At 63.3% G+C, this 57,173-nt stretch carries 48 protein-coding genes, 1 pseudogene and 1 riboswitch (1 of these 50 only partly in view); of the genes and pseudogenes, 28 read left to right on the forward strand and 21 right to left on the reverse strand.

Annotated elements, in window-relative coordinates; translation table 11 throughout:
- The 5 genes in view from ACOSV0_RS07035 to ACOSV0_RS07055 are tightly spaced (at most 20 nt apart) and all read right to left on the reverse strand, a layout consistent with a single transcriptional unit that may run on beyond the window.
- Positions 1-344 carry the 5' end (the start) of a M24 family metallopeptidase gene (locus tag ACOSV0_RS07035; protein WP_434109585.1) on the reverse strand. It extends 832 nt beyond the left edge of the window, so 344 of the gene's 1,176 nt are visible here — the first part of the coding sequence; the start codon lies at positions 342-344; its stop codon lies beyond the left edge, outside the window.
- Positions 345-364: 20 nt separating this feature from the next.
- Positions 365-1,453: a mandelate racemase/muconate lactonizing enzyme family protein gene (locus ACOSV0_RS07040; protein WP_434109586.1), complete on the reverse strand. Its 1,089-nt coding sequence runs from the start codon at positions 1,451-1,453 to the stop codon at positions 365-367.
- A gap of 5 nt (positions 1,454-1,458) precedes the next feature.
- Entirely contained in the window at positions 1,459-2,622 is a 1,164-nt protein-coding gene (locus ACOSV0_RS07045; protein WP_434109587.1) for a M20 family metallopeptidase, read from the reverse strand.
- 14 nt (positions 2,623-2,636) lie between these two features.
- Complete coding sequence (locus ACOSV0_RS07050; RefSeq protein ID WP_434109588.1) at positions 2,637-3,386, reverse strand: amino acid ABC transporter ATP-binding protein; 750 nt, start codon at positions 3,384-3,386, stop codon at positions 2,637-2,639.
- Positions 3,387-3,394: 8 nt separating this feature from the next.
- The gene (locus ACOSV0_RS07055; protein WP_434109589.1) at positions 3,395-4,117 is read right to left on the reverse strand and encodes an amino acid ABC transporter permease; all 723 of its coding nucleotides are present in this window, start codon (positions 4,115-4,117) and stop codon (positions 3,395-3,397) included.
- Positions 4,118-4,311: 194 nt separating this feature from the next.
- Here ACOSV0_RS07055 and ACOSV0_RS07060 point away from each other — a divergent pair, with 194 nt between their 5' ends.
- On the forward strand, positions 4,312-5,226 hold the full coding sequence (locus ACOSV0_RS07060; protein ID WP_434109590.1) for a GntR family transcriptional regulator: 915 nt from the start codon (positions 4,312-4,314) through the stop codon (positions 5,224-5,226).
- A gap of 142 nt (positions 5,227-5,368) precedes the next feature.
- Here the strand turns inward: ACOSV0_RS07060 and ACOSV0_RS07065 are convergent, their stop codons facing one another.
- The gene (locus ACOSV0_RS07065) at positions 5,369-6,193 is read right to left on the reverse strand and encodes an IclR family transcriptional regulator (RefSeq protein WP_434109591.1); all 825 of its coding nucleotides are present in this window, start codon (positions 6,191-6,193) and stop codon (positions 5,369-5,371) included.
- A gap of 153 nt (positions 6,194-6,346) precedes the next feature.
- Between ACOSV0_RS07065 and ACOSV0_RS07070 the strand changes: the two genes are divergently transcribed.
- The 4 genes from ACOSV0_RS07070 to ACOSV0_RS07085 are packed head-to-tail and all read left to right on the forward strand — an operon-like array spanning position 6,347 to position 9,841.
- A complete protein-coding gene (locus ACOSV0_RS07070; RefSeq protein WP_434109592.1) occupies positions 6,347-7,111 on the forward strand; it encodes a substrate-binding periplasmic protein in 765 nt (254 codons plus the stop codon).
- 29 nt (positions 7,112-7,140) lie between these two features.
- Positions 7,141-7,797, forward strand: coding sequence for an amino acid ABC transporter permease (locus tag ACOSV0_RS07075; protein ID WP_434109593.1), 657 nt, complete (start codon positions 7,141-7,143; stop codon positions 7,795-7,797).
- On the forward strand, positions 7,794-8,540 hold the full coding sequence (locus ACOSV0_RS07080; RefSeq protein WP_434109594.1) for an amino acid ABC transporter ATP-binding protein: 747 nt from the start codon (positions 7,794-7,796) through the stop codon (positions 8,538-8,540). The genes ACOSV0_RS07075 and ACOSV0_RS07080 overlap by 4 nt, the downstream gene beginning before the upstream one ends.
- Before the next feature lie 8 nt (positions 8,541-8,548).
- Entirely contained in the window at positions 8,549-9,841 is a 1,293-nt protein-coding gene (locus ACOSV0_RS07085) for an NAD(P)/FAD-dependent oxidoreductase (RefSeq protein ID WP_434109595.1), read from the forward strand.
- A 43-nt stretch (positions 9,842-9,884) separates the two neighbouring features.
- Here the strand turns inward: ACOSV0_RS07085 and ACOSV0_RS07090 are convergent, their stop codons facing one another.
- Positions 9,885-11,840, reverse strand: a complete 1,956-nt coding sequence (locus ACOSV0_RS07090; protein ID WP_434109596.1) for a phosphatase PAP2 family protein — start codon at positions 11,838-11,840, stop codon at positions 9,885-9,887.
- A gap of 333 nt (positions 11,841-12,173) precedes the next feature.
- Here ACOSV0_RS07090 and ACOSV0_RS07095 point away from each other — a divergent pair, with 333 nt between their 5' ends.
- Positions 12,174-13,136 (forward strand): alpha/beta fold hydrolase, encoded by a 963-nt coding sequence (locus ACOSV0_RS07095; RefSeq protein ID WP_434109597.1) that lies wholly within the window; start codon positions 12,174-12,176, stop codon positions 13,134-13,136.
- 197 nt (positions 13,137-13,333) lie between these two features.
- Here ACOSV0_RS07095 and crcB read toward each other — a convergent pair whose 3' ends face one another.
- Positions 13,334-13,714: a fluoride efflux transporter CrcB gene (gene crcB / locus ACOSV0_RS07100; RefSeq protein ID WP_434109598.1), complete on the reverse strand. Its 381-nt coding sequence runs from the start codon at positions 13,712-13,714 to the stop codon at positions 13,334-13,336.
- A gap of 76 nt (positions 13,715-13,790) precedes the next feature.
- A riboswitch (Fluoride riboswitch) is annotated at positions 13,791-13,852 on the reverse strand.
- 149 nt (positions 13,853-14,001) lie between these two features.
- Between crcB and ACOSV0_RS07105 the strand changes: the two genes are divergently transcribed.
- Positions 14,002-14,349 carry a DUF190 domain-containing protein gene (locus ACOSV0_RS07105; RefSeq protein ID WP_434109599.1) on the forward strand — a complete coding sequence of 116 codons (348 nt, stop codon included), beginning with the start codon at positions 14,002-14,004 and terminating at the stop codon, positions 14,347-14,349.
- 21 nt (positions 14,350-14,370) lie between these two features.
- Here the strand turns inward: ACOSV0_RS07105 and ACOSV0_RS07110 are convergent, their stop codons facing one another.
- Positions 14,371-15,573 (reverse strand): ammonium transporter, encoded by a 1,203-nt coding sequence (locus ACOSV0_RS07110; protein ID WP_434109600.1) that lies wholly within the window; start codon positions 15,571-15,573, stop codon positions 14,371-14,373.
- A gap of 409 nt (positions 15,574-15,982) precedes the next feature.
- Here ACOSV0_RS07110 and ACOSV0_RS07115 point away from each other — a divergent pair, with 409 nt between their 5' ends.
- Entirely contained in the window at positions 15,983-17,737 is a 1,755-nt protein-coding gene (locus ACOSV0_RS07115; RefSeq protein WP_434109601.1) for a sensor histidine kinase, read from the forward strand.
- Here ACOSV0_RS07115 and ACOSV0_RS07120 read toward each other — a convergent pair.
- Positions 17,724-18,050 carry a hypothetical protein gene (locus tag ACOSV0_RS07120; RefSeq protein ID WP_434109602.1) on the reverse strand — a complete coding sequence of 109 codons (327 nt, stop codon included), beginning with the start codon at positions 18,048-18,050 and terminating at the stop codon, positions 17,724-17,726. The two genes, ACOSV0_RS07115 and ACOSV0_RS07120, sit on opposite strands and share 14 nt — an antisense overlap.
- 129 nt (positions 18,051-18,179) lie before the next feature.
- Complete coding sequence (locus tag ACOSV0_RS07125) at positions 18,180-18,761, reverse strand: DJ-1/PfpI family protein (RefSeq protein ID WP_434109603.1); 582 nt, start codon at positions 18,759-18,761, stop codon at positions 18,180-18,182.
- A 136-nt stretch (positions 18,762-18,897) separates the two neighbouring features.
- On the opposite strand from ACOSV0_RS07125, the gene ACOSV0_RS07130 reads away from it, so the two are divergent.
- The 4 genes from ACOSV0_RS07130 (at position 18,898) to ACOSV0_RS07145 (ending at position 23,517) form a co-directional block, all read left to right on the forward strand.
- Positions 18,898-19,368, forward strand: a complete 471-nt coding sequence (locus ACOSV0_RS07130; RefSeq protein ID WP_434109604.1) for a hypothetical protein — start codon at positions 18,898-18,900, stop codon at positions 19,366-19,368.
- Between the two features lie 99 nt (positions 19,369-19,467).
- Entirely contained in the window at positions 19,468-19,923 is a 456-nt protein-coding gene (locus ACOSV0_RS07135; protein WP_434109605.1) for an Rrf2 family transcriptional regulator, read from the forward strand.
- Between the two features lie 145 nt (positions 19,924-20,068).
- Positions 20,069-20,716, forward strand: coding sequence for an NAD(P)-dependent oxidoreductase (locus tag ACOSV0_RS07140; protein WP_434109606.1), 648 nt, complete (start codon positions 20,069-20,071; stop codon positions 20,714-20,716).
- Between the two features lie 182 nt (positions 20,717-20,898).
- Complete coding sequence (locus tag ACOSV0_RS07145) at positions 20,899-23,517, forward strand: mechanosensitive ion channel domain-containing protein (RefSeq protein WP_434109607.1); 2,619 nt, start codon at positions 20,899-20,901, stop codon at positions 23,515-23,517.
- A gap of 64 nt (positions 23,518-23,581) precedes the next feature.
- Here ACOSV0_RS07145 and ACOSV0_RS07150 read toward each other — a convergent pair whose 3' ends face one another.
- The gene (locus ACOSV0_RS07150; protein WP_434109608.1) at positions 23,582-24,229 is read right to left on the reverse strand and encodes a cysteine dioxygenase; all 648 of its coding nucleotides are present in this window, start codon (positions 24,227-24,229) and stop codon (positions 23,582-23,584) included.
- Positions 24,230-24,367: 138 nt separating this feature from the next.
- Between ACOSV0_RS07150 and ACOSV0_RS07155 the strand changes: the two genes are divergently transcribed.
- Together ACOSV0_RS07155 and ACOSV0_RS07160 are read left to right on the forward strand one after the other, a co-directional pair.
- The gene (locus ACOSV0_RS07155; RefSeq protein ID WP_325046440.1) at positions 24,368-24,850 is read left to right on the forward strand and encodes an Lrp/AsnC family transcriptional regulator; all 483 of its coding nucleotides are present in this window, start codon (positions 24,368-24,370) and stop codon (positions 24,848-24,850) included.
- Between the two features lie 86 nt (positions 24,851-24,936).
- Positions 24,937-25,137, forward strand: a complete 201-nt coding sequence (locus ACOSV0_RS07160; protein WP_434109609.1) for a hypothetical protein — start codon at positions 24,937-24,939, stop codon at positions 25,135-25,137.
- Positions 25,138-25,282: 145 nt separating this feature from the next.
- On the opposite strand, the gene ACOSV0_RS07165 is transcribed toward ACOSV0_RS07160, so the two are convergent.
- Complete coding sequence (locus ACOSV0_RS07165) at positions 25,283-27,754, reverse strand: FUSC family protein (protein WP_434110192.1); 2,472 nt, start codon at positions 27,752-27,754, stop codon at positions 25,283-25,285.
- 224 nt (positions 27,755-27,978) lie between these two features.
- On the opposite strand from ACOSV0_RS07165, the gene recC reads away from it, so the two are divergent.
- The 3 genes from recC to ACOSV0_RS07180 are packed head-to-tail and all read left to right on the forward strand — an operon-like array spanning position 27,979 to position 37,549.
- The gene (recC, locus tag ACOSV0_RS07170) at positions 27,979-31,368 is read left to right on the forward strand and encodes an exodeoxyribonuclease V subunit gamma (RefSeq protein WP_434109610.1); all 3,390 of its coding nucleotides are present in this window, start codon (positions 27,979-27,981) and stop codon (positions 31,366-31,368) included.
- Complete coding sequence (recB, locus tag ACOSV0_RS07175) at positions 31,365-35,057, forward strand: exodeoxyribonuclease V subunit beta (RefSeq protein ID WP_434109611.1); 3,693 nt, start codon at positions 31,365-31,367, stop codon at positions 35,055-35,057. The genes recC and recB overlap by 4 nt, the downstream gene beginning before the upstream one ends.
- Entirely contained in the window at positions 35,054-37,549 is a 2,496-nt protein-coding gene (locus tag ACOSV0_RS07180; RefSeq protein ID WP_434109612.1) for an AAA family ATPase, read from the forward strand. Before recB ends, ACOSV0_RS07180 begins: the two co-directional genes overlap by 4 nt.
- Before the next feature lie 191 nt (positions 37,550-37,740).
- On the opposite strand, the gene ACOSV0_RS07185 is transcribed toward ACOSV0_RS07180, so the two are convergent.
- The gene (locus tag ACOSV0_RS07185) at positions 37,741-38,382 is read right to left on the reverse strand and encodes a VC0807 family protein (RefSeq protein ID WP_434109613.1); all 642 of its coding nucleotides are present in this window, start codon (positions 38,380-38,382) and stop codon (positions 37,741-37,743) included.
- A 151-nt stretch (positions 38,383-38,533) separates the two neighbouring features.
- Between ACOSV0_RS07185 and arfB the strand changes: the two genes are divergently transcribed.
- Complete coding sequence (gene arfB / locus ACOSV0_RS07190; RefSeq protein WP_074284531.1) at positions 38,534-38,938, forward strand: alternative ribosome rescue aminoacyl-tRNA hydrolase ArfB; 405 nt, start codon at positions 38,534-38,536, stop codon at positions 38,936-38,938.
- 117 nt (positions 38,939-39,055) lie between these two features.
- On the opposite strand, the gene ACOSV0_RS07195 is transcribed toward arfB, so the two are convergent.
- Positions 39,056-40,351 (reverse strand): sensor domain-containing phosphodiesterase, encoded by a 1,296-nt coding sequence (locus ACOSV0_RS07195; RefSeq protein WP_434109614.1) that lies wholly within the window; start codon positions 40,349-40,351, stop codon positions 39,056-39,058.
- Between the two features lie 575 nt (positions 40,352-40,926).
- On the opposite strand from ACOSV0_RS07195, the gene ACOSV0_RS07200 reads away from it, so the two are divergent.
- The gene (locus ACOSV0_RS07200) at positions 40,927-41,217 is read left to right on the forward strand and encodes a putative quinol monooxygenase (protein WP_325046488.1); all 291 of its coding nucleotides are present in this window, start codon (positions 40,927-40,929) and stop codon (positions 41,215-41,217) included.
- Between the two features lie 105 nt (positions 41,218-41,322).
- On the opposite strand, the gene ACOSV0_RS07205 is transcribed toward ACOSV0_RS07200, so the two are convergent.
- The 3 genes from ACOSV0_RS07205 to ACOSV0_RS07215 form a co-directional block, all read right to left on the reverse strand.
- Complete coding sequence (locus ACOSV0_RS07205; protein WP_007182306.1) at positions 41,323-41,580, reverse strand: hypothetical protein; 258 nt, start codon at positions 41,578-41,580, stop codon at positions 41,323-41,325.
- A 211-nt stretch (positions 41,581-41,791) separates the two neighbouring features.
- Positions 41,792-42,040 (reverse strand): hypothetical protein, encoded by a 249-nt coding sequence (locus tag ACOSV0_RS07210; protein ID WP_434109615.1) that lies wholly within the window; start codon positions 42,038-42,040, stop codon positions 41,792-41,794.
- A gap of 247 nt (positions 42,041-42,287) precedes the next feature.
- Positions 42,288-43,007, reverse strand: a complete 720-nt coding sequence (locus ACOSV0_RS07215) for a YdcF family protein (RefSeq protein WP_434109616.1) — start codon at positions 43,005-43,007, stop codon at positions 42,288-42,290.
- 266 nt (positions 43,008-43,273) lie between these two features.
- Between ACOSV0_RS07215 and ACOSV0_RS07220 the strand changes: the two genes are divergently transcribed.
- Positions 43,274-43,597, forward strand: a complete 324-nt coding sequence (locus tag ACOSV0_RS07220) for a hypothetical protein (RefSeq protein WP_434109617.1) — start codon at positions 43,274-43,276, stop codon at positions 43,595-43,597.
- A gap of 457 nt (positions 43,598-44,054) precedes the next feature.
- On the opposite strand, the gene ACOSV0_RS07225 is transcribed toward ACOSV0_RS07220, so the two are convergent.
- Entirely contained in the window at positions 44,055-44,309 is a 255-nt protein-coding gene (locus ACOSV0_RS07225) for a hypothetical protein (RefSeq protein ID WP_434109618.1), read from the reverse strand.
- Positions 44,310-44,606: 297 nt separating this feature from the next.
- Positions 44,607-45,002 (reverse strand): annotated as a pseudogene (locus tag ACOSV0_RS07230) (transposase); the annotation flags it as partial.
- A 409-nt stretch (positions 45,003-45,411) separates the two neighbouring features.
- On the opposite strand from ACOSV0_RS07230, the gene ACOSV0_RS07235 reads away from it, so the two are divergent.
- The 4 genes from ACOSV0_RS07235 (at position 45,412) to rluB (ending at position 51,082) form a co-directional block, all read left to right on the forward strand.
- On the forward strand, positions 45,412-46,314 hold the full coding sequence (locus tag ACOSV0_RS07235) for a LysR substrate-binding domain-containing protein (RefSeq protein ID WP_434109619.1): 903 nt from the start codon (positions 45,412-45,414) through the stop codon (positions 46,312-46,314).
- A gap of 227 nt (positions 46,315-46,541) precedes the next feature.
- A complete protein-coding gene (locus tag ACOSV0_RS07240) occupies positions 46,542-47,768 on the forward strand; it encodes a pyridoxal phosphate-dependent aminotransferase (RefSeq protein ID WP_434109620.1) in 1,227 nt (408 codons plus the stop codon).
- 361 nt (positions 47,769-48,129) lie between these two features.
- Entirely contained in the window at positions 48,130-49,134 is a 1,005-nt protein-coding gene (scpB, locus tag ACOSV0_RS07245) for an SMC-Scp complex subunit ScpB (RefSeq protein WP_434109621.1), read from the forward strand.
- Positions 49,135-49,198: 64 nt separating this feature from the next.
- A complete protein-coding gene (gene rluB / locus ACOSV0_RS07250) occupies positions 49,199-51,082 on the forward strand; it encodes a 23S rRNA pseudouridine(2605) synthase RluB (RefSeq protein WP_434109622.1) in 1,884 nt (627 codons plus the stop codon).
- A gap of 101 nt (positions 51,083-51,183) precedes the next feature.
- Here rluB and ACOSV0_RS07255 read toward each other — a convergent pair whose 3' ends face one another.
- Complete coding sequence (locus tag ACOSV0_RS07255) at positions 51,184-51,417, reverse strand: hypothetical protein (protein WP_434109623.1); 234 nt, start codon at positions 51,415-51,417, stop codon at positions 51,184-51,186.
- Between the two features lie 185 nt (positions 51,418-51,602).
- Between ACOSV0_RS07255 and rimP the strand changes: the two genes are divergently transcribed.
- The 4 genes from rimP (at position 51,603) to rbfA (ending at position 57,162) form a co-directional block, all read left to right on the forward strand.
- Positions 51,603-52,061 (forward strand): ribosome maturation factor RimP, encoded by a 459-nt coding sequence (rimP, locus tag ACOSV0_RS07260; RefSeq protein WP_434110194.1) that lies wholly within the window; start codon positions 51,603-51,605, stop codon positions 52,059-52,061.
- Positions 52,058-53,533 carry a transcription termination factor NusA gene (gene nusA, locus ACOSV0_RS07265; protein WP_115782614.1) on the forward strand — a complete coding sequence of 492 codons (1,476 nt, stop codon included), beginning with the start codon at positions 52,058-52,060 and terminating at the stop codon, positions 53,531-53,533. Before rimP ends, nusA begins: the two co-directional genes overlap by 4 nt.
- Before the next feature lie 94 nt (positions 53,534-53,627).
- Positions 53,628-56,588 (forward strand): translation initiation factor IF-2, encoded by a 2,961-nt coding sequence (gene infB, locus ACOSV0_RS07270; RefSeq protein ID WP_434109624.1) that lies wholly within the window; start codon positions 53,628-53,630, stop codon positions 56,586-56,588.
- Positions 56,589-56,796: 208 nt separating this feature from the next.
- A complete protein-coding gene (rbfA, locus tag ACOSV0_RS07275) occupies positions 56,797-57,162 on the forward strand; it encodes a 30S ribosome-binding factor RbfA (protein ID WP_115782616.1) in 366 nt (121 codons plus the stop codon).
- Positions 57,163-57,173: the final 11 nt, after the last annotated feature.

Raw genomic sequence — 57,173 nt, forward strand, 5'->3', positions numbered from 1 at the left:
AGGCTTTTTTGCTGGATGACCTTGACCAGCACGTCGATCGGATTTTCGCCGTCGCTGTAAACCTGGGCATCCGAAATATACGTATTGGCGATGAAATTGAAATATTCGAGCTGACGGATCACGAATACGGGTTCACCCGCAACCGGCAGGATCAGGGCCTGAAACGTGTAATAACCGGGGGTCTGCTGGCCGGTCAGATAGAAGATGTTTTCCGGACCGGTGACGATCATCGCGTCGATGTTCGCCTGTGCGAGCAAGGCGCGTGCACGAGCGACACGGCCTGCATATTCCTCGGCCGGAAAGGCCGATTCGCAACCTTGAGCGGGACCTTGGCTTGTTTGCATGTCGATGGTTTCCTAAACGTCTAGAGAGGTTGGGTCAGGGCGGCGTCGAACGAGACGCCGAGTCCGGTGTGGCCCGCGGCGCAGATCGTTCCTGTGCGATACGACAGTCCGCTGACGGGATCGTCGAGAAGGCCGTCGGCGCCGTAGAGTTCGGCCCAGCGCGGCGCGGTCGCGCAGCACACCTGAAGGGCGGCTGCGGTCGCAGCGGCGCCTTCGTTCATCTGGCCGATCATCAGCGGAATGCCTGCGGCGCTCAGCCGGTGGGCTGCGCCGATCGTCGAGGCAATTCCACCCAGTTTCACGAGTTTCAGATGCGCGGCCACCGGCAGGCCGGCGAAGCCGCACAGGGTGTCGATGTCGGCGTCCGATTGCAGGCTTTCGTCGAGCATCAGCGTGAGCGGGCTCATCTGCGCGAGACGGCGCAGATTCGTCCAGTCGCCGGCAGCGATCGGCTGCTCGATGTACTCGACCTCGCGCGCGGCCAGCGCGGCGAAGCGCACCGGACATTCGCCGGGCAGCCACTGGCCGTTCGCATCGACGGACAACATGATGCGATTGCCGAAGCGGGTTTTCAGCAGGTCGATGCGGCGCAGATCGTCGTCGAATGATCCGATTGCCACGCGCAGCTTCAGATCGTTGAAGCCACGTTCGAGATAACGGTCGGCGCGGGCCAGCATGGTGTCGTCCGACGACCAGAACAGCGTTTGATTCGAGCGCCACGCGGCGGGTTGCTCGCCATTCGCACCGAACGTCTGCGCGATGCTGACGCCGCTTTGCTGTGCGTCCAGATCGCGCAGCGCGCTGTCGATCATCATGCGCACCGGCGCGCAGAAGCGCGTGAGCCATTCGCCGGATGTGTCAACGAGTGCGCGAGCAGGGCGCTGCCAGTCGATCTGCGCGAGCGCGGCGCGTGCGTCGGCGACGACCGCCTCCGCGGCGAGGCCGTTCAGATAGGCGATGTTGATCCGCACTTCGCCGATGCCCACATGGTCCTGTTCGACGAGCCGCAGATAAAGCGCGTCCAGGTGTCCGACGCTGCCCGACGCCGCGGTGTGCAGCGTGAGGCCGTCGCCGTAGTGGAGCGAGGCGCGGTGAAGAGTGGCTAGCACAATCGTCAGCCGCCCTTCTTCATCATCTCGAGCGCGACGTCCCGATAGATCAGGCTCGACGCGAGCAGTTCGTCGATCGGCACGAACTCGTCCGGCTTGTGCGCGACTTCGAGCGTGCCCGGGCCGATCACGACGCCGGATGCGCCGACGCTGCGGAAGTGCACCAGATCGCAGCCGCCCTGGAAGCCGAACGGACCCGGCTCGGCGGTGCCATGTGCGCGGCAGGCCGCGAGGCTTGCCTGAACGATTTTCGAGTCGAGTGCGGTTTCGGTTGCGCCGCCGGTGGTGGGGCGATATTCGAGCACTTCCGCTCGCACACCGAATTGTTCGTACGCGGTTTTGAGAAGTTGCTCGATTTCCTGCTTGACGTCCTCTTCGAGTTCGCCCGGCACCATACGGCGGTCGAGCAGCAGGTCGCAGGCCCCGGGAACCACGTTGTCCGCATGGCCGCCGAGCGCGCGGGTGACGGTCAGGCTGGCCGAGCCGACCAGCGGATGACAGCGGCAGCGCACTTCGTTTTCGTGATGTCCTTCGACCAGCTTGAGCAGTTGGGCGGCGCGATAAATCGCGTTGTCGCCGAGATGCGGCGTGCCGGAGTGCGCCGTGACGCCGTGCACCCGCACGAGCGGCCGCAGGCTGCCTTTGTGGGCCGAGAAGGTCGCGTTCGAGGTCGGCTCGCCGACCACCACGAAATCGACTTTGGGCCGGCCGGCCGCATAGAACTTCGCCCCTTCGCTGGCGATTTCCTCATCGGCGGTAAAGACGCCGAGCAACGTACCCGACCAGCTGGAGCGGTCCGCTGCGAGCATGCGCATCGCTTCGATCATCGCGGTCAGCGGACCTTTCGCGTCGCATGAGCCGCGGCCGTACAGGCGGTTGTCCGCTTCACGCAGGACGAACGGATCGGACGTCCAGCCGTCGCCGGCCGGTACGACATCGAGGTGAGTGTTGAAGGCGAACGTCGGGCCGGGGCCGTTTTCCAGCCGCGCCATCACGTTGGCGCGGCCCGGTTTGTATTCGCTGAGCGACAGATCGAAGCCTTCGCTGGCGAGCAGGCGCTCCACGAGTTGCGCCGCTTCGATTTCACGGCCGGGCGGGTTTTCCGTATTGATACCGACAAGCGCAGTCAGGTCCCGCTTCATGCGGGACAGATCGGGTTGGATGGGCATGTAAGTGTTCCGGGTCAGTGCAGGATCTGGTCAAGAAACCGGCGCGCACGTTCGTGCGTGGAGCCGTTGAAGAACTGTTCGCTGGTCTCGGTCAGGATGACCTCGCCGGCGTCCATGAAGACGATCTTGTCGGCGGCGCGCCGCGCAAACCCCATTTCGTGGGTCACGACGAGGCTCGTCATGCCTTCCGCGCTCAGTTCGGCCATGACGTCCAGGACTTCGCTGACCATCTCCGGATCGAGCGCGGAGGTGGGCTCGTCGTACAGCATGACCTTCGGTTTCATCGCCAGCGCGCGGGCGATCGCCACGCGCTGCTGCTGGCCGCCCGAGAGCTGGTCCGGAAAGTAATCGGCGCGCTCGCGCAGGCGCACCTTGGTCAACAGGCCGAGTGCGAGGTCATGTGCGTCGTGGCGCGAAACGCCCAGCACGGTCATCGGCGCAAGCATTACGTTTTCGACAGCCGACAGATGGGAAAACAGCTCGAAGTTCTGAAACACCATGCCGATCCTTTGGCGCACCAGGTGTTCGTTTTTTCGCTCGCGTGCGAGGTCGCGGCCTTCGAACAGAATGTTGCCGGCGTCGACCGTTTCGAGCAGGTTGATACAGCGCAGCAGCGTGGATTTTCCGGACCCGGAAGGGCCGACGATCACGATCGTCTCTTTCGCTGCGACATCGATCGAACAGCGCTTGAGAATTCGCGTGTCGCCGTAGCTCTTGTCGATACGGTTGATTTTCAGCAAGGGGAGGGAGGCGCCAGCAGACATGGGCATCCTTAGCGAACAAGGGGTTGTGAAGTGCCGAGCAGGCGTTCGGCGAACGACATGCGGCGCGTACTGGTCCTGCGCTTGCGATCGAGTGCGCGTTCCATCCATCCCTGCAGCAGCATGAACAGCGTGGTCAGCGCCAGGTAGTAGATTCCGGCGGCGGTCAGCGCTTCCAGATAACGGAAGTTCGCGCTTGCCGCCTGATCGGCGACCAGCAGCAACTCCTGCACGGCAATCACCGAGACGAGGGCGCTCAGTTTGAGCATGCCGATCATCTGGTTGCCGATGGGCGGCAGGACGACCCGCAGCGCCTGCGGCACGACGATATGGCGGAACACCTTGGCGCGCGTCATACCCAGCGCGAACCCAGCGGTGCGCTGTCCTTGTTTCACGGCTTGCAGGCCGGAGCGGAATATCTCGGACATGAACGCGCCTTCGTTGAGCGACAGCGCGAGCACCGCGCAGACAAACGCGCTGAAGCGGATGCCGAAGGACGGCAGCACGTTATAGATGAAGATGATCTGGAACAGGACGGGCGTGCCGCGGAACAACCACAGATAGGCGAACGTGAAGGTCTTTGCGATCTGGCTGCGGGTGCCCTGCAGTAACGCCAGCACGAGGCCGATCAGCATGCCGAATCCAAGCGAGATGACGGTCAGGACCAGCGTGAGCGCCGCGCCGTGGAGAAAATCTCTCGAGATCAGGTACTCGAGCAGCAGGTGTAGTGACATGCGCAACTCCAATCATGAACTACAATTTGTATGAATTGTGTCGATTTATACAAAGAGAAAAAAGACGGGTCAAGGATTAATTCCGCTGTAAGGAAGTCAATCTGACGGTGGTCTTGCCGATCCCGGAGCCGATTGGTATTTGAAATTTGTATTTTTTGATATTCTTCTACAGATCGATTCGATGGGACGGTGCAATGACAAAAAGGGCGGGCAAGGGTGCCCATCTGCTGGCCAAACAGATCCTGGATCTCATTCAGGAAGCAAGGTTCGAGGTAGGGCATCACCTGCGTGAACAACAACTGGCGGACCTGCTCGGGGTGTCGCGCACGCCCGTGCGGGCGGCCATGACCTTGCTCGAATCGCTCGGCGTGATCGAGGCGCGAAAAAATCAGGGGTTCTTTCTGGCGCGTCCCGCGGAGGGTTTGCACCGCATCGAGTTGGAGTTGCCCACTTCGGGGGACGAGGATCTGTACAACCGCCTCGTGACGGACCGCCTGGCGGGTCTGATTCCGGCGTCGCTCACGCAGACGGATATCGCGCAGCGCTATGAGGTGGACCGGGTGACGATGACGCGAGCCTTGTCGCGTCTGTCGGAAGATGGCCTGATCGTGCGTAACAAGGGGCACGGCTGGAGCTTTCAGCCCTCGCTCGATTCGGCGCTTACCTTGAAGAACAGTTACGATTTCCGTTTGACCCTGGAGCCGGCCGGGCTGCTATTGCCCACTTTTTCGGCGGACCGCTCCGCGCTGGAGCGATGCCGGCGCGAACATATCTTTCTGACTTCGCAACTCGGTCTCAACGGCGTGACGCCGAAGCAGGTGTTCGAAACCGATGCCAATTTTCACGAGATGCTCGCGGAATACAGCGGCAACGTATTCATGCATCAATCGATGCAGCAGCAGAACCGGCTGCGCCGTCTGCTCGAATTTCAGGGCTATGTGAACCGCAAGCGGATTCGGGAGTGGTGCAACGAACACCTGGAGATCATCGACGCGATTCTCGCGAACGACATGCCGGTCGCCGCCGAGCGCATGCGCAAACATCTGTCTCATGCCTACCATACGACGGGGGCCGCCGAGGCGGTGGCGAAGGGCGGGAAAGTCGCGTAAAGCCTGGACTGCCGCCCGTGCCGCTGAGCGGCGTCGGAGAAGAAATCACGGGCAGGCACTATTTCCGGCACTATTTCCCCTCGCAGTTTCTCCTCGCAGGCTGCAGCGGTGCTGCAGCATAGCCGCCTCGCCGATCAGTTCCTCACGCGAGGGTCCGGATCGAGTTGCTAATACCACGCGCGCAATCGATCACCGCGGGCGCCAGCCGCGCCTCCGCTTCCGCCTGCGTCCAACGGCTCGTCGGTGCGACGACGTGAACCGAGCCGACCGGCCGGCGTTCTCCGTCGAGCACGGCCACCGCGATCGTCATATCGCCAATGAAGAGTTCCTCGCGGTTCGATGCATACCCGTTGCGCCGGCCCAGCGCGAGACGGGTGTCGAGCTCGTCCAGATCCGTGACGGTGTACTGCGTATGCGCGACGCGATCGCTCGCCACCAGCAGCGCTTGCGATTCGTTTTCGGGCAGCGCTGCCAGATAAGCCCGCCCTGACGCTGTGCAATACATCGGAATGCGGCTGCCGATCGGCATGTGAATCGGCACGAACTTCATGCAGACGAAGCGCGCCACGTAGACCATGTCGAGGCCGTCCGGCTCGGTCAGGTTGGTCGTCTCGCCGGTGACATTGGTGAGCTCGGACAGAAACGGATTGGCGACGTCGATCAGCGTGTCCGCAGCCAGGTAGTTGAAACCGATCTGCATTACACGCGGCGCCAGTTGATAGCGCCGGGTACGCGGATGCTTTCTCACATAGCCGAGCTTCTCCAGCGTGTAGATCATGCGCTGTGCCGAACTCTTGGTGATCGAGGTTGCCTCCGCGACTTCCGGCAAAGTCATCGACCTGCGCTGCGCGCTGAACGCGCGCAGCACCGCAATTCCCTTCTCCAGCGACTGATTGAACAGTGCATCCGGGGTTTCCTCCGGTTCCTGGGGCGCTTCCGGCTGCGCGCCGAGCGTCTTGCGTGTCATGGAATCACCCAATTGTTTTTACCTGTTATGGAATCTAGCATATCGAATATCGATACGCAAATTTCGTTTGTCGATATTTTTGATTCGAATATCATCATCCAACTGATGGGTACCGATATTCCAGTCGGCCGTCGTCAACTCATGGAGAGACTCATGTTCCGGTTCGCCAAACGCCTTACCAGTGTCTTTGCAACAGGATTGCTGCTCGCCGGTGCGCCGGCCTTGTCGGTGGCCGCCACCACGTATGAGGTTGGCGCGACGGCCACCGGTGTGCCGTTCACCTTTCTCGATGTGAAGAGCAATTCGATTCAGGGCGTGCTGGTCGATGCGATTACCGCGACGGGCAAAGCGGCGGGCTTCGACGTGAAGATCGAGCAGACCACGTTCGCCTCGCTGATTCCGTCCCTGACCACGAAGAAGATCGACATCATCTCGGCGGCCATGTTGAAAACGCCGGCGCGCCAGCAGGTCGTCGATTTCTCCGACACGGTGTATTCCTATGGCGAAGGCCTGATCGTGCGTGCCGACGACAAAGGCCAGTACACGTCGATGGACGACCTCAAGGGCGAGGTGGTCGGCGCGCAGGTCGGCACCGCGTTCGTCGACGCGTTGAACAAGAAGGGCATCTACAAGGAAGTGCGGACCTACGATTCAGTCGCCGACATCATGCGCGACGTCGCGCTCGGCCGCATCAAGGCGGGCTTTGGCGACCAGCCGATTCTGGCCTACCAGCTTCAGCACAATCCGAATCCGCAATTGCGTCTTGTCGCCGGATATCAGCCGTCGGTGAAAGGGCAGTTGTGTTTCGTCGTGCGCAAGGGCGACACGGCCACGCTGGAGCAATTGAACGCCGGCATCCGGAAGATCAAGGCCGACGGCACGCTGATGCAGATCGTCAAGAAGTGGCAGGTGGAATGACGTCGTTTTCCGAATAAGGACGGTTCGCCATGTTCCTCCAGAACGCCATCGAGTTTCTGCCGATCCTGCTGAAAGGCGCGGTCGTCACGATCGAGATCACCTTCTGCTCGTTCGTGCTGAGCACGGTGCTCGGTCTCGCGCTCGCGCTGATGCGCGTGTCGGACAACCGCGTCGTATCGAACGCCGCCGCGACGTTTATCAACGTGATCCGCGGGCTGCCGATCATCGTGCAGCTCTTCTACATCTACTTTGTGCTGCCGGATCTCGGCGTGCAACTGTCGGCGTTTCAGGCGGGGTTTATCGGTCTCGGTGTCGCGTACTCGGTGTATCAGGCGGAAAACTTTCGCGCGGGCATCCAGGCGATCGATCACGGACAGATCGAAGCGGCGCAGTCGATCGGCATGCGCGGCGCGATGATCATGCGGCGCGTGGTGTTGCCGCAGGCGTTCCGGATCGCACTGCCGCCGTACGGTAATACCCTCGTGATGATGCTCAAGGATTCGTCGCTCGCATCGACGATCACCGTCGCCGAAATGACGCGCGCCGGGCAGCTCATCGCGTCGTCGACGTTTCAGAACATGACGGTATTCACGCTGGTGGCGCTGCTTTACCTTGGGCTGAGCCTGCCGCTCGTCTACGGATTGCGGCGGCTCGAACGCCGCCTCGGCTTGAAGGGAAAACGATGATCAAGGTCGACTCGATTCACAAGCGCTTTCACGATCAGCATGTGCTGAAGGGCGTCAGTCTGAGTGTCGAACGCGGTCAGGTGGTGTGTCTGATCGGCCCATCCGGATCGGGCAAATCGACGCTGCTTCGCTGCATCAACGGACTGGAGCGGCATGACGCCGGCACGATCACCGTCGAAGGCAACGCTGTCGACGCGAAGTCGAAACAGATCCACACGCTGCGCGCACAGGTCGGCATGGTGTTCCAGCGTTTCAATCTGTTTCCGCACCGAACCGCGCTGGAAAACGTGGTTGAAGGCCCGGTGTTTGTCAGGAAGGAAGTGCGCGCGCAGGCCCGCGAGCGGGCGCGGCATCTGCTCGACAAGGTCGGTCTCGCGCATCGCATGGATGCGTACCCGTCTGAAATGTCGGGCGGCCAGCAGCAGCGTGTGGCGATTGCGCGTGCGCTCGCCATGGAGCCGAAAGCGATTCTCTTCGACGAGCCGACCTCGGCGCTCGACCCGGAACTGGTCGGCGAAGTACTCGGCGTCATGCGCCAGCTTGCCGACGACGGCATGACCATGATCGTCGTCACGCATGAAATGGGCTTTGCACGCGAAGTGGCCGACCGTGTGTGTTTTCTTCATGACGGCACGATCCATGAGGAAGGGTCCGCTGCCGATCTGTTCGAACGTCCGCGCAATCCTCGCACTCGCGAGTTTCTCGGCAAAATGCCCGCGCTTACCGAAGCCCCCCGGATTTAAATACCATCATGAGCCTGGTTGAAGTTGCAAAGCCGTTGCCGCCCTCGCTGTGGGCGGCAACGGCGGAACCCGCCGTCGATACGCCGCCGCTCGACCGCTCGGTCACGGTGGACGTGGCGATTGTCGGTGCCGGTTACACGGGTTTGTCGACGGCCCTCCATCTTGCGGAACAGGGCCTGCATGTGTGCGTGATCGACGCCAACGAGCCAGGTTGGGGCGCGTCCGGCCGTAATGGCGGCCAGGTGATTCCCGGTCTGAAATACGATCCCGACGAACTCATCCGGCGCTACGGCCCACATGATGGCAGCGCGCTCGTGCAAATGGCGGGCGGCGCCGCGGATGCGGTTTTCGATCTGATCGAGCGCCATGGCATTCAGTGCAATGCAACGCGTGCCGGCTGGATTCAGCCGACCCATTCGAGCAAGCTGCTCGGCACGCTTCATGGCCGCGCGCGGCAGTGGGAAGCACGTGGAGCACCCGTCGAACTGCTCGACCGTGCGCAGATATCGAAACGGCTCGGCACGGACGCATTCATCGGTGGCTGGGTCGATCGGCGCGCGGGCAGCGTGCATCCGTTGAGCTACGCACGCGGCCTCGCGCGCGCGGCGCAAACGGCAGGCGCGGCGATTCATGGCGGAACCTGTGCCGCGAGCGTCGAGCGCGGTCCGGCAGGGTGGCGAATTCGCACGGAGCACGGTTCGCTCATCGATTCGAAACAGGTTCTGCTCGCCACCAACGGTTATACCGACGGCCTTTGGCCGCGCCTCGCGCAATCGGTGATCGCAGCGAACAGTTTCATCGTCGCGACGAAGCCGTTGCCGGACGATGTCGGCGCAACGGTTCTGCCTGGTGGCGAAGTGGCTTCCGATTCGCGGCGCCTGTTGCTTTATTTTCGCAAGGATGCAAACGGCCGCCTCCTGATGGGCGGGCGCGGACCCTTTCGCGAACCGCGTCATGCGGCGGATTGGGCGCATCTCGAACGTGCCGCCCAGTTGATGTTTCCGCAATTGAAGGGCATCGAATACGAATACCGCTGGGCAGGCCGCATCGCCATTACGCGCAATTTTTTGCCGCACGTGCATTTGCCGGCAGACGGCATGACGATCGCGCTCGGCTACAACGGACGCGGCATTGCGATGGCGACAACGCTGGGCAAGCATCTGGCCGCGTTGATCGGCGGGACGGCACGCGGAATACCGCTTCCGCCCACGTCGATCAAACCCGTTCCGCTTCACGCGTTGCAGCGGTTCTATATCAACGCGGGCGTGGCGTGGTATGGACTGCTCGATGCGCTGTCCTGAGCGTCCCTATCACGGGTCGCTGCGCTCCACCGCCCAGCGTTGCCTAGCTCTTCAACTGTACGTGCACGCCGGTCGCATCATAGGTCGGCGTGGCGGTGAATCCGTCGATCACGATGCTGGTGAAGCGTCCTGACAGCGCGCCCGTGGATATCAGGGTGAGCAGGTCGCCTGACTTCGGTGTGTAGCCGCTCGCAAACTTCACATGCAACGTGCCGCCCGCGAGTGTCGTCTGACCGCCGACGCGCAGCAGACCTTGTCCGTTCGGGCCGACGTTGAGCTCGAGCGTCGTGTTCTGAAGTTGCGTGTACTTTCCGGCGACGACGACGGGTTGCGCTGAACCGATCGCCACCGTGCCCGAACCCAGGTACACGTCGCCGCTGCCGAATGCATTCCCCGATGTCGCGCCCAGCGTCCCGCCTTGCACCTCGGTACCGCCCGAATACGTGTTCGGGCCGGCGAGCGTCAGCGTGCCGCTACCCTGCAGCGTCAGTTTGCCCGTGCCGGAAATGGCATTGCGCCACGTATCCGCCACGTTGAAGCCACCTTTGCTTGCGTCCATCGCGATGACCACGCTGCCGTTGAACGCGCCGTAGCCGTCCGCCGCGGCGAACAGATTGAGGCGTCCCCAGCCTTCGGCGTCGTCCATCTGCGGATAGCCGGAAGGCATTTCGGTGGTCTTCAGCACGACGCGGCGCTGGTTGGCGTCGAGATACGGGAAGCGCGTCTCGAGCAGGACTTCTGCGCCCTTGGGCACGATCGGCGCAGTGTTTGTCGCGCCGATCTGCGAGAAGGAGAGCGTCATGCGGCGCAGAAAGTTGGCGCGATTGGTTGTGTAGTCAGCGAAGCGGTCGGTGCTGGTGTCGCCGGAATGCGCAAACGCGTTGAACGTCGTCGCGGATGTGCCGGTCAGCGACATCAGCGCGGTGTGTGCCTGCGTGTACGCATCCGATTTGAGCGTGGCGTTTGCCGGGTCGTACAGGTTGGCTGCAGCGGCGGCGATGCCGAGCATGCGTCCTCCGATCACGTCGAGCGGCGAATGCATGCCCGCGACGATGCGGTTCTCGCCCAACTCGAGGCCGCGGCTCAGCATTTCCTGGAAGCGCTCCGGGACCACATACGCCATCCCGACCGCGTCGCGCACTGCTTCGGCCGTGTGGCCGCTGATGAAGCCGCCATCGGTCGCGGGCGTTGTGCTTTCCGCCGGCACGAGCGTCGGCACCACGACGACACTCGTGCTCCAGCGGAACGGACGCGGGTACTTGTAGAAGCGTTTGGCCGGTTCTGTCGAAGCGTTGTTGCCGAGCGTGTTGAGCAGATCGACGACCTTGCCGAACGTGCCGTTCGACGTGCTGCCGACACCCGTGTTGTTGCCGCTGTCGTTGTACAGGACGGACGTCGCATCGGCCGGAATCGACGTGATGGTCGTGGTCTGCTGCGCCGCCGTGTGCCAGCTGGCGGTAAGCGGGCCCATGCCGTCGGTGACGCTGTAGCCCTTGCCGCGCCGGTCGTCGTAATACGCGGCATCGGCTTGCGCGGAGGTACGGTTGGTGGTCGTCGTGACGACGTACTGGATGTTCGCGCCGAGAACCGACGCGTTGAGAATCGTTCCATTCGGCGTGCCGTCCGTGGGTACGCCGGTGGCGGTCGATGGTACGACGGCCGGGAACGAACCGACAGCCGGCGCGCTGACGCCGGCATCCACGATCTCCGTGAGCGGCTTCCAGTAGTTCAGATACGGTGCGACGAGGCGCACGCCCGCATTGGTGTCGAGCGTCGCGTAGCGTGCATCGCCGCGCTGGTTCGTGGCGATGTTGTCGACGAACGCCGCGACGCCGGCGGGCGCAGCAGCGGAGTCGACGAAGCCCGGTGTGGCCGGAGCCGCCGGCACGCTGACCTGCCCGGGCGCGGCTTCGTCGATGTTGCTGCCGCAGGCGGCGAGGGCGAAAGCAATGAACGATGCGGTGATCGATGGTCGTAGCGATTGTAGGTTCTTATACATGGCGCGTTCTTCTCTTCGAAGCGAGGGGAGTGAAGCGCGCGAGGTTAAGTAAAGTTTATGAATGCATTATGAAAGGCGCAGCATGAGAGTCTGCGGATCGGGTCGGCTATTTGCCGCGTCTGGTCTTCAGCGACCTCCGTGTTTTGCTGAGCAGGACCGCTAACAAATTACAATGCCAAACGGGTTTCCGCACGCCTGCCGCCTTAGCGGTTTCGCAGCGGAGATCTGAAGCATCAGCAAGTCGGGTCCCGAGGTCGTCGCGCTGTCGATGGACGAGGGAGCCCGCATTCCAGCCGAAGCCCAAAAAATGCAAACTTTGATCGCGGGTGCCGCATGATACGAATCGAGACAGGCGATTTTTCCACCAACGGGATCGAGCTCCGCGCCGACATTGCCGGCAGCGGTATGCCGGTTCTGCTCTGCCATGGATTCCCTGAATCGCGGCACTCCTGGCGTCATCAGGTGCCGGCGCTTGCCGAAGCGGGATATCGGGTGATCGCGCCTGACATGCGGGGCTATGGCGGCAGCAGCGCGCCGGAAACGGTTGAAGATTTCACGATCCTGCATCTGGTGGGCGACATGGTCGGGTTGCTCGATACGCTTGGGCATCAGAAAGCCGTGATCGTCGGGCATGATTGGGGCGCGGCCGTTGCCTGGGCGGCGGCCATGTTGCGGCCCGACCGTTTTATCGGCGTTGCGGGACTGTCGGTTCCGTTCATCCCGCGCGGTTCTTCCGCGCCGCTCGCGACCCTGCGCCGCCTGGGACGGGAGCATTTCTACTGGCTCTGGTTCGAACAGCGGGGTCGCGCCGAGGCGGAGCTTGACGCGGATCCGGCGGAAAGCCTCCGCCGCATTTACTGGGGCCTCTCTGGCGGCGCGCCCGATCCGCTCTGGAACGGTATGGTCGCCGAGAACGGATTTCTTGCTACCTTCCCGGCGCCCTCGGGTCTGCCGGAGTGGCTGACGCCGGAAGACCTTAGTCTGCAAACAGCGGCTTTCGCCCGTGGCTTTCGCGCGCCGCTCGACTGGTATCGCAATCTTGACCGGAACTGGAGCCTGCTCGGCGCTGTTGCCGGCGCACGCATCACGCAACCGGCGATGTTTCTCGCGGGCGAGCGGGACCCCGTGTTGCATTGGCGGCGCGACGCCTATGCGGCCCATTCGGAGAACCTGCCGGGGCTTGTCTCCAGCACATTGCTTCCCGGCATCGGCCATTGGATACAGCAGGAAGCGCCGGACGCGGTGACGGCGGCGCTCCTGAACTTCCTGCGGACCTTCAAGGCATCGGACTACTAGCCAATGGATTTGCCGCCAGGAAGTGGCGTGTCGGCAAGCGGCGCGCTCCGTTCCATTGGATGCCGACTGCGCGTGACCAATACGAATGACCCGTTGGAGCGAATGGTTTGCCGACCGCGCCATAACGAATGGATGGCCGCTGCGTTCTGAGCGTTGTCGGTCGGTTGGACATCGGCCGACGCGTCCTGCTTCGTTTTTCAGCGCGTCAGCAACGAAACGGTTGCGATGCCCAGAATGGTCATCAGGAGCGACGCGCCCACATGAATGACGATCTCGCCAGCCGCCCAGCCGAGCCGGCCGTCCTGCAAGCGCTGCACGACTTCCGCCGAGAAGGTCGAGAAAGTCGACAGGCCGCCCATCAAACCCGTGATGACGAAGAGCCGCCATTCGGGCGCGATCTGCGGTGTCCGCGCGAATCCCGCGACCGCGACGCCGATGACATAACCGGCGATCACGTTGGCGGCGAACGTGCCGAGTGGCAAGCCGGCGAACAGGCCGTTCAGACGGATACCGAGGAACCAGCGAAACAGCGAGCCGAGTGCGCCACCGATGCCGACGGCGAGAATGGACCAATACATGAAGTGCCCTGGCGAAGCGAAAAGGTCGACAAACCGGACTGATAGGGACGCGCGATGCCGCGTCCGTCGTCATCCGGGCGTAGCAGGCATCATCAGCCACAAGGGCGGTTAAGGGAGAATGCCATCTCCAGCGCGCAAGTCTAGCATCGGCGGGCCCACTGGCGACAGGTGGGCGCGTGCGGGATGTGAACGCGAGCCGTCTGCGTGACGGGGAGGCGCGACCTACAATAAAGACAGCATCGGCGAGTATGGGTTGTCGATTGACTGCGGGTGCGCGGGAGGCCGACATGATGAAGGGCTACCAGCTCACGTTTTATACCGAGCAGAACAGGCGCCATGGCCATCAACTGGTCGTGGACTGGTTGCTGTCGATCGCTAAGCACGCCGGCATTCATGGCGCGACTGTCGTGGCGGCGGCCGAAGGCATCGGCCACGCGGGCGGGCGGCATGCCGCGCGCTTCTTCGAACTGGCGGATCAGCCCCAGCAGGTGATCTTCGCGGTCACGGAGGCGGAGGCGGAAACGTTGATCGAAGCGGTACGGCAGGGCGGCGTGCCCGTGTTCTTCACGCGCTGCCCGATCGAATTCGGCATGCTCGGCGGGCAATCGGACGCGGAACCTCCGGCGCGCCGCTAGCAGGCTCGTGCGCCTAACGTATCAGCCGACGCTTTCGCGTTCCGGCGTCGATGAAATTTTGTGAATCGACAGGTCGGCGCCGTTGTACTCGTCTTCCTGGTCGAGCCGCAAACCCACCGTCATGCGAATGCTTCCGTACACGAGCGTGCCGCCGAGCGTCGCCACCACGATGCCGCCCAGCGTGCCGATCAGTTGCGCGCCGAACGATACGCCGCCCAGACCGCCCAGTGCATGCAGACCGAAAATGCCGGCCGCGATGCCGCCCCACGCGCCGCACAGACCATGCAGCGGCCACACGCCGAGCACGTCGTCGATGCGCCAGCGGTTCTGCACGCAGGTGAACATATAAACGAACAGCACGCCCGCAATGCCGCCCGTCACCAGCGCGCCGAGCGGATGCATCACGTCGGAGCCGGCGCATACCGCGACCAGCCCGGCAAGCGGGCCGTTATACGTGAAGCCGGGGTCGTTGCGGCCCGCGAGCCAGGCGGTCAGCGTGCCGCCGACCATCGCCATCAGCGAATTGACTGCCACGAGGCCGCTGATTTTGTCGACGGTCTGCGCGCTCATCACGTTAAAGCCGAACCAGCCGACCGCGAGCACCCACGCGCCCAGCGCGAGGAACGGAATATTCGACGGCGGATGCGCGGCGATCCTGCCGTCGCGGTGATAGCGGCCGTGGCGCGCGCCGAGCAGCAGCACGGCCGGCAACGCGACCCAGCCGCCGAACGCATGCACCACCACTGAACCGGCGAAGTCGTGAAACGGCACGCCGAACACCTGGGTGATCCAGTTCTGAATGCCGAAGCGGCCGTTCCACACGATCCCTTCGAAGAACGGATAGATGAAACCGACCAGCACGAAGGTGGCGAACAACTGCGGATTGAATTTCGAGCGCTCGGCGATGCCGCCCGACACGATCGCGGGAATCGCCGCCGCAAAGGTCAGCAGGAAGAAGAAGCGCACCAGCGCATAGCCGTTGTGCGCGGCCAGCGACTCGGCGCTGCCGAAGAACTGCACGCCATAGGCGATCGTGTAGCCGATGAAAAAATACGCGATCGTCGAGACCGAGAAGTCCACCAGAATCTTGACCAGCGCGTTGACCTGATTCTTTTTGCGCACCGTGCCGAGTTCGAGAAATGCAAACCCCGCATGCATGGCCAGCACCATCGCGGCCCCTAGCAAAAGGAAGAGGGTGTCGGTGCCGGTTTTCAGACTTTCCATCGATGTGTCCCGCTTATGCCAAAAAAGCGGGCATGGAACGCAAGAAGCGGGCCAAATTTGTGCCGGAAAGCGTCGATTGGGTGCAAGTCCGCACCGGCATGGGTTTCGTGTCAGTCGTTACCGATCGGGCGGTACGCCAGACTCTGCACCGTCATCATCAATAAAGGCACAATAAAAGTGCAAAATGGTTTCTTAACGGGCGTCATGATCCAAACATGGGCAATACTTTCGATTTTATTTACGTTTAATTCAAAAGCCTGACGTTGTATGCCCATTCGCTGCACCGAGGGCCGAATTTGGCGGCAGAAGTCTGGTTCGTGGCGTGTCGTCTTTGTCTTCCTGCCTAAAGGCCGACATAATGTGCCGTCCCGTGCACGATCTGCCGGCTATCGACCTCCAATGCGCACGCATGAGACTGACCACTAAAGGCCTGTTGCTGATCGCGATTCCGGCCCTCTTCGAACTGGCGCTGCTGTCCGGGCTGATCAAGGCACAGTCCGATGCGACGCAAGCGGAGCAGTGGGCCATCCATAGTGAAGACGTGCTGCGCCAGACCACCGCGATTCTCGATCCGGTGCTGGGCGAGTCCGTGGCGCTGCGCGGCGCGGTGCTCGCCAACGATACCCGCTTTACGACACCGGTGACCTTGTGGATGGACGTCGACCGCCGCATCGATCAGTTGGCCGAGCTGGTTGCCGATAACCCGGCGCAGGTCGAGCGCGTGGTTCAGGTGCGTCAGGCGGTGCAGGGATATCGCCAGTGGTCGGATCGTGTTCAGGACATGCTGCATTCGGGGCGGCGGCGCGATCTGCTCGATCGTTTTCGCGAGCTGGCTTCGTCCGATGTGCTCGATCGCTTCCGTCAGCAGGTGGCGGCCTTCCAGGCCGAAGAGCGGAGCCTCGACACGTTGCGCTCGAACGCCGCCGAAGCCGCGCGTGCACGGCAGCAGATGCTGATCGTCGCGGCCGTGTTCGGCTCGTTGCTATTCGTCGCACTGGCTGTCTGGCTGTTCACGCGCGGGGTGCGCGGCCGGCTCGCGCTGCTGTCCGACAACGCCGGGCGCCTCGCGGGCAACGAGCCGCTGGCGCCCATCACCCCCGGCCGCGACGAAATCGCCCGGCTCGATCTGACCTTGCATGAAACCAGCCGGCGTCTAATCGAAGCCGAGCGCATTCAGGCGCGCTTCCAGTCCGATCTCGCGCGTCGCGCCAGTGAACTGGCGCGCATCAATGAGACCTTGCGGCAACAGACCCAGGAAAACGAAATGTTCATCTACAGCGTGTCGCACGATCTGCGCGCGCCGCTGGTGAATCTGCAAGGCTTCTCGAAAGAGCTGATTCGCGCATGCGACGAACTGCGCGCGATGTTGCGCCGGTCGTCGCTTGCGGCGGAGCCGCGGCAGCGCATCGAACGGGTGGTGGACGAGGACATCGGCGAGGCGCTGCATTTTCTGCAGACGGCCGTGCTGCGCGCGTCGCACATCATCGACGCGCTGTTGCGGCTGTCGCGTGTCGGCCGTGTCGAGTACCGGCAGCAAAAGGTCGAAGTGGGCGATATCGTGCCGCGCGTGGTCGATGCGATGCAAGGGTCGATCCGGGCGCGCCGGGCGCACGTCATTGTTCACGACTTGCCGGCAGTGTGGGGCGACCCGACCGCACTCGAACAGGTATTCGCGAACCTGATCGGCAATGCGGTCAACTATCTGGACCCGTCCCGCGAAGGTCAGATCGAAATCGGTACGACGCCGGCGCCGCCGGGCGTGCATTCACTGCGAATTTTCTACGTGCGGGACAATGGCCTCGGCATTCCGGCGGTCGCGCTGCCGCGGCTTTTCAACGCCTTTCAGCGTCTGCACGGCAATGTGGCGGCGGGTGAGGGGATCGGCCTTGCGCTCGTGCGGCGCGTGGTGGAGCGGCACGGCGGGCGGGTGTGGGTGGAGTCGAAAGAGGCGATGGGCACGACGTTTTATCTGTCGCTGCCCGAAGCCGGGATGCGGCCGGCGCAACTGCCGGTCGAGACGCATGCCACGTTAGCAGAGGATGTTCACGCGGATCGTGATGCGCGTGAAGTGCGCGAGGGCCTTGCCGATCGTGAAGGCCCTGGTCTCAGCGGCGGTGCGCAGGTGCATGCCGTCAATGCCACGTCCGGTATCAGTACGCGGTGAAGAGGCGGCGCGGTTTGAGCAGTTTGCTGCCGCGAATCGACCAGTAGCAGCCGCACACGATCAGGACCACGACGCCCGTGAGCGCCTCGAGCGGCGCGGGATGCAGGCCGGGCAAGCCGTCGAGAGCGAGCAGTCCGCGCGCGGCGATCAATAACGCCGCCCACAGTGCGCATGCCGCTTGTACCAGCATGCGCGTGCCCGCCAGACGCCGGGCGCGGTTTTCTCGCGACCAGTTGGCCGGTGTGCGCGCACAGAAAAAAGCAATCGCCATCAACGTGACGGCGAGAATGACGATCCAATCGGTCAGTTCCATCGAAAAAGGCTCCCAAGTCAACCGGCGACTATAGGAAAGCCTTCCGCTGCGAACTATCGGACTAATCTCAAATGCGGGTATGGGTAGGCGAGCGCGCGTTGCCGCGAGGGCACGGCGCTCGCCCGAGGATCAGAGTTCGATCCGCGTGCCGAGCAGCACGAGGAATTGGCGCAGCCACTCAGGATGAGCGGGCCATGCGGGGGCGGTGACGAAATTGGCGTCGGTGATCGCGGCGTCGACCGGAATGTCGGCGTACTCGCCGCCGGCCAGCTTCACTTCGGGCGCGCAGGCCGGGTAGGCAGAAATGCGCTTGCCACGAATCACGTCGGCGGCGGCCAGCAGTTGCGCGGCGTGGCAGATCGCCGCGATCGGCTTGCCGGCTTCGGCGAACTGCCGCACGACTTCGATCACCTTGTGATTGAGCCGCAGGTACTCCGGCGCGCGGCCGCCCGCGATCGCCAGCGCGTCGTACTGACGGGGATCGGCGTCTTCGAACGTTGCGTTGAGTGTGAATTGATGGCCAGGCTTTTCGGTATAGGTCTGGTCGCCTTCGAAATCATGGATTGCGGTCTTGATCTTGTCGCCGGCTTTCTTGTTCGGGCAGACTGCATCGACCACGTGGCCGACCGCCTGCAGTGCCTGAAACGGCACCATCGTTTCGTAATCCTCGGCGAAGTCGCCGGTCAGGAACAGAATCTTTTTTGCTGCCATTGCATGCCTCCAATTGATCAACGGAACACATCGAACGCTCAGGCAGTCTACTCCAACGCATTTGACAGAACCGCGACGGCGTATCATTGGCGCGTTTTCGCATGCGGAAGCCGCTCGCTGCGGCTCACACTTAAATATGACTTTATCTATTCGTTCATCGTTGTTGCGCCGCGCCGCTGTTGTCGCCCTCGTGTTCGGCGGCCTGACGGCCTGTCAGAAGAACGATGCGTCGGCACAGGTTGCCGGCAAGCTCAACGATGTGGCGCAAGCCGCCGGTCAGAAGCTCGATCAGGCGGCCAGCTATGTCGGCCAGCAGGTCGATGCGACCAAGGCCGCCGCGCAACAGAATCTCGAATCGGCGTCCGCGCCGTCGATTACGATCGATCCGTCCGCGCTGGCATCGACCGCACAAGCCAACCTGCAAGGCGCGGCAAGCGCGACGAACGCGCAACTCGGCAAGGCGGCGGCGCTGACCGGCCAGGGCCTCGAGACGGCGGGGCGCAAGTTGCAGGAGTGGTCGGCGCAAAGTTCGGCGTCGTCGAGCGTTTCAGCTTCTTCGTCGACGTCGGGCGATTCCAGCGATGCGCAAAAGCAGATGGATAAGTGAGATGGCGGCCTGTGCGTGCGTCGGTTCGATGGTCAGGTTGACAGCAGGATTAAATGTAATTACTATGGTTACACATTGTCGTCGCCGGGCAGGTTTGCTGTGAATACGAGTAGCCGGTTTGCATTTGCGGTGCACGTGCTGGCACTGCTGTCGTTGCAGGAGGGCGTGCCGCTTTCGTCGGAAATGATCGCGGGCAGCGTGAATACGAATCCTGCGTTGATCCGGCGTCTGTTGACCATGCTGGCCGAGGCGGGTCTCACGACCTCGCAACTCGGCGCGGGCGGTGGGGCGCTGCTCGCCAGAGCGCCTGAGGACATCAGCCTGCTCGAGGTGTATCGTGCGGTGGACGACGCGCAATTATTCGCCATGCATCGCGAGGAACCGAATCCGGCGTGCATGGTGGGGCGGAATATCCAGGTCGTGCTGCGCGGCATCATCGACGAAGCGCAGCAAGCCATGGAAGCATCGCTCGGCGCACGCACACTGGCCGACGCCACCGCCGACGTGGTACGCGCCGAGCGGTTGCGTGAAAGCAAACGGCGTACGCATGGATAACGTAGTCAGAAAGCAGTACAGAAGGGTGCGTGTGAGGTAGTCGAGACGCGCGTGCCTGAGAACGGACGGGGGCTCAAGCCCCTCTTTTTTCCACATTATATGTAATCAATGTGGTTACATATAAGCTAATGACCGGAGTATCGAAATGAGCAAACAGTTGAAAATCGCGTTGTTTGGCGCCACCGGCACGATTGGTTCGCGGATCGCCGCTGAAGCGGCCCGCCGCGGGCATCAGGTCACGGCGTTGGCGCGCAATCCGGCGCGTGTGCCGGCGGATGTGGCGAATCTCAAAGCCGCGCAAGCCGATCTGCTCGACGCCGCGAGCGTCAGCGCCGCGGTGCGCGGGCACGATGTGGTGGCGAGCGCCTACGCGCCGCCGCACGACGATCCTACGGTTGTGACCAAGGCGACCCGTGCGCTCGTCGACGGCGTACGCGCAGCAGGCCTCAAGCGCCTCGTGGTGGTGGGCGGCGCGGGGTCGCTCGAAGTGGCGCCGGGCAAGCAACTGGTCGATACAGAAGGGTTCCCGGACGCCTACAAACCGATCGCGCTGGCGCACCGCGACGCATTCGGCTACTACCGCGGCGTCACGGATCTCGACTGGACTTTCTTCGCACCGGCCGCGCTGATCGCCCCGGGCGAGCGCACCGGCACGTTCCGCACGGGCGCAAACACGCTTCTGGCCGACGCCGAGGGCAATAGCCGCATTTCCGCGGAAGACTATGCGATTGCTTTCGTCGATGAATTGGAGCAGGGCCGTTTTGTCCGTCAGATCGCGACGGTGGCTTATTGAGTCTTTGCGGAGCGGGGCCGCGCGTGGCCCGCTGCGTGCGTCGTAGCGGGCGTTCGAGGGGATGACTATTGCTCGCACATCCTCGAATTCACGCAAGCGTCCTAACAATCGGTTACGCATGTTCGGTCGCCGGCGGTAAAACTGCGGCTACACTGGCGTCTCCCGTTTTCTCACGGATCGCCATGCAGTCATGCCCGTTGCGGCGTGAGTCCGGGGCCGCGCCGTCCAACGGCGGGCAACCGGCAATTCACGCCGACTCTCTTTTTTCGTCCAGTCATGCCGGATGCCCCGCTCGACGCGGCGTTCGCGCTTACGTCGCAGCGTGGTTCGGCGCCTGGGCGGCCACGATCTGCCTCGCGCTGATCCTCGGCATCGGCTGGATGCCCGCGACAGCCCAGGCCGCCGGCACCGGCACGCCGGTGATTCCGGCCTTGCAAAGTCTGATCAATAGCGCGACGGCTACGCCTGCATCTGCCGCCTCGGGCGCTTCTGCCGCCGAAGCGGCCTCCGCGCCGTCGCCCGCGAGCCAGGCAGAACTGGCGCGCTCGCTCGACAGCGTGATCGCCACGCTCGACAACGACCGGCAACGCACCGCACTGGTTGCCCAGCTCAAAAAGCTGCGTGACGTATCGCAAAACGTTGCGCCCGCCGCGCCCGCGTCCGCCCAAACGAGTGCTGGCTTGCTCGGAGCGCTCGCGTCGGGCATTGCCTCATTCGAATCCAATGTGCATCAGGGCCGCACGCCCGTGCGCTATTGGGGCGGGCGCTTCAACGCGGCCGGCAACGAGCTCTACACGATCATTTCGGGGCAGGGGCAAGAAAGCTTCGGGCGTATCGTCTTCTCGATGATTGCCATGCTGGCCGGCTGGGGCGCGTGCGCCGGCGCGCTGATCTACGTGCAGCACCGGCTATACCGGCGCTTCGGTATCCTCATGGGACTCAAGCCGAATCCCACCACGCGCGAGCTGCTGATCTTCGCGCTGCGCCGAGTCGGCCCGTGGATCATCGCCTTTCTCGCCGCCTTGCTGTTTGTGCGCGCGATGCCCGATGCGCTCGGCCGCACGCTCGGCCTGGTGGTCGCCTATGCGATCGTTGCGGGGGCGGTGTTCTCGGCGATCTGTCTGATCATGTTTTCGCTGTTCGGCTCAGGGCATCGGCGGGTTGCGGTGCATCTGCTGATCGAACACGCGCGGCGCGTGCTGTTCGTGGTGGGCGTATGCGCCGCCCTCGGCGATGCGGCGGTCAATTACGACGTCGAGCATCAACTCGGACCGAATCTCGCCGCGCTGATTTCGACGGCCGCCAACATGACAGCTGCCGTCCTCACGGGCTATTTCGCGCTGGCGTTCCGCCGGCCCGTCGCGCATCTGATTCGCAATCGGCCTTACGAGCAACGCCACGATCACAGGGCCGCGACCGACGCGTTCGACGTGCTTGCCTCGCTCTGGCACGTGCCGGTGCTGGTGCTCGCCGCTGCATCGGTGGTGGCCACGCTCGGCGGCTCGGGCTCCAGCGAAAACGTGCTGCAGATTTCGGTGGTGACCGCACTCCTGCTGGTGTTCGCCTTCTTCCTGTCGGCTATCGTGCTGCGCATGACGCGCCCGCGCAGTCTGCGAGCCCGGCGCCGCTCGCCGTATCTGACACGCTTGCTGCGCTTTTGCGGCACGCTGCTGACGCTTTTCATCTGGCTGTTCTTCTTCGAACTGGCGGCGCGTTTGTGGGGTGTGTCGCTCGCGGGAGTCGTGGAGGAAAACGTTGCGGCGCGCGGGATTGCGCATGCCGTGACGGCGATCATCGCGACGGTGTTCATTTCGTGGCTGCTGTGGATTCTGGTCGACACCGCGATTACCGAAGCCCTCAATCCCGGCGGTCCGCGCAACAAGTCGCGCAATCCGAGCATGCGCGCGCGCACGATGCTGCCGCTGCTGCGCAACGTGCTGCTGGTGACGATCATGACGATTGCCGGCATCGTCACGGCGGCGAACCTGGGGATCAATGTGACGCCGCTGCTGGCCGGCGCCGGTGTGATCGGCCTCGCGATCGGTTTCGGCGCGCAGTCGCTCGTGACCGACCTGATCACGGGCCTGTTCATCATCATCGAAGATACGATTTCGGTCGGTGACTGGATCGATGTGGACGGTGGTCACGCGGGCACGGTCGAGCATCTGTCGATCCGCACCGTCCGCCTGCGCGATGGGCAAGGCGCGATTCACGCGATTCCGTTCTCGCAGATCAAGATCGTCAAGAACCTTTCACGCGACTTCGCCTATGCGGTGTTTGAAGTGCGCATGTCGTTCTCGACCGATGTCGATCAGATCACGCAACTGATCCGCGAAGTCGGCGCCGATCTGATGGCCGACTTCCGTTATCGCCGCGAAATGCTCGGACCGATCGAGGTGTGGGGGCTTGACCGTTTTGATCCGAACTGGATGGTCGTGAAAGGGCAGATCAAGACGCGGCCGTTGCAGCAATGGAGCGTGGCGCGCGCCTTCAATTTGAGGCTCAAACGCAAGATGGACGATGCCGGTATTGAGATTCCGGTGCCGCAGATGCGTGTGTACACGTCGTCGAAGGATAGCGAAGGACAGCCTTTGCAGGACGATGAAATGTCCGGGATCGGACCGCATGCGCATGAGCACACGCGTGCGGAGACGGCGGCTTCGACGCGGGCCGCGCACGCCGCCGCGTCGGTGGCGCGCGATGTGTCGCACGAACCGCGTCCGGCGCCGCCGCCGACCGGACAGACCGCGCCGATTCCGCCGCAGATTCCGACGGCAGGTGAGGCGGGCGGTAAAAACTGATTACGCTGGATGTGGAGGATCGGGCTCTGGCGCGGTCTGGATCTCCGCGCGGAATGAGCGGATCTCAGATGAGGAGCGCAGGGGCGTCGGCCGTGCGTACGATGTCGTTCACGTGCGTGGCGATCTGCGTACCCGCGACCCCGTAAATATGCAGGGAGATGGCGGGCGCGTCGCTGCAATTTCCCAGCCGGTGAATGGCGCCCTTGCCGCCGCGCACAAACGACACGGCGCCGGCATTGCGCGCCTGTGTGCGGGTGGCGCTTGCACAGTGATGCGCGCCGTTCCATTCGAAGACCGTTTCGCTCAGCGTGCCGTCGAGCACCGCGTAGCCGCACCAGGTGTGATGCGCATGCACCGGGCTCGCCTGGTGTGGCTGCCACACCAGCGCGGCGATCGCATAGCGGCCGTGCGGATCGGCAGCCAGCAGATGACGGCGGTAATTTTCAGCGGAGCCTTCGCGTTGCGCCGGCGTGAGCAACGCGGGATTCGCCGCGGCTTCGGCAAGCGCGATGCGCATGCTGCGCGCGAAGAAGGTCGAATCCGACGGTTCGGGGAATTTCACACAGGCTTCGAACATCGCGTCGAGCGCGTCGCACAGATGCGCGAGCGGTGCGCTGCAGTGCGCGCGCGAGGGTGTTTCATTCGCCCCGGCCAACTGTGCGGCGTGAGCGGAGGAACGGGTGACGCGGGCTGAACGGAGGTCTTGACTCATGATCGCTGTGCAGCGCGATGGCTGCTTGTCGGCTATTTTTGGATAGACATATTTATACCGGTTTGCCCGGAGAAAGAGTTTCCATATAATTCCCCCTGGAGTCTTAAAAGTAGAATAATTTCCTATAGGGGTGTGATGATGGGAATGGATATCATCGATCGGAAGCTGCTTGAGCTGTTGCAGGAAGATGCGACCATGCCGATCGCCGAGTTGGCGCAGCGCGTGAATCTGTCGCAAACACCTTGCTGGAAGCGGCTGCAGCGTCTCAAGGAGACGGGCGTGATTCGCGCCCAGGTGGCGCTGTGCGATGCGCGCAAACTCGGCGTGGGCACGACCGTGTTTGTCGCGGTGCGTACGAACCAGCATACCGAGGCCTGGGCGCAGACCTTTACGCGTGCGGTGCAGGCGATTCCGGAGGTGGTCGAGGTGTACCGGATGAGCGGCGAAACCGATTACCTGCTGCGCGTGGTGGTGTCCGATATCGACGACTACGATCGCGTCTACAAGTTATTGATCGCTGCTGTGCCGCTGTATGACGTGAGTTCGAGTTTTGCGATGGAGCAGATCAAATATTCGACGGCGCTGCCGGTTCGGCCCTCGGCGGTGGTGGAGGGGCGCTGACCGCAAGCCGTGTGCAAGCTCAGTGGGCGTAGAATGCCGCCTTCCCAGACACTATCCGCGACTGCCTCGCGAACCGAGCCCGCCTCATGAACAAACCGCCGCGCAAGAAGAACCCGACCTTTGGCATTGCTGTTTTCATCGTGGTCGCGGTGCTGCTGGTGATCGCCACGCTCTTCTATAACGCCATCACCGAGAAGCGCGATTTCGACCGGCAGAACGAGCCGGCTATTGCATCTGACGCAACGGCTGCAACGGTAGCGAAGCCCGCAAGCGACGCCGCGCAATAAGACGACCTGGGTGATCGTCGATCAGGCGTCGCGCCTGATTTGCGCCGCGACGCCCGGTGCAGCATTGATAGCTGACGTGCACCGAGCGCTGGCCGCTAGCGCGCCGCACACGACGGGCACCACCTCTATCGCGGCGCTCGTCGCTTCACTCTTCCGGCAGTCGAATCACGCTCGCGTCCTTGCGAATCAGCGTCGACGCCGTCAGCATCTGCTTGCACTGATGGACGAGCAACTTCATGTCGTGCACGGCGTCCGCCGAGTGGTCCGGCGATTTCTCCGTCTCGACCACCATCGCATCCAGCTCACGTGCCAATTGTTTGACCTGCTCGCCCTGATCGGCGGCCGGCGCGCTGCCCGCTTCGGCTTCGGTCAGATTGTCGCGAACCGCGCTCAGGGCGCGTTGCAACGGCTGTAGCGAAACGCTGTCGGCCTGCTGCGCGGAGGTGCGCAGCAACGGCGCGGCCACGGTGATCTGCGAGGCGAGCACGTGGCTGCGCACCAGCAGGTCGTTCAATTCCGGCACGAACTTCTGCGCGGACTTCGGCTCGAGCATCATGCGCTGGAAGGCCTGGCCCAGATTGGCGAACGCCACGTGGACGTTCTTGCGTGCGAGCCGGTAGCGATAGTCGCGATCGAGTGCTGTGGCCGCAGCTACGGCGGCCGGGGACGCGCCGCCGGCCGGTTTGGCGGTCGCGTTGCTTGTCGTGGTGGCAGCGCTGCTTGCACTGGTGGTTGCACCGGCACTTGCACCCGCTTTGGAAGCAGCGTTGCCGCTCGCATTCGCTCCAGCGCTCGCTGCCGAGAGCGCCGGCCTGGCGAATTCGATCGCCGGATCGGCCATTGCCGCGGCGGGCGCAAACGCAGCGGCTTCAGTCACCGTAGCGACCGCCGCGGCGGCCGGCTTGCCGCTCCACCACCAGCTTGCCTCCAGATACTGCCGCGTCGCATTGATCATGTTGTTGACGAGCTTGCCCATCAACCGGTATTCCCAGTAGGGGAACAGATGGCTTGCTGCAATCGCAATCGCGCAGCCCACTACGGTGTCGATGGCGCGTTCGCCGATGATGCGCATGCTGCCCGGCGCGAGCAGATGGAACATGAGCAGCACATACGAGGACGTGAACACCACGCTCGCCGTGTAATTGAACAGCAACAGGCTGTAGCTCATCACCATCGACGCGAACATCACCACCAGCAGGATGTGCGGTTCCTTGACGAAAATCATCAACGCGATGCTCGCCGCACAGCCGATCAACGTGCCGATGATCCGCTGCCCGTTACGCTGCTTGGTCAGCGAATAGCCGGGCTTCAGGATGATGACCGTGGTCATCACGATCCAGTAGGCGTTGGTGAGCGGCAGCAGACGGCCGAGCCAGAAACCCACGGCGACGGCAATTGTCACGCGCAGCGCATGACGGAAGCTCGGCGAGGCCATTGTCAGATTCGAAAAGATCTGGCCGAACGGCACGCGGCGGCTCGATACGAAGCGGGAAAGCGCCTGGTCGAGGCGCAGTTCGGTCTCGGTCGTGCTCGGGTCGCTCGACAGGCTCTTGCGCATCTTGTCGATCAGGCGCGTGGCGCTCCAGATGCGCCGGAACGTGGACGATACCGCCGAATAAGCCTCGGGATTTTTGGTCGCCAGGTCCTGCTTGCGCATCAGTTCGATCTCGAACTCGATGGCGCGCAATTCGGCTTTGACATTCACGCGGATACGCGGCGGCTGGTTTTGCAATACCGCGAGTCCAATTTCTTCGAGATCGGCTGCGGATTTGCGAATCAGATCGCGGTAAAACACCAATAGATCAGAGCCGCCAAACGTGGTGCGCACGAGCGAGTAATCGACATGCGTGCCGACAAACAGCTCGTGCAGATCGACGGTATTGATGAACAGATTGAACAGCATGGCCCGGCGCGGTTCGAGCCGGCCGGCTTTCAGCTTGGGCAGATTGCGCAGCACGATATCGCGCGCGGCGTCCTGACGCTCGACTGCGGTAATCTGCTTGTCGACCAGATTGCGATAGCACTCGTCGAGATCGTTATCGAGATCGTAGAAGGCGGCGCGCGCGAGCAGATAGTCCGCGCACGCGAACACGCTTTCGGCGAGCGCCTGCTGTTCGATGCGGTGCATCATCCAGCGGCTCACGAAGGTCGACCAGTAGGTGTACCAGAGACCGCCCACCAGAATCCACGACGCATTGACGAGTGCCTGCATCGGCGTGAAATGCTCTTCCAGCGTCATGATCATCATGAACAGCGTGGCGAAGCTGATCTGCGGCCAGCGGTTGCCATACACGACGATCAACGAGAGCAGGAAGGTGAGCGGCACGACCGTACACCACAGCGCCACCGGGTTGACGGTGGCAAGACCGGTGGCGAGCGCGGACAGGAAGCCGATCACCGTACACGCCAGCATCTCGTTGTGCTTGTACTTGAGCGGCCCCGGCATATCGACCACACAGGCGCCGAGTGCGCCGGTCGCGATCGTGAAGCCGAGTTCGCGGTCGTGAAACACGATCAGACACAATATGGCCGGTAACGACACGCCGACTGCGATGCGCAGGCCGCCATAAAAGTACTGGCTATAGAGGAATTTTTTTATTTCAACCGAATAGCGCATCGACTGCCTGGATTCCATTCACTGAGAAAACGCGGTTGAAAAGGCCGACCTCGGGGCCGACCCGGGGAAGACCCAAACTGCCGTCGAGTCTAACTGATTTTGTGCCTGATCTGACCTCGTCCGTTTGGCCAGGTTCTGCCCTGGGAGCGCGTTTGTTATGCTGTCGCTTCAATGTCTGCCGCAGCCCGGGCGCACCGCTCGAGTTGCACGCTTTTCCGGAATCCATGCTCCAACTCTTCTACTCGAACCGCTACGAAACCCTTGTCGGCGCGCTGCTCGACGATCTGGGAGAAGCGCCGTCCGATCCCTGGACCGCGCAGCCCGTGATCGTCCCGAGCGCGGCGGTGAGGCGCCGGCTCGAACTCGACATCGCGGCGCGCCAGGGCATCTGCGCCAATGTCAATTTTGGTTATCTCGCGCAGTGGCTGTGGGCGCAAATCGGCGGTGTGATCGACGTGCCGAAGCATTCGCCGTTCGCGCCGGACCGGCTCGTCTGGCGCTGCTACCGGCTGCTGGGCGAGGCGGATGAAGCACTGCCGTGGAATGCTTCGCCGCGTCTGCGGACTTATCTCGATGCGGCGGATGCATCGATGCGCTACGAATTGGCGCGCCGGGTGGCCACGGTACTCGACCACTATCTGACCTATCGTCCTGAATGGCTGCTGCAATGGCAGAAGGGCGGTTCGATCTTCGCAAGCGGCGCTGCGGACGACAGCGGTCCGCGTCTCGTCGGCGCAAGCGTTGCGGCGCGCGAAGACGAGCGTTGGCAAGCCGCACTGTGGCGCGCCGTGCTTGCCGAACTGGCGGGCGACGCGCAAACGCCCGCGGCAGCGTTGCCGCCTGCTTATCGCTTCCTCGAAGACATCGGCACGCTGGACCTTGAAGCGATTTCGAACGCGAGGTGGCCCGAAGCGGTCAGCGTGTTCGCGCTGCCGACCATGCCGCCGCTGCACGTCGCTTTGCTGCGCGCGCTGTCGCGCTGGGTCGATGTGCGTCTGTATGTGATGAATCCGTGCCGCGAGTTCTGGTTCGACGTTGTCAGCGCGGGCCGCGTGGAAGCGCTGGATGCCGCCGGCCAGCTCGACTATCAGCAAGTGGGCCATCCGCTGCTGGCCGAGTGGGGCCGCCAGACTCAGGCGCAACTGCATATGCTGCATGAGCTGACCGAGAGCGCGGCATCCGGCGAGACCGGCGATTTCACCGAGAATCCGGAGCCGAGCTGGCTCGCCGCCGTGCAGAACGGCATCCTCGATTTGCGGGCGGAAGTGGGAACAGACGCGGACACAGACGAATGGCCGATCGAAAACGGCATTGAAGTCCATGTGTGTCACAGCCTGTCGCGGCAGCTCGAAGTGCTGCATGACCGCCTGCTTGGCTGGTTCGACGAGTTCGACGATCTGCAGCCGTCCGACGTGCTGGTTGCCGTGTCCGATCTCGCTGCCGCCGGGCCGTTGATCGATGCGGTATTCGGCACCGCGCCGCCTGGTGACACTCGCCGCATTCCTTATCGGATCACCGGCTTGCCGCCTTCGCAGGCCAATCCGGTCGCACGCTTGCTGCTCGATTGGCTGGCCTTGCCTGAGCGCAGCGTGGGTGCGCCGGATCTGATCGAATGGCTGCGGGTCGATGCGATCGCCGCGCGTTATGGGATCGATGCCAGTGCGCTCGAAGCCGCGCAGGAATGGCTCGCGGCGGCCGGTGCGCGGCGCGGGCTTGTGCCCATCGAACCGTCGGGCGAACACGTACCTGTTGCGCGTCATACGTTCGCCGATGCGCTGACTCGTCTGTACCTCGGTTACGCGATGCCGGATGGCGGCGAACCGGTCGATGCCTGGCTGCCCGTCGAAGGCGCTGATGGCTCGGACGCTGAACTTCTCGGCCGGCTGTCGCGTTTCGTCGACGATATCGAAACCTTCGCGCAGCGCTGCTCGGTCGAGCAGACCCCTGCCGAATGGGCGCAACTGCTGCTCGAAACGCTTGCGCAGTGTTTCGACGGCGGCGTGGAGTTTGCCGATTCGCTGGCGGCGGTGCGCGACGCCATCGACAAGATGGGCGACGCGATGCAAGCGGGCGCGGAAGACGTCGTGTTGCCCGCCGCCGTGGTGCGCGGTGCGCTCACCGAGGCTCTCGACGACCCGGCGCGCGGCGGCGTGCCTTGGGGGAGCGTGACGTTTTCGTCGTTGACCAGTTTGCGTGGGTTGCCGTATCGCATTGTCTGTCTGCTCGGTATGGACGACGGCGTGTTGCCGAGTCTCGCCCGCGCCGACGAATTCGACCTGATGGCCGCGTTCGGGAAAGCCGGCGACCGGCAGCGTCGCGACGACGAACGCAATCTGTTCCTCGATCTGCTGCTGGCTGCGCGCGACCGGTTGTTCATCGCTTATACGGGCCGCAGCATTCGCGACAATGCGCCGTTGCCGCCGGCCGCACTGGTCGACGAGTTGCTCGACCACCTTGCACAAGTGTCGGCGGGGGAAGGGGCGAGTCCTGCGGACATCGAAGCCGCGCGGCATGCCTTCATCATCGATCATCCGCTGCAGGCGTTCGCGTCGGACTATTTCTCATCGCAGCGCGGCCTCTTCACTTACGACAGGGATCGCGCGGAACTGGCCAGTTTGCTGGCCGCGCCGCAGCATCCGGCCGCCGCGCCATTCTTCGATCAACCGTTGCCCGCGGAAGATTCGGCCTCGGTTGCCTTCGATGAATTCGTGCGCTTCTGGCGTCATCCGGCGCGTGCGTTGTTGCGCGATCGCCTGGGTATCGTGTTGTCGGATGCGCAGGGTGAATTGCTCGACACCGAGCCGTTCGAACTCGATTGGGCAGGTCGCGATGCACTGGCGGAGCGGCTCCTGCCGGTACTGTTGAATAGCGACGCCGAAGACGACGCCAGCCTGTTCGAGCGCGTGCGCCGCGTTGCCGCGGCCAGTCCCGAGTTACCGGGCGGCGCGACCGGCGCGGTATGGCGCTCGCGCGAACTCGGCGCGCTGCGCCAACTCGCCGACAGCGTGCGCCGCGAAGTGGCGTCGGGTGTAGAACGTTTGCCGTTCGTGCTCGATATCGTGCCGCGCTGGCCCGATCGTGCCGACATCGCCGATACGCTCTTTGGCCCTCATGACGCGGCGTTCCGCAAAGCGGCTGAAATACCGCTGCAACTGCACGGCACTTTGAATTTGCTGACCGAAACAGGGCAAGTGATTTTCCGCTACGCCAAACCGACTGCGCGCGATTATCTGTCGGCGTGGCTTGCGCATCTGGTCTACTGCGCGGCGCAGCCGAACGGCCCGCGCCGCACGGTGTGGCATGGCAGCGGCGAGAGCTTCGAACTTACGCCGGTCGCCGCGCCGCTCGATGAACTGGCGCCGCTTGCCGCGCTGTTCAGAGCCGGGCGTATGCTGCCGCTGCGCTTTTTCCCGAAGAGCGCGTGGGTGAAGGTCAGCGAAAGCGATTCTGCGGCACAGGGCGTATGGATCAATGACCGTGTGCGCGGAGAATCCGACGACCCGGCCTTGCGCATCGCGTTGCGCGGCACGCCGCTTTCTCTCGACGAACCGTTCGGCAGTCTCGCCTCGATCGTATTCAAACCGCTCGTGCAGCATCTGCGGAGCGCATCATGAGCGGCGCCGTTCACCATCACGCGTTGGTCGCGGAAGAGCTCGACGTCTTCGCCTGTTCGCTCGACGGCGTCAATCAGATCGAGGCGTCGGCGGGAACCGGCAAGACCTGGAACATCTGTGCGTTGTACGTGCGGCTGCTGCTCGAAAAGAACCTGAACGCCGATCAGATTCTTGTCGTGACCTTTACGAAGGCGGCGACCGCGGAGTTGCACGAGCGGATTCGCGGGCGCCTCGCGGAACTGGATCGGGCTATCGATACGGATGACGACGGCGGCGATCCATTCATCCAGCGGCTCTTTGAAACGACGCTGGCGCCGGAGCGCGGCATCGATCGTGAGACCGCGTTGAAGGTCGTGCGCCGTGCACTGCGCACGTTCGACCAGGCAGCGATCCACACCATCCACGCGTTCTGTCAGCGTGCGCTGCAGGAAGCGCCGTTCGCCGCAGCCATGCCGTTCGCCTTCGAAATGGAAGCCGACGACGCGGCCTTGCGTTTCGAAATGGCGGCCGATTTCTGGCGTGAGCAGGTGGAACCGGTGGCCTACGCGCATCCTGCTTTCGCTGCATGGCTGGTGGCTAAACGCGCCGGGCCCGCGTCGCTCGATGAGCAACTCGCGCGGCGCCTGAAGAAGCCGCTGGCGCAGTTGCGCTGGGGTAAGGTCGATTCAGGTGGAAACGATGCCGATCCGCAGGCGGGTTTCGATGCTGCCTGCGCGATGTGGCAGGCGGAGCGCGACGCGATCGTCAGTCTGCTTGGACAGGCGCAGGACCGTCTGAGCAAGACCTCACACAAGCCTGAACTCGTGAGTGCCGCGATTGCCGCGTGGACCGAATACTTCGCTCAGGGCGATTGCCATGCGCCGCCGCCCAAGGCGGCCTTGAAGTTGACCGCTTCGGCGCTGAAGAAGGCTACCAAGGTCAAGTTCGAACCGCCCGAGCATCCGTTCTTCGAGCACGCTGAAGCGCTGTCCGCCGCCGTGATCGCAGCCGAAGCCGCGCAACGCGCGCGCTGGCTTTCGCTCGTCGAAACCTGGCTCGACTACGCGCCCGCCGAACTGGTGGCGCGCAAACGCACCCGTCGCGTGGTGTCGTTCGACGATCTGCTCTCCAACCTGTATCGCGCGCTTGCAGCCAACCCCTGGCTTGCCGACGCTTTGCGCGCGCGTTATCCGGCCGCGCTGATCGACGAGTTTCAGGATACCGATCCGTTGCAGTTCGCGATCTTCAGCCGCATCTTCGCTCCCGCTGGTCCGCTGTTTCTGGTCGGCGATCCGAAGCAGGCGATCTACAGTTTCCGCGCGGCGGATCTGCATACCTATCTGGCGGCGCGCGAGGCGGCGTCGGCGTGCTACACGCTCGCGGTCAATCAGCGTTCGACCGCGCCGATCGTCGAGGCCTGCAACCGGCTGTTCGAAGCCAATCCACAGGCGTTCGTGCTCGATGGTCTCGGCTATCAGCCGGTGCGGGCCGGCGAGCGGCGTCGTCCGCCGTTCTCCGAGCCCGATGCGAGTGCGGGCGATTTCCGCATCTGGACCTTGCCGCAAGGCGACGCCGCGTTGACCAAACGCGAGGCGCAGCGCGCGGCGAGCGAAGCCTGCGCCGCCGAGATCGTGCGGCTCCTGCGTGGAGCGCGCGAGGGGTCGGTGACGATCGGCGATGTGCCGCTTGCTCCCGGCAATATCGCGGTGCTGGTGCAAACGCATAAGCAGGGTAGTCTGATCAAGCGCGTGCTGGCGTCGTGGGGCGTCGGCAGCGTGGAACTGGCGCAGGCCTCGGTGTTCGCGACGCTCGACGCCGAGCAGATCGAACGTGTGCTGGCGGCGGTCGATACGCCGGGCGATCTGCGCCGTTTGCGCGCCGCGCTCGCCACCGATTGGCTCGGTCTCGACGCCGCAGCGTTGTGGCGCCTCGAGCAGGTCGCCGACGCGCCGGCTCCGGCCGACGATCCTGCGCATGCCGCCGATGCGATGGGTTGGGTCGAACGCTTCTCGCGCTATCGCACGCTATGGCACGAGCGCGGCTTCGCCTTGATGTGGCGCACGCTGATGCGCGAACTGCGCGTCGCACAGCGGTTAGTGGCCGGACCGGACGGCGAGCGTCGTCTGACGAATGTAAATCACCTGGCCGAACTCGTGCAGGCGCGTGCCGCCATGCAGCCCGGCATCGCGCCGACGTTGCGCTGGCTCGCCGCGCAACGCACGCAAGGTGGCGGCGAAGACGCGCAATTGCGGCTGGAGTCGGATCGCAATCTCGTGCAGATCGTTACCGTCCATAAATCGAAAGGACTGGAATACGCGGTCGTTTTCTGTCCGTTTCTGAACGACGGTGCGCTACGCGAGCCGCCATCCTCCGGCTTGCCCGATGCGCGCGAGTATCACGACGAAACGGGTGATGCAGTGCTGCACTACGGTTGCGATGACGACGAAGCCGAACGTGCATCACGTTACGCGGCGCGCGAACAGGCGGCGGAGCGGGCGCGACTTGTCTATGTGGCGCTGACGCGCGCGGTGTACCGCTGCTATCTGGTCGCCGGTACCTATCTTTCGTCGCGTTCCACCAAGGAGTCGCGCCGCAGCGTGTTGAACTGGCTGGTGGCCGGCAGCGGTCACAGCTTCGACGATTGGCTCACCGATCCACCCGACGAAGCCGCCTTGTCATCATCGTGGCAGGCATTGGCGGGCGGCCCAATCACGTTGCAGGCATTGCCGAAAGTGGAGCGCCGTGCGCCATTGGAAAGTCTCGAGGACAGCAGCGTGCAGATGCAGGCGCGCGCCAACCGGCGGCCGTTGCGCGATCAGTGGCGCATGGCGAGCTTCAGTGGTCTGATCGCCGCCGGCAACAAAGCCGAGGAGACGCATGCGGTGGTGGAAGAAGTACGCCCCGATCACGATGAGATCGCCGACGCGCTCACACCATTGTCGTTACCGGTGCCGCAAGCGCCGTCCTACGCCGAGGACGATATTCTCGCGTTTCCACGCGGCGCGGCGGCGGGCGAGTGTTTGCATCGCATGTTCGAACTCGCGGATTTCACCGATCCGCAGACATGGCCTGAGGCTATCCGGGGCGCGTTGCGCGAGCGCCCGGCGCCGGCAGTGCCTGAACTCGCGGCGCGTTTGCCCGCCATGATGCATAAGCTGATCGCGGACGTGGTGACCACCGAGCTCGTGCCCGGCATGGCGCTCGCCAGGCTGAATCCGCAGCGGCGTCTGAATGAACTCGAATTTCTGTTTGCGGCGCCTTCGCTCGATTTTCCGGCGTTGCGCGAGCTGCTGATCGAACATGCCTATCCCGACGTTGCACTGGAGCCCGGCGTGTTGCGTGGTTTCGTCAAAGGATTTATCGACATGATCGTCGAGCACGACGGCCGTTTCTGGATCGTCGACTGGAAGTCGAACCATCTGGGCGATACCGCTGCCGATTACGCCGCGGCGCCGCTCGAAGCGGCCATGGCGAGTCACGCGTATCACCTGCAGGCGCTGCTCTATACGGTGGCGCTGCATCGTTATCTGAAAACGCGGGTGCGCGATTATGCGTACGACACGCACATCGGCGGCTATCTCTATCTGTTCGTGCGCGGTGTGCGTCCGCAGTGGCGCGATGCCGATGGAGCGGCGGGCGTGCACGTGCGGCGGCCGGCATTCGAACTGGTGGCGCTGCTCGACGCGGCGATGATCGGAGGTGTCGCATGAGCACGTTCGATCAGGCGTCCTCCGCGCCGCCGGAACTCGATGACATTGGGGTGAATCTACCCGCGCCGGCCGATTTCAGCACGGCGCTTGCTGAAGGATTCGCGCGCCGTATCGGCACGCTGGCGCGACGCGGCGGCGCGTCGGGCGAGGCGGTGAGGTGGGCGGCGCGGGCCGCCTTTGCCGCGAGCCGCGCGACTGCCGAAGGGCATGTGTGCTTACCGCTTGCTGTGTTGGCGCGACGCTTCGATGCATCGAGCACGGAAGTGCGCGCGGCGCTGTTTGCAAGCGGCATGGCTAGCGACGGTTCGCAGAGCGCGGCGGCGTTGCGGCCACTGGTGATCGACGGGCAAGGGCGACTGTATCTGGCGCGCTACTACGACTACGAGCGGCGTCTTGCTCGCTCGCTGGTTGCGCATGCGGGCGGGGGGCGGGTAGGGGGGGCGGGGAGTGGGGCGCGTGCGCAGGCTGCGGTCGATGTCGATGCTCGTGATAGTGCAAGTGCAAGTGCAAGCACCGGTGCAGGTGGAGCCTCAGATTCACAGACAGATGCCGGCGAAGGCGGTGGAGCCAACGCCAGTGCAGCTTCACGCGCGGATGCAAATACAGATGCCCATGCAGGCGTAGACGCAAGCGCGGACGCCACCGCCCAAACGCTACACGAGCGTCTGCTGCGCTACTTCGGCCCACCGCAGGACGACGAGGTCGACTGGCAACGCGTTGCGGCAGTCATGGCGCTGTCCGGGCGCTTGACCATCGTCAGCGGCGGCCCAGGCACCGGCAAGACGACCACGGTGGTCGGTGTGCTCGCCTGTTTGCTGGATGCGCGGGCCGATCTGCGGATTGCGTTGGCGGCGCCCACCGGCAAAGCCGCGCAACGAATGCAGGAAGCGCTGCTTGCACGTGCCGGCGATCTGCCGCCCGAACTCGCTGCGCGCTTGCCGCAGACGTCGTACACCTTGCATCGACTGCTGGGTTCCGGGCCGGGCGGGCGCTTCCGGCATCATCGCGACAACCCGCTGCCTTATGACGTCGTCGTGATCGACGAGGCGTCGATGATCGATGTCGCGATGGCGGTGCATCTGCTCGATGCCATCGCGCCGCAGACGCGTCTCGTGATGCTGGGCGACAAGGACCAGCTCGCCGCCGTGGAGGCCGGTGCGGTGTTCGCCGAGCTCAGCGCGCGGCCGGCTTTCACGCAAAGCGGACTGCAGCGGATCGCTGGGGCGTTAGGCATTGAGGCGGCGCGGTTGTCGCAAGCATTGCCTGGCACATCGGGTGGCTTCGATGAAGGGCATGACGATTTTCTTGCGCATGCAGGCGCGCCCGACGATGTCGATATGCCGCCTGAGGACTTGTTCGCCGATGTTGAAACGCGCGTCGTTGACGGTGGACCGCCGGGCGACGATCTGTTCGCGAGCAGCATGGCGCCTGCTGCCGGGGCACCGTTGTTACCGTTGTCTTCGCGAGAGCTCTCGGGATCAGCATCAGCATCAGGAGCAGCATCAGGATCAGGAGCAGGATCAGGAGCAGGATCAGGAGCAGGAGCAGGAGCAGGAGCAGGAGCAGGATCAGGATCAGGAGCAGGATCAGGAGCAGGATCAGGAGCAGCGGCAGGAGCAGCGGCAGGAGCAAAATCACCACTGCCTTCACTGTCGCCAGCTCAAAACCCGCTCGCCGACTGCGTCGTCTGGCTCGAACGTAACTATCGATTCGGCCTTGAATCGCCGGTCGGCCGCTTGTCGCTCGCGATTCGCAATGGTGCGGCCGGCGCGGCGCTCGACGTCCTGCGCATCGACCCTGCCGAACCCTGCGCAGCGGCGTTGTACGAAGACACGCATGCGACGCTTGCCGATCGCACCGTCGCGCGGCTTGCAGCGGGGTTTGCCGCGTACGCGGATGCGCTGGCTGAAGCGCTGGCCGCCGATACACCGGATCCGTTGCCGCTCTTCGACGCACTGAACGGGTTTCGAATTCTGTGTGCGACGCGCTCGGGGCCACGCGGCGTCGATCAGGTGAATACCGCGATGGCCGCACAGGTGCGGCGCTCGGCAGGCGTGACGCTGGCTGTCGGCGCGCAGTGGTTTGCCGGCCGTCCGGTGATGGTCACGCGCAACGATTACGCGCTTGGTCTGTTCAATGGCGACATCGGTATTGCGCTGCCGGGTGCGGGCGGCGCGTTGCGCGTGTACTTCCGCACAGGTGACGGGGGACTGCGTGCCGTATCGCCTGCGGCGCTGCCGCCGCACGATACGGCATTCGCGCTCACGGTTCATAAGTCGCAAGGCTCTGAGTTCCAGCATGCGGTGTTGATGCTGCCGTTGGCGTTCAGCCGCGTGTTGTCGCGCGAACTCGTGTACACGGCAATCACTCGCGCGCGTGAGCGGGTGGAAGTGATCGGCACGCGCGCCGTGCTGGCGCAGGCGATTGCGACGCCAACGCAGCGTGATTCCGGCTTGGCCGCGCGGATCGCAGAGGCGTGGCGCTTCGCCTAGTTTGCGCAGACGGGGTGCGTCGCTTTTGTATGGCGCGGACAGCCGGCATATTCGTGTTCAGGGCCTGCCGTAGCGGTACAAGCGGGTACGAGCAGGGACAGGCAGGGACAGGCAAGGACAGGCAAGGACAAGCGACCCAGGTAATTCGCGCAAATCACCTGGGCGAGCGCACCAGAGTACCCAAGCCGTGCTCAGCTAGCGATTCCACCCGGCTGCACATGTGCCTCGACCCGGCTGCGCATGGTCTTGCGGTACCAGAGCGTCCACAGCGCCAGGGCACCGTAAATGCCATAGCCGATGAACGGCGAGACCACCAGAAAGCGCTCGATCGGCCAGGTGAGCGCCATCCACGCGCGCAGCGCCGTTTCACCGGTCAGACCGACGCCCCATATCAGCGTCATGAGCCGCATTGCGCTGACAAGGGCCGGCCGTTCGCGCCATAGCGCTTCGAAGCGCGCGGCCCCGCCTTCCATTTCTCGGGCGACAGTGGCGCGCGCGAGATAGAAAATAAGCGGGCGGCGCATCGGCAACGAGAGCAGAAACACCACGCCCACCGCGCCGGACACCAGCGACTCTCGCAACAGCAACATGCGAGGGCTGCCGCCCAGCGCCATCGCCGCGACCGACAGCACGATGCCCGCCACGACCATCACGCTAAGCGCGTCGATGCGTCGAAAGCGTATCAGTTCGATCAGGCTCCAGACGATCGGCGGCACGGCGGAGGCGATCAGCGCGCCGGTTTCGCCCAGATGCGGCAGCGCGAGGCGATAAGCAAGCCACGGCAGCAGGAAGTTGACGGCCAGTTCCAGCACAAAACCCGGACGGAGTTTCATATGAATTTACGCTGTAAGCGAAAACGGCAGTATCGGTGAACCGGTGGTGTCGAAGCAAATGGTTTTTCGCATCGGCGATCGCGCCCGATAGCCCGTAGGCCGTAATCGGCTGTGCCCTGTGTACACTTGCGTCTCCTAGCCCAATCCAGTCATGACATCCCGCTATCCGATCCCGCCGAACGAAATCGAATTGACCGCAGTGCGCGCGCAAGGAGCGGGCGGTCAGAACGTCAATAAGGTCTCGAGTGCCATCCATCTGCGTTTCGACGTGCACGCTTCGTCGTTGCCGGAGGTGCTGAAGATGCGCCTGCTCGCGCTGTCCGATCATCGGCTCACGCGCGACGGGGTGGTGATCATCAAGGCGCAGGAGCATCGCACTCAGGAGATGAACCGCGCGGCGGCGCTGGCGCGGCTCGATGAGCTGATCGAAAGTGTCAGCGTGACGCGCAAGCCGCGCGTCGCCACCCGGCCGACCCGCGCCTCGAATCGGCGTCGCCTCGACAGCAAGGCCAAGCGCAGTGAAATCAAATCTGGCCGCGGGAGAGTGGAGGATTAAAGCGGGTGCCGAGGCGCCAAACCTTGGGGTGCCATCAAGAGGCCTTCAGCGGTGCCGCAGATACACGCCAAGCGTCCCTCGCCGCCGCAACACGCAGGCCGCAGGACCCGCTCAGGCTCAGCGTTTGCCCCCGCGTTCACCAGAACGGGGAGCGGCCGGCGACGTCGTCGGGACAAAGTCGACGCAAAGCACATGTGTGCCGTCACGGTCGAATGCGATTGCCGCGGTATAGCAGTCCTGGCCGTCGGCGAGCGAATAATGCGGCCCCATCATGGCGACACGCCCCGGCGCGGCGAGCGCATGCTTGAAATACGCGCGCCGCGACCAGTTGCTGCGCGTTTCGGTGTAGAGCGGCGCGAGCCGCAGCGGAGGGGGCGGCACGGAGGCGGCCATGACCGACGCTTGGGTCTGTTCGCCCTGGCCATCAGTGATAAACACCCGGCGCGCTTCGGGCAGATGCCACATCTTTTGCGCTGCCTGCCGAAGATCGCCGGTGATTTTGAAGGTTTCGGCGGCGGCGAGCACGGCTTCGGCGAATCCTCCGAAGCCCAGCCGCTGATGGCCGGCACGCTCACGTTCATAGGCGGCGAATTTGGTCCACATCGACTCGATCAGCGCCGGCACCCGGGCACAGGCGGCCTGCACCGAACTCTTCGGCTGGCCGAGCCAGAAACCCTGCACGAAATCGACGTCTGCCTGCATCAGAATCATCAGTTCTTCGTCGGTTTCGACGCCTTCGGCCAGCACCAGCGTACCGGACTGGTGGAGCATCGCGATCAGGTGGTTGATCATCGAATCGTCGCCTTCGCGCTTGCCCGCCCGGGCGACCAGGGAGCGGTCGAGTTTCACGATGTCGGGGCGAAAACGCCACACACGGTCGAAGTTCGAAAAACCGGTGCCGAAGTCGTCGATCGCAATCAGGAAGTCGCGTGGCTGCGACGCCGCGAGCATGCTGGCGACGGCGGATTCGTCGTCGGCGGGTTGTTCGAGTACTTCAATGACGATTCGCTCCTGCGGCAGGCCAAAGTGCGCCGAGAGCTCGTCGATGAAGGTGCGCTGCGGCCAGCCGGTTTCGAACACCTGCGGGCGCGTGTTCAGAAACAGCCACCCGGTGCTGATGCCTTGTTCCATGAAATTTGCCACATGCAGGCAACGCGCGATGCGATCGAGTTCGCGTGCTTCGGCGGCCGAGCGCGTGCCGGAGAACAACACGTCCGGTGACACCGGCAAGCCGACCGGATCGTATGCGCGCAGCAAGCCCTCATAGCCGACCACACACTGATGCGTGACGGATAGCACCGGCTGGAACACGCTGTGCAGGGTCAGCGCGCGCCATGTCGCGGTCCAGCCGGACTCCTCCCGGACCAGATGCGGGAGCAGGCCGCTCAGGGTCAATTCGCTGACGGTTGGCATAAGGGCAGGCATGAGAGCGGGCATGGCGACATCGCGGCAAGCGGGTGACAGGGCGCGTGAACAGATTCAGCGCGCAACGGATGCACAGCCCAGGCGCCGGCGGGGTCAGGCGGGCACAGCCCGGGAACGCGGAGAGCAATGCCAGCCATGCGGGACTCCGGCGGGATTATTCAAAAGCAGTCTAGCAGTTTGCACTTTGCATGAATGTGCGGGTTATCACAAATGCGGAACGTGGCGGATGCCCGGCAAACCGGCCTTGACGTGGTAGTCGACCCCGGCGTGGCGGGCGTCTCGCGGAAGTTTCGCGTTCGTTTGCCTTGCGCGAAGTCGATCGTTTCAAACACGGTTTCAAACGCAATCGATCGCGTGTATGAAGCCGAGGGTAGCAGGGCCGTGAGTGGTCGCCCGCCAAACTCCAGGCGAGGACGGTGCTCAGACGTTTCGCATCTGCGGGAGGCCATGCGTCAGGGTAATCCAGCCCTCGCCGTGGAAGCCCGGCCGGTGTGCGTGAGCGCCTGCAGGTTTGGCGGACGGCGGGTATGCTGCTGCTTTTCGTGAATCAACGGAGGGCAGGCATGACGGAAATCGCGGTGGTCGCAATCTCGGTGGCAAAACCGGGCTATGAGGAGCAACTGCGCGAAGCGCTCGAAGGCATCGTCGGGCCGACACGTAAAGAGCAGGGTGCGCTTCAATACGATCTGCATCGTGACGTGCAGGAGCCGCGCCGGTTCGTGTTTGTCGAGCGTTGGGAAAGCCAGGAAGCGCTGGCGGCGCACGCCAGGTCCGCGCACATTGCGGCTTATAAGAAAGCCGTGGCGGATTGGGTCGAACACGCAGAAATTCGCGTGGTGTCGAAGATCGCGTAAGCGTTTAAACGGCGAATTTCAAGGGCCAGGCGAAATTCATGGGCCGAACAACGGCGAGCGAGCGGTCAGGCCGGATCCGGCCCGTGCGGCGCTCGCCGTTTATCTTTAGTGCGTGGCTTGCGGGACGTCGAGGATCAGGATGATGGTCCAGTCGGCATCGCCATCATGGTGATACTGGCGTTCCGCGACGATGAACGGTTGCTGCTTGCCGTCCGGGCCAAGAAACAGCACGTCGCCTTCCATCGGCAGGCACTCGACGGGCGGCAGCGCGAGGAACGCTTCCTGACCGCCGCGCGGCATCAGTTTTTCGATTTTGCGAGATGCTGCTTCCGTCCATTCGATATCTAGCTGAATGTTGCTCATGCTGTCCTCCGCACCAAGGTGCGCACAGGTTAGGGGGATTCCGGCGAGCGCCGGTCGGTGCGCGACTTTAGCATAACGTCGGCCGGGCGCAGCGGGCCTGCAGCAAGTTCATCAGATAGCAAAAAAGCCGAAACCGGCGGTGCCGGCTTCGGCTTTTCACCTTCGCGGCGAGGCCGTGGGTGATGTTGTCAACTGCAACTGTCGACTGCGCTTACGAACTGGCGGCGTCGGCCTTGGGGGCCTTCTTATGATGGTGATGCGGAGCCATCTTGTGATGTTTCTCCGACATGGCCGGCGCGCTTTCCATTGCTTGCTGGCGGTTTTGCAAATCTTGCGCGCGTTGCTCGACGTCGGCGGCCTTGGCCGGATCGGTGCTCATCATGACGCCGTTGTCCTGCGCATAGGCCGCGCCCGTTACGGCACTGAGGGAAACCAGGATCGCCAGGGACACTTTCTTCATTGTTACCTCCGCAGAGTGGTTGTGGATCCGAGTAATTGCCTGTCCAATCGGAAAGACAATGCATTCTAGCCAGCAATATCCGCTCCAGCGGACGTTTTGTAACGGCATTGACAATTAGTTACATCTTGTTACGTTCGATCCACAGTCGTCGTGAATAACGATCCCGCATCAGGCTCGATGAAACGGTGCCGGTACAAAGAAAATATTCGCATCTCTAAATAAATTGTCTCGTCACGCTGTCTGAAATTCAGAACCATCCGATTGCACGATAGACATGAAACTGTGCGATTCCAATCAGCTCGTGCAGCGCAATCTCCGCGTTCACCAGATTGTCATAGCGTGGCAGTACACCGAGAGATGCGTGCCGCGCGCTCGAGATCAACGGCTGCGGTGCAAGGCCGAAACGATGGAAGTCGAGCAATGCGCGCGGCATCTGATACGCGGAGGTGACGAGTACCAGGGAATCGTAACGTGACCGGTCGAGAATAGCCGATACGTTGCGGGCGTTTTCGTAAGTCGTGCGGCTGCTGTTTTCCAGCACGATGTCCACACGCGGCACCTGTTTGCGCAACAGGTAGGGCAGATAGGTGTCCGCTTCGGTTGCGCTATGCCGCTGCGGGTTGCCACCGCTCACGATCACCTGACATGTTGCTGCCGTACGCTTGCAGGCCGCATAGTTTTCCGCGCTGACCGCTATGCGCGCGAGCACGTCACGCGGTGGCACGAGCACGTCGTCGTCATCGTAGATGGTGCCTCCACCGAGCATGATGATCGCGGTGCGTGACGCGAAGCTGACGGGCGTATCGGTCTGCCGATGCGGCTGTGCAAATTCCAGTAATGGCGCAGTGAGCCAGCCGGCGGCGAGCAGCCAGAACAGGGCGATCGTGCCGATGGCCAGGGGCCAGCGGGCCCGCTTCCATAGCACGATTGCTGCAAAAAAAAGCGCTAATAAAGTGAATAGAATCAATTTAAATGCGGTAACGTATGACTTTCGGGACAAATCTATGGGCTTGCTATCGCGCCGCAGCGGTTGCATCGTCGGCCCGTAGACAGAACGCTAACATGCCGTTCAGACGGGGGTTCCGAAAACGAGACCAGGCAGCACCTGGCGGAATCGACATGCATGTCATGCAGCGAGCTTCCAGCCAAGGGCGGGTGCCATGCGCGTCACTGGTGGCGCGGTGACGTGTTGGGCATAGATGTGTCATAGCTGCACTTTAAGAAAGAAGTGAGATGACCACGTATTCCAACGAAGCGGTACTTGAAGCGCTGCGGCGGGCGCAATATCGCCAGGTCCCATGGGCCAGACGGCCGGGTGTATTCCAATATCTTCGTGCGCTCGGCCTGATGGACACCGTTCGGCAGCGCACGGTCGCACCGGCTCCCGGCTTTCATGCGCCTGTCGACATCGCCGTGCTCACCGAGCGGGGCAGAGCCGAGTTTGCAAGGCTCGAGCACGACGAACGCCTGTTGAACTGGCCCGCACAGCGAATGAACGACTACGTCGTCGCGACACCTGAAACGCGGCCCACAGCCGCTCTCGAAGCCCGATCTTAGGGGCGGCGGGCAGCGTGGCGCTGTTTTTTCCGGCCGCTTTACGCGGCTGGTGGTGGTTTTATCGCTCCGCCTCCCGCTCTGTTCGCGGCTCCCGCTTTCTCCCCGTTTGTCCCGCTTATTGTCTCGTTGGCGCGCCTGGGTACCGTGCGCGCCGCCCATCCCGTCGATGCAAAAAAAAGCCCGTATCGCGAGGATACGGGCATACCGGAATTACTACTGCCACGCTGTGCTAATGGCGTTAAATCAGACTGGCGTGCCGCCGGGTGGTTCCCCCGATCGTCAATTCGCCATGCAGCGCGTTGTCCCGCACTCGCTGTCCCGCACCGTTACCGCCTGACGCGGAAACAAACTGATAACGAGCGGATAACAGACGGCGAATAACGTCGAATAACGGCGACGCTCCCGACACATATGATTTAACCCGCGCTCAACTAACCGCTGGCGCGCCGGTGCGCATCTAGCGGCGGCGTGGAATATCTTCGCGCGGCGGTTCCGGCCGCGGACGTACATTGCTTGCGATATCGCCGCGCAAGTCGCCACGGGGCGCGGGCGGCGTGAAGTCGCGGCTGCGTGCTCCGTTTTGCTGCAAGGCTTCCACGCTGGCCGTGTGGTCCGGCCGCCAGTTCCAACCTTGTGGGCGCTGCTGTGCGAGCGCCGGTGCGGCCATTGATGAAACGACAATGCCGCACAGAAGCAGTGACATTGGTTTCATGCTGAGCTCCCGTCAAGCCGATCGACTCAAGGCCTGTTTGCATACACACAAGGTATGCCGAGTAGCGAAAGCACGCTGTAAGTAATGGTAAATGGATGTTTCACATGCAACCATCCAGCCGCTTCAGATAGCTGGAGCGGCTGGGTAGGGAGTCGGCAAAACGGGGAGGGACAACTGCGGTGGGCGCGCCGAGGAGCGGTGCCCATGCAGGTGGCGCGGGCGTCGATACACGGCGCACGGCGGCCCAGATACACGCCGGGCGCCCGCAGGCGCCCGGAGGCAAAACAATTCGCGTCAGGCCATCTTGACCGGAGCGCGCCACGATTCCGGATTGGTCCAGAATGCGCCACGCAAGCGGTCGCGGCTCGGCGGTGCCGGCGGTTTCGCCGCCGTTGCGCCAATCCGGCCGCGCAACGAAATTTCACGGCCGCTCGTGCCGAGTCGCTTAACTATTTCGGCGAGCGTACCATCGGCTTGCCATTCGTCGAAGCGACGGCGGCAAGTCGGCGGCGACGGATAGCGGCCCGGCAGCTTGGACCAGCCTTCACCCGTTGACAGCACCCAAAGCACGGCGTTGACAACCGCGCGTGCTTCCACGCGTGGCCGACCGCGCCGTTCACTCCGTGCTGGCTCCGCACAGAACAACGCCTCGACCAGCGCCCACTCGTTGTCTCTCAAATCGTCGAACAGCATCATGTTTCACCTCAGCGAAGCTAACTCCGGTGCGCTGCCCCGCGCCGCGCACTCTCCATGCACTCGATAGGCGAGTGCCAAGGGGGGTCGGGCTTGCCACGGTCTGCTATTCAGTCAGAAGTCATGGCGCCGACCCTGTGTGCATGTAAATGCAGGAAGTGTGCCAAGTTGAGTCCGACTACCTGAAAGCCCTGTGACAGCGGGCCAGCGCGGGCGCTAGCTAGGGGCGTATAAGAATCCAAAAAACCCATCTCGCAAATCGGGACAATCACCAATCTTGTGCAATCAGGCCCGGCCAGCGTGCGTTTGCGCCTTATTGCTGCATTGCAGCGATAGCATTAAATGCGGTTGTGGTGCGTTATTTCGCTCTACAATATGCATCAAATTGGGTTATTGATGAGGTTGGTAAATGAATGTGACGCTGCGCCAGCTAAGGGTTTTCATTGAGGTGGCCCGTTTGCAGAGCTTCAGCCGGGCCGGCGATGAGATCGGTTTGACTCAATCGGCGGTTAGCCGCTGCGTCCGCGAGCTGGAAGGGGAAATCGGTCTGAAATTGATCGATCGCACCACGCGCGAGGTGCAACTCACGGATGTCGGCGGCAATCTGGTATCGAGCGTGTCACGTCTGCTGACGGATCTGGACGACGCGTTGCGCGAGATCCGCGAAATCGGCGAGCAGCGCCGCGGACGCGTGGTGGTGGCCGCGAGCCCGACCGTCGCCTGCCGGTTGATGCCCGGCGTGGTGGCGGCGTGCGGACGCCAGTTCCCCTATATCACCTTGGGGTTGCGCGACGACGTGCAAAGCGACGTGGTGCGCAAGGTGAAGTCGGGCGAAGTCGATTTCGGCGTGATCATCGGCCCGTTTTCTGCTGACGACCTGCTCAGCGAATCGCTGATGACGGATTCGTTCTGTGTCGTTTCCCGCGACGACCACCCGCTGGCGGCGCAGAGGCAGGTCGCATGGACGGATCTCGACGGCCAGCAGCTCGTCATGCTCGATTACGCGTCAGGCAGCCGACCGATTATCGACGCCGTGATGCAGGAGCATGGGGTGAACGCCACCGTGGTGCAGGAATTGGGGCATTCCGCGACCGTTTTTGGGCTGGTCGAAGCGGGCGTGGGCGTGAGCGTGCTGCCCTGGCTGGCGTTGCCGCTGCCGGCCGGCGCCTCGCTGGTGGCGCGGCCGCTCGTGCCGCGCGCCGAGCGCACGGTCGAACTGGTGCGGCGGCGCGACCGTTCGCTGTCGCCGGCGGCGGAGGCGGTATGGGGTCTGATTCGTCAATTGCCGGCGCGGGCGGAGGATTTGAACTGATGACTCTCACTCAGACATGCGCCGTTGGCCCGGTGAGATCGGGTCCGTTGCGATGGATAAAGCGGTCCTTGCCTCGGGCTTCGTCCGTTAATCGGCTCGCTGGTGCGGCCGGCTTTCCGGGCGTGCCTCGCGAGTCAGTGACTTCGCCGTCCCCGAAAGAGGCGCCGCGCTAAACTGGCGGCTCTTTCAAGCGCCAGCTTTTACCCGTCACCCATATGGAAGCCTCGATGAGCGAATCGGATCGCCCTGTGCCCTTCATCCCCAATGCACGCGATGCCGTGCGCGCGCTACGTCCTTCGCAGATCCGTGAAGTTGCGAATGCCGGTTTCGGCGTCGCCGACGTGCTGCCGTTCTGGTTCGGCGAGTCCGACCGGGTGACCCCGGCCTTCATCCGCGACGCCGCCAGCGCCGCCCTGGCCGCCGGCGCCACCTTCTATACGCATAACCTCGGCATTGCGCCGCTGCGCGCGGCGCTCGCGGGCTACGTCGGCGAGTTGCACGGGGCGACGTCGCCCGATCACATCGCGGTGACGAGCGCGGGTGTCAACGCGCTGATGCTGGCCGCGCAACTGGTGGTGGGCGCCGGTGACCGCGTTGTCGCGGTCACGCCGCTGTGGCCGAATCTGGTCGAGATTCCCAAGATTCTGGGCGCGCAGGTGGAAACGGTTGCGTTGGGCTACGGCGAACGCGGATGGCAGCTCGATCTCGAGCAGTTGCTGGCCGCGCTGACGCCGGACACGAAGATGCTGCTGATCAATTCGCCGAATAATCCGACCGGTTGGGTGATGAGCCGCGACGAGCAGCGCGCGGTGCTGGCGCATTGCCGTCGCCACGGCATCTGGATCGTTGCCGATGAAGTCTACGAGCGTCTTTATTATGCAGACGATGCCGATGCCGGCGCGAGAGGCGCGCATTCGCGCACGGCGCCGTCGTTTCTCGACCTGGCCACGCGCGACGAGCGCGTGATCTGCGTGAATTCGTTTTCCAAAGCATGGCTGATGACCGGCTGGCGGCTCGGCTGGATCGTCGCACCGGCCTCGTTGATGGACGATCTGGGCAAGCTGGTCGAATACAACACGTCGTGCGCGCCGGCTTTCGTCCAGCAGGCGGGCATCGCCGCCGTCCAGCAGGGCGAGCGTTTTACGCAGGCGCTGGTGCTCGACCTGAAGGCGTCGCGCGACCATCTGGTGCAAGCGCTGTCCGCAGTGCCGGGAGTCGACGTGAAGGCGCCGGCAGGGGCGATGTACCTGTTTTTCTCGATGCCGGGCGCGTCGCGCAGCCTCGAGCTATGCAAGGCGATGGTGCGGGACGTCGGCCTGGGCGTGGCGCCCGGCAGCGCGTTCGGCCAGGAAGGCGAGGGCTTCGTGCGCTGGTGTTATGCCTGCGACACGGCGCGGCTCGACGCGGGTGTCGAGCGACTGAAGCGATTTCTGGCGCAACACGGCGCGCGTTGAGCCGTGGCGGAATGGGCAGGTCGCCCGGTTTATGGATCGATTTCGGGTCCGTTCCGGTCCGATTCCTGTTCATTTTCGCCAGCTTTCCCTTTTAAACGGGCGAGTTGAGGCGTAACTAAAAAATGCGCCGGGGATTTCGTCTTTACGCACTGGTTGTTTTTGCGTAATATGGCGCTCAGTCACGCGATTCCTTTCAGGAATATCGCTGCTCCGTCCGGCTGGGTTTGGCTCGATTGCCTGTTTCGCCTCCCCCCGGTGCGTGCTCCCATCAATATGACCGATCAGAATCGGGCGAGCGCGTCTTCAGTTCCACATCGTCTGTTTGATCCGGTTCTTTGACCACAGGGTCTGACCTAGCTGCATGAATACCCAAGAGGCGAAGATCGTCCTCGAGACTGCCTTGATCTGCGCGCAGGAGCCGTTAAAGCTCGGCGACTTACGCAAGCTCTTTGCCGACGGCGTGTCGGCAGACACTGTTCGGAATTTGCTCGAAGACCTCAAGCAGGATTGGTCTGGGCGCGGTGTGGAGCTGGTCGGGCTGGCTTCGGGCTGGCGATTTCAAAGCAAGCCCGCGATGCGTTCGTACCTGGATCGTTTGCATCCTGAGAAGCCGCCGAAATATTCGCGCGCGGTACTCGAGACGCTCGCGATCATTGCGTACAGGCAGCCGGTCACGCGTGGCGATATCGAAGAGATTCGCGGCGTTACGGTGAACACGCAGGTCGTCAAGCAACTGGAGGATCGCGGCTGGATCGAGGTGATCGGTCATCGTGATGTGCCAGGCCGTCCGGCGCTTTACGCGACCACCCGGCAATTTCTCGACGACCTCGGTCTGAAGGCGCTCGACGAATTGCCGCCGCTGGCCGATCCGTCGGCGCAGCTGAACGCGGATCTGCTCGGTCAGCATGCGATCGAGTTTTCAGAGGCCGAGGCAGCACAGGCACTGACTTCGGGCGAAGACGGCGTGCCCGAAACGCTGGCGGATTCCACTGCGGGCGAGGCAGCCGTTGAAGCGAATGAGCTTGCCGGCGAGACGGACGAGGCAGGGCACCGCGCTGCGGATGTGGCGCCGGCACCTGAGTCGCATCCGGATGCTGCTGCAGCCCCGGCTGGGCAAGAAGATGCCGAAGAAGTGACAAGCGTTGAACCGCAGGCCGGCGCCGCCGAGCCCGCACTGAATCACGATCCGGCCTCCCTGGCCGATCCTGCAACACCCGCGCACGACTCGGGCGTGCTCCGCGATACGGAGCATGCCGCCGAGCCGAACCCGACCACCGCGGCGCACAGCGATCCTGAGGATCGTCGCGATGCCGCGCAGGACGATGGCATTCTGACCGACGACGAACCCGAGTCGCGCAGCGCCTGACGTAACCGAACTATTTTTGCCGTGCCCGCAATGGGCACGCGCGACCTGACATTTTGAGGTTGTTTTGACACATACCCACGACACCGATTCGTCCGAATCCGAGCGCGCCGTGCCGTCGGCGCGCGCCGACGAAGCGCGCACCACGCAAGCGTCGGCAGGCGAAGGCGAGCGCCCGGCCCAGGCCGCGGAAGCAGACGGCGAAGACCGTCCGCGCCGCGGTCTGCGTCGCGGACCGCGCAGCCTGATTGCGCGGCGCCGCGCCGGAGCGAAGACGAAGGGCGCCGAAGGCGCGCCCGCGCAAGGAGCGCCGGTTGTCACCGAAGCCCCGCCGGACGGCGAGGTGGTCGCGCAGGTGCGGATGCCGCGCAAGGATGCAGGCGCCAAGGGCCAAGGTCCGCGCCGCAATGCCGGCGGCGCGAAGCGCGAGGGTGGTCAACGTGAAGGTGCGTCCCGTGAAGGGCAACGCGAAGGCGGCCCGCGTGAGCGTCAGCCGCGCGAAGGCGGTCAACGTCAGAATCGCCGCGGTGGCGAAGCGCTGGCCGCGGCCGCAATCGAGTCGAGCCCGGATGATCTGTTCTCATACGTGACGTCGCCCGCATTCGATGCGGACAACAGCGCCACCGGCGGCGTGCGCGCCCCGATGCTGCGCCGTGGCAAGCCGGCCGCGCCCAAGCGCGTCCTGGCCGCGGACGACGACGCGCCGAAGCTGCATAAAGTGCTGGCCGAGGCAGGCATGGGTTCGCGCCGCGACATGGAAGAGCTGATCGTCGCCGGCCGGGTGTCGGTGAATGGCGAGCCGGCGCATATCGGCCAGCGCATCATGCCGACCGACCAGGTCCGCATCAACGGCAAGCCGGTCAAGCGCAAGCTGGCCAGCAAGCCGCCGCGCGTGCTGCTGTATCACAAACCGACCGGCGAAATCGTCAGCCACGCCGATCCGGAAGGCCGCCCGTCGGTGTTCGACAAGCTGCCGCCCATGAAGACCGCCAAGTGGCTCGCGGTCGGCCGCCTCGACTTCAACACCGAAGGTCTGCTGATGCTGACCACCTCGGGCGATCTGGCCAACCGTTTCATGCATCCGCGTTACAGCGTCGAGCGTGAATATGCGGTGCGCGTGGTCGGTGAGCTGGCCGAAGGCATGCGTCAGAAGCTGTTGCACGGCGTCGAACTGGAAGACGGCCCGGCGAATTTCCTGCGCATCCGTGATGGCGGCGGCGAGGGCACCAATCATTGGTATCACGTCGCGCTCGCCGAAGGGCGGAATCGCGAAGTGCGCCGTATGTTCGAAGCAGCCGGCCTGATGGTCAGCCGTCTGATTCGCACGCGTCATGGCCCGATCTCGCTGCCGAAGGGGCTGAAGCGCGGACGCTGGGAAGAACTCGAAGATAACCAGGTGCGCGCGCTGATGGCGTCGGTCGGCCTGAAGGCGCCGTCGGAAGAAAAGGGTGGTCGCAGAGAGGCGCCGGAGCGCAAGCAGCCGGATCCGATGCAAACGTCGATGGGCTTCATTAGCCGTGAGCCGGTATTGATGTCGCATGGCCGCTTCGACCAGCAGTCGCCGCGCGGTCAAGGCCGCCGCGGCGCGGCGGGTGGCGGCTTCGGTGGTGGCGCGGGCGGTGGTTTTGGCGGCGCTGGCGGCTACGGTAACCGCGGCGCCGGCCGTAGCGCGGGTGGCTTTGGCGGCCCGATGAGCGGCGGTGGTGGCACGGGCGGCCCGCGTGGCGGCCGTGGTGATGTCGATGGCAATCGGGCGCCGTCGGGCAATGGTAATCGTGCGGCTGGCGGCGGTAAGCGCGCGGGTGGTGCTGGTGGCAATCCGGGCGGCGGTAGCCGCGGGCCGGGCGGCAATCGCGGTGGTAACGCCAACCGCGCCGGCGGCGGCAACGCCAACCCGGGCGGCGCGAATCGTGGCGGCGGCGCGCCGCGCGGTCGCTCGCGTGGCCGTTAAACAACCATCGGCATAAGCATGACGGTTGGCCGCTGATCGTTCTTTAGCGATTGACGCCTTATTACCGTCGGAATCGATCGACGAGCGCCGCGCGTTTCAAATTACGCATAAAACCGCGGCGTGCGCATAAGTGGGGGCAGATTTTCCTGGCCCCGCTTGTCCGGCGTGGGGGCGAGGCGCTGCAGGGCGCCTTGCAAAAGGCCCGGAGCGCCGCCATATCGTTGAAAGATTCCCATGAAATCAAGCTGAAATGCGCTTTGCGCGGCGGTTTGCGGTTTGCGTTTGTCCCGAAAAATGGCTACAATCGCGGAGTCGCTGGGCGTGCGGCTTTTCATGTGCGGCTCAGGTGCGACCACCGGTAATAAGATGATGGGCGTTTAGCCCATTTTTTTTTGCCGCTCAGTTCTAGTGGTTCGGCATCTCGGGTAGCACGAACGTGCGCCAGCTTGGCGCGCGGCCCGCATTGGTGTTTGCAGACAAACCCGGCAGGTCTCGCCGCGCGAACATCTTAGAGGGCACTGTGCAACTGACGGAACTGATTGAAACCACGGTCGTGGGACTCGGCTACGAGCTCGTCGATCTCGAGCGCACCGGGCGCGGCATGTTGTGCATTTATATCGACCAGCCGGCCGGCATTGCGATCGAAGATTGCGAGAAAGTCACGCGTCAGCTCCAGCACGTTCTGACGGTCGAAAATATCGAATACGAGCGGCTTGAAGTGTCGTCGCCGGGGCTCGACCGCCCGCTGAAAAAACTGGCGGATTTTGAACGCTTCGCAGGCAGCGAAGCGGTAATCACATTGAAAAAGCCATTGGACGGACGGAAATCGTACCGGGGCATCCTGCATGCTCCGCAAGGCGAGACGATCGGTCTGGAATTTGAAGGGAAGGAAGGCGCCGCGATGCTCGATTTCACCGTCGCGGATATCGATAAGGCACGCCTCGTTCCGAAAGTTGACTTTAGGAGCCGCAAACAATGAGTCGCGAAGTGTTGATGCTGGTGGATGCGCTGGCACGCGAGAAGAACGTCGATAAAGACGTGGTATTTGCCGCGCTCGAGGCGGCCCTCGCTTCGGCCTCCAAGAAACTCTTCGAAGAAGATGCGGATATCCGCGTCCAGATCGACCGTGAAAGCGGCGAGCACGAAACGTTTCGCCGCTGGAAGGTGGTGCCGGACGAGGCCGGTCTGCAAGAGCCGGATCAGGAAATCCTGCTGTTCGAAGCACGTGAACAGAAGCCGGAAATCCAGCTCGACGAATACATCGAAGAACCGGTGCCGTCGATCGAATTCGGCCGTATCGGCGCGCAGGCTGCCAAGCAGGTGATTCTGCAGAAGGTGCGCGACGCGGAACGCGAGCAGATCCTGAACGATTTCCTCGAGCGCGGTGAGCACATCATGACCGGCTCGGTGAAGCGCCTGGATAAGGGCAACTTCATCGTCGAAACCGGCCGTGTCGAAGCGCTGCTGCGCCGCGATCAGCTGATTCCGAAGGAAAACCTGCGCGTGGGCGATCGCGTGCGCGCTTATATCGCCAAGGTCGATCGCACCGCTCGCGGTCCGCAGATCGAACTGTCGCGTACGGCGCCCGAATTCCTGATGAAGCTGTTCGAAATGGAAGTGCCGGAAATCGAACAGGGCCTGCTGGAAATCAAGGCGGCGGCTCGCGATCCGGGCGTGCGCGCCAAGATCGGCGTGGTCGCTTATGACAAGCGCATCGATCCGATCGGCACCTGCGTCGGTATCCGCGGTTCGCGCGTACAGGCCGTGCGCAACGAGCTCGGTGGCGAAAACGTCGACATCGTGCTATGGTCGGAAGATCCCGCACAGTTTGTGATCGGCGCGCTCGCGCCGGCAGCCGTCCAGTCGATCGTCGTCGATGAAGAAAAGCATTCGATGGACGTCGTCGTAGACGAAAACGAACTGGCGGTCGCGATCGGCCGCAGCGGCCAGAACGTGCGTCTTGCCAGCGAACTCACCGGCTGGCAGATCAACATCATGACGCCGGACGAATCTGCGCAAAAGCAGAATCAGGAACGCGGTGTACTGCGCGACCTGTTCATGGCGCGTCTCGATGTCGACGAAGAAGTCGCCGACATCCTGATCGACGAAGGCTTTACGAGCCTCGAAGAGATCGCTTATGTGCCGCTCAACGAGATGCTCGAGATCGAAGCATTCGACGAAGACACCGTTCACGAACTGCGTAATCGCTCGCGCGATGCGTTGCTGACGTTGGCGATCGCGAATGAAGAAAAGGTCGAGAATGTTGCACTCGACCTGAAGAGCCTGGACGGCATGGACGCCGACCTGCTCGCCAAGCTTGCCGAACATCAGATCCAGACGCGCGACGAGCTCGCCGAGCTGGCTGTGGATGAACTGGTCGAGATGACCGGAATGGAAGAGGATGCCGCTAAGGCGTTGATCATGAAAGCACGTGAACATTGGTTCCAGTGAGAAATGACCATGGCGCACTAAATTGAACGCGGCCGTTAGGCCGCATGACAAGATGCTAACCGCAAGGAATCGGTCCTTGCATTAAGAGGAATGAATGGCGAGTAACAACGTAGCCCAATTTGCCGCGGAACTGAAAATGCCTGCAGGCGTGCTCCTTGAGCAGCTTCAGGCAGCAGGCGTCACTAAAGCGAGCGAAGACGACAGCTTGTCCGAAACGGACAAGGCGCGTCTGCTCGACCACTTGCGCAAGTCTCACGGCTCGACTGATGCGGACAAGCGCAAGATCACGCTGACGAAACGGCATACGTCGGAGATCAAGCAATCCGACGCGACGGGCAAAGCTCGCACCATTCAGGTCGAGGTGCGCAAGAAGCGCACTTTCGTCCGCCGCGACGAATCTGCCGCTGAAGGCGGCGATGCATCGAATCATGTGGCCGAGGCCGACGTCGACGATCTCGAACTCCAACGCCGTGAAGAGGAAGCTCGTCACGAAGCCGAGCTGCTCGAAAAGCAGGCTCAGGAGTTGAAGGCGCGTCAGGAGCAGCTCGAGCGCGAAGAAGCCGAACGTCAGGCGCGTGAGCAGGCTGCTGAAGCCGAGCGCCGCCGTGCGGAAGAAGAAGCGGCGAAGAAGCGCGCGGCGGCTGCGGCCGAAGCGGCGGCTCGCGAACAGGCTCAAGCTGCACAGCCGGTGCAGGCTGCCAAGGCGGCGAAGGCTGAACCGGTGGCGGCCAAGGCTGCGGAACCGGCGGTTGCCAAAGAAAGCGAGCAGGACGACGAGCGTGCTGCGGCAGAACGCGCGGCACAACGCGAAGCAGCGAAGAAAGCGGAAGACGCAGCGCGTCAGGCCGCCGAGAAAACGCGCGCCGAGCAGGAAGAAGTCAGCAAGCGCCGTGCAAAGGCAGAAGCCGAAGCACGTGCGATTCGCGAAATGATGAACACGCCGCGCAAGGCGCAGGTCAAGGCGCCGGAACCGGCACCGAAGCCCGCTGAGCCGGCCAAGGCCGTGGAAGCCAAGGGTACGCTGCACAAGCCGGCACGTCCGGCGGGTGAAGTGCCGGCGCGTCCGGCAGTCAAGAAGCCGGCGGCCGCGGCTCCGGCTGCAACGACCACGCCGTCGGCTGGCGACAAGAAGAAGCCGGGCGGTGGCAAGGGCGGCTGGCAGGACGACGCAGCGAAGCGCCGCGGTATCAAGACGCGTGGCGATACGAGCGGCGGTGTGGATCGCGGCTGGCGCGGCGGCCCGAAGGGTCGCGGCAAGCATCAGGATCAGAACACCACGTTCCAGGCACCGACCGAACCGATCGTGCGTGAAGTGCACGTGCCGGAAACCATCACGGTTGCCGATCTGGCGCACAAGATGGCGGTGAAGGCCTCGGAAGTCATCAAGTCGATGATGAAGCTCGGCCAGATGGTCACGATCAACCAGATGCTGGACCAGGAAACGGCGATGATCATCGTCGAGGAACTGGGCCACCACGCGGTTGCGGCCAAGCTGGACGATCCGGAAGCCATGCTGGTCGAAGGCGAAATCACGGACGCAGAAGCACTGCCGCGTCCGCCGGTCGTTACGGTCATGGGTCACGTCGACCACGGCAAGACCTCGCTGCTCGACTACATCCGCCGCGCCAAGGTTGCAGCGGGTGAAGCGGGCGGGATTACGCAGCACATCGGCGCTTATCACGTCGAAACGCCGCGCGGCGTCATCACGTTCCTCGATACGCCGGGCCACGAAGCATTTACGGCCATGCGTGCTCGCGGTGCGAAGGCAACCGACATCGTGATTCTGGTGGTCGCAGCCGACGACGGCGTGATGCCGCAAACGAAGGAAGCGATTGCCCACGCAAAGGCAGGCGGCGTGCCGCTCGTCGTCGCGATCAACAAGATCGACAAGCCGGATGCGAATCCGGACCGCGTGAAGCAGGAACTCGTCGCGGAAGGCGTCGTGCCGGAAGAATACGGTGGCGATTCGCCGTTCGTGTCGGTGTCGGCGAAAACCGGCGCGGGTATCGACGAACTGCTGGAAAACGTGCTGCTGCAAGCCGAAGTGCTGGAACTGAAGGCACCGGTCGAAGCGCCGGCCAAGGGTCTCGTTATTGAAGCGAAGCTCGATAAGGGTAAGGGTCCGGTCGCAACGATCCTGGTCCAGTCGGGTACGCTGAACCGCGGCGACGTGGTGCTGGCAGGTAGCGCTTACGGTCGCGTGCGAGCCATGCTCGACGAAACCGGCAAGCCGACCAAGTCGGCAGGCCCGTCGATCCCGGTTGAGATTCAAGGTCTGTCGGAAGTGCCGCAAGCAGGCGAAGAAGTCATCGTCATGCCGGACGACCGCAAGGCGCGCGAAGTTGCGCTGTTCCGCCAAGGCAAGTTCCGCGACGTCAAGCTGGCCAAGCAACAGGCCGCGAAGCTCGAGAACATGCTGGAGCAGATGGGCGAAGGCGAAGTGGCGTACATGCCGCTTATCGTCAAGGCCGACGTGCAGGGTTCGCAGGAAGCTTTGGTGCAGTCGCTGCTCAAACTGTCGACCGACGAAGTGCGTGTGCAGATCGTGCACGGCGCCGTGGGCGGCATCAGCGAGTCGGACGTCAACCTGGCTACGGCGTCGAAGGCGGTCATCATCGGCTTCAACACCCGTGCGGATGCACAGGCGCGCAAGCTGGCGGAAACCAACGGCGTCGATATTCGCTACTACAACATCATCTATGACGCAGTAGATGAAGTGAAGGCTGCGATGTCGGGCATGCTGGCACCGGAGAAGCGCGAAATCGTGACGGGTACCGTCGAAGTGCGCCAGGTCTTCAAGGTACCGAAGATCGGTGCAGTGGCCGGTTGTATGGTCACGGACGGTTTCGTCAAGCGCTCGTCGTCGGTGCGCGTGCTGCGCAACAACGTCGTCATCTTCACGGGCGAGCTCGATTCGCTCAAGCGCTTCAAGGACGACGTCAAGGAAGTCCGTCAGGGCTTCGAGTGCGGTATGTCGATCAAGAACTTCAACGATATCGTCGAAGGCGATCAGTTCGAAGTCTTCGAGGTTACCGAAGTCGCGCGGACGCTGTAATTCACGCGGCATTGGCTCAACGGGCGGAGCGGGCTTAAACGCCCGCTCCGCCCGTTGGTTTTTGGGCCTAGCATTTTCGTCGCGTAGTGCGCGCCGCGGCGGTTGGCAGTCGCTATCAAGCCGCTCATTGCCGTAGAGGTATGAACCGCCACCGCCCGCCCGCGCGAACAACTTTTTTGCATCCGTCAGAACGGATCACACCATTACCATGCCTAAAAAACGTTCTTCTCCCAATCGCAACGTGCAGATCGCCGATCAGATCCAGCGCGATCTGTCCGAGTTGCTGCGCGAGGTCAAAGATCCGCGCATCGGCCTCGTCACGATTCAAAGCGTCGAGCTGACGCCCGACTACGCGCACGCGAAGGTCTACTTCACGACGCTGACCGGCGACCCGCAACAGACGCTCGAAGCGCTCACGCACGCGGCCGGCCATCTGCACAATCAGCTGTTCAAGCGCTTGCACATTCATACCGTGCCGACGCTGCATTTTCACTATGATCAGACGATCGAACGGGCCGTCGAAATGTCCCGCCTGATCGACGAGGCGAACGCCAATCGCGCGAAAGAAGACTGAGCGCGCGGGTT

It is taken from the genome of Paraburkholderia caffeinilytica, from assembly GCF_051027425.1.
GTDB classification, from domain to species: domain Bacteria; phylum Pseudomonadota; class Gammaproteobacteria; order Burkholderiales; family Burkholderiaceae; genus Paraburkholderia; species Paraburkholderia caffeinilytica_A.

Coding starts and splice junctions, on each gene's coding strand:
- infB (WP_434109624.1), top strand. CDS start 53,628: ATGGCGAGTAACAACGTAGCCCAATTTGCCGCGGAACTGAAAATGCCT.
- ACOSV0_RS07065 (WP_434109591.1), bottom strand. CDS start 6,193: ATGACACGCAAGACGCTCGGCGCGCAGCCGGAAGCGCCCCAGGAACCG.
- ACOSV0_RS07155 (WP_325046440.1), top strand. CDS start 24,368: ATGGGAATGGATATCATCGATCGGAAGCTGCTTGAGCTGTTGCAGGAA.
- ACOSV0_RS07095 (WP_434109597.1), top strand. CDS start 12,174: ATGATACGAATCGAGACAGGCGATTTTTCCACCAACGGGATCGAGCTC.
- ACOSV0_RS07255 (WP_434109623.1), bottom strand. CDS start 51,417: ATGAAAAGCCGCACGCCCAGCGACTCCGCGATTGTAGCCATTTTTCGG.
- ACOSV0_RS07185 (WP_434109613.1), bottom strand. CDS start 38,382: ATGAAACTCCGTCCGGGTTTTGTGCTGGAACTGGCCGTCAACTTCCTG.
- arfB (WP_074284531.1), top strand. CDS start 38,534: ATGACATCCCGCTATCCGATCCCGCCGAACGAAATCGAATTGACCGCA.
- ACOSV0_RS07180 (WP_434109612.1), top strand. CDS start 35,054: ATGAGCACGTTCGATCAGGCGTCCTCCGCGCCGCCGGAACTCGATGAC.
- ACOSV0_RS07080 (WP_434109594.1), top strand. CDS start 7,794: ATGATCAAGGTCGACTCGATTCACAAGCGCTTTCACGATCAGCATGTG.
- ACOSV0_RS07200 (WP_325046488.1), top strand. CDS start 40,927: ATGACGGAAATCGCGGTGGTCGCAATCTCGGTGGCAAAACCGGGCTAT.
- scpB (WP_434109621.1), top strand. CDS start 48,130: ATGAATACCCAAGAGGCGAAGATCGTCCTCGAGACTGCCTTGATCTGC.
- ACOSV0_RS07150 (WP_434109608.1), bottom strand. CDS start 24,229: ATGAGTCAAGACCTCCGTTCAGCCCGCGTCACCCGTTCCTCCGCTCAC.
- ACOSV0_RS07195 (WP_434109614.1), bottom strand. CDS start 40,351: ATGCCAACCGTCAGCGAATTGACCCTGAGCGGCCTGCTCCCGCATCTG.
- ACOSV0_RS07130 (WP_434109604.1), top strand. CDS start 18,898: ATGACTTTATCTATTCGTTCATCGTTGTTGCGCCGCGCCGCTGTTGTC.
- ACOSV0_RS07225 (WP_434109618.1), bottom strand. CDS start 44,309: ATGAAACCAATGTCACTGCTTCTGTGCGGCATTGTCGTTTCATCAATG.
- ACOSV0_RS07235 (WP_434109619.1), top strand. CDS start 45,412: ATGAATGTGACGCTGCGCCAGCTAAGGGTTTTCATTGAGGTGGCCCGT.
- ACOSV0_RS07115 (WP_434109601.1), top strand. CDS start 15,983: ATGAGACTGACCACTAAAGGCCTGTTGCTGATCGCGATTCCGGCCCTC.
- ACOSV0_RS07125 (WP_434109603.1), bottom strand. CDS start 18,761: ATGGCAGCAAAAAAGATTCTGTTCCTGACCGGCGACTTCGCCGAGGAT.
- crcB (WP_434109598.1), bottom strand. CDS start 13,714: ATGTATTGGTCCATTCTCGCCGTCGGCATCGGTGGCGCACTCGGCTCG.
- ACOSV0_RS07045 (WP_434109587.1), bottom strand. CDS start 2,622: ATGCCCATCCAACCCGATCTGTCCCGCATGAAGCGGGACCTGACTGCG.
- ACOSV0_RS07110 (WP_434109600.1), bottom strand. CDS start 15,573: ATGGAAAGTCTGAAAACCGGCACCGACACCCTCTTCCTTTTGCTAGGG.
- ACOSV0_RS07220 (WP_434109617.1), top strand. CDS start 43,274: ATGACCACGTATTCCAACGAAGCGGTACTTGAAGCGCTGCGGCGGGCG.
- ACOSV0_RS07140 (WP_434109606.1), top strand. CDS start 20,069: ATGAGCAAACAGTTGAAAATCGCGTTGTTTGGCGCCACCGGCACGATT.
- ACOSV0_RS07205 (WP_007182306.1), bottom strand. CDS start 41,580: ATGAGCAACATTCAGCTAGATATCGAATGGACGGAAGCAGCATCTCGC.
- ACOSV0_RS07105 (WP_434109599.1), top strand. CDS start 14,002: ATGATGAAGGGCTACCAGCTCACGTTTTATACCGAGCAGAACAGGCGC.
- ACOSV0_RS07090 (WP_434109596.1), bottom strand. CDS start 11,840: ATGTATAAGAACCTACAATCGCTACGACCATCGATCACCGCATCGTTC.
- ACOSV0_RS07165 (WP_434110192.1), bottom strand. CDS start 27,754: ATGCGCTATTCGGTTGAAATAAAAAAATTCCTCTATAGCCAGTACTTT.
- ACOSV0_RS07070 (WP_434109592.1), top strand. CDS start 6,347: ATGTTCCGGTTCGCCAAACGCCTTACCAGTGTCTTTGCAACAGGATTG.
- nusA (WP_115782614.1), top strand. CDS start 52,058: ATGAGTCGCGAAGTGTTGATGCTGGTGGATGCGCTGGCACGCGAGAAG.
- ACOSV0_RS07145 (WP_434109607.1), top strand. CDS start 20,899: ATGCAGTCATGCCCGTTGCGGCGTGAGTCCGGGGCCGCGCCGTCCAAC.
- recB (WP_434109611.1), top strand. CDS start 31,365: ATGAGCGGCGCCGTTCACCATCACGCGTTGGTCGCGGAAGAGCTCGAC.
- ACOSV0_RS07060 (WP_434109590.1), top strand. CDS start 4,312: ATGACAAAAAGGGCGGGCAAGGGTGCCCATCTGCTGGCCAAACAGATC.
- rbfA (WP_115782616.1), top strand. CDS start 56,797: ATGCCTAAAAAACGTTCTTCTCCCAATCGCAACGTGCAGATCGCCGAT.
- ACOSV0_RS07160 (WP_434109609.1), top strand. CDS start 24,937: ATGAACAAACCGCCGCGCAAGAAGAACCCGACCTTTGGCATTGCTGTT.
- ACOSV0_RS07085 (WP_434109595.1), top strand. CDS start 8,549: ATGAGCCTGGTTGAAGTTGCAAAGCCGTTGCCGCCCTCGCTGTGGGCG.
- ACOSV0_RS07055 (WP_434109589.1), bottom strand. CDS start 4,117: ATGTCACTACACCTGCTGCTCGAGTACCTGATCTCGAGAGATTTTCTC.
- ACOSV0_RS07240 (WP_434109620.1), top strand. CDS start 46,542: ATGAGCGAATCGGATCGCCCTGTGCCCTTCATCCCCAATGCACGCGAT.
- ACOSV0_RS07050 (WP_434109588.1), bottom strand. CDS start 3,386: ATGTCTGCTGGCGCCTCCCTCCCCTTGCTGAAAATCAACCGTATCGAC.
- ACOSV0_RS07120 (WP_434109602.1), bottom strand. CDS start 18,050: ATGGAACTGACCGATTGGATCGTCATTCTCGCCGTCACGTTGATGGCG.
- ACOSV0_RS07075 (WP_434109593.1), top strand. CDS start 7,141: ATGTTCCTCCAGAACGCCATCGAGTTTCTGCCGATCCTGCTGAAAGGC.
- ACOSV0_RS07210 (WP_434109615.1), bottom strand. CDS start 42,040: ATGAAGAAAGTGTCCCTGGCGATCCTGGTTTCCCTCAGTGCCGTAACG.
- recC (WP_434109610.1), top strand. CDS start 27,979: ATGCTCCAACTCTTCTACTCGAACCGCTACGAAACCCTTGTCGGCGCG.